The sequence below is a fragment of the Streptomyces sp. NPDC059452 genome (assembly GCF_042750035.1).
Classification (GTDB): domain Bacteria; phylum Actinomycetota; class Actinomycetes; order Streptomycetales; family Streptomycetaceae; genus Streptomyces.
Genome location: NZ_JBHYVE010000003.1, coordinates 292,917 through 350,017 on the forward strand (window position 1 = coordinate 292,917; position 57,101 = coordinate 350,017).

Below are 57,101 nucleotides of genomic sequence, written 5' to 3' on the forward strand. Positions count from 1 at the left end.
ACGACGTGCGCGGGACCTTCACCGTGAACGCCGCGTCCAAGCCCGCCACCGGGTCGGGGGGGCGGGGGGTGGGGGGCGGGGGGGGCGGAGGGGCGGAGGGGCCACCCCACCCAGGGGGGCTGGCGGCCCGCCGGGGGGGGGGGGGGCGGCCCGCTGCGTTGCGGGCCGCCGTACGGGCGTTACGGGTTCACAGCCGCCACTCCGGAGTGTGGTCGGGGCGGTAGGCGCAGGTGGTGCCCGTCGTCACGGACTCCCGCAGGTGCGCCGCCAGTTCGGGGTGGAGGGAGTCCAGCTTGCGCAGGGTGTCGCGGATGCGGGCGGTGACCGTCTTGCGGGCCCGCTCGGTCTGGTCGCCCAGGCGGCGGGTCCGGCCGCCGAGCCCCGCCGCCGTGCGCAACTGGTCGAGGAGGGCCTGCCGTTCCCGGTCGTACGCCTCGACCTGCCGGGTGTCGTCCCGTGCCGCCGCGCGGTCTATCTCGGCGTCCAGCCGGGCCAGGTGCTCCTTGTACCGGCGCTTGGCCTCCTCGTCGAGCACCGGGTCGCCGCCCAACTGCCCGGCGGCCACGACCACGCTGCCGCCCTCGGGGGCGAGCAGCTCCACGGCCGGGACGTCGGCCCCGGGCAGCCCCAGCAGGCTGTGCAGGTCCCGCAGCCCCTTGGCGTCCGGGACGTGCACGGTCCGCCCGCCCCAGCGCAACTGCCACACCGGCCCGTCGCGACGGAACTCGGCGGCGGCCGGGGCGGGGGCGGAGCCGGTGACGACCGGGGCGGCGGGGCCGGTGCCGGGGGCGGCAGGGGGCGCGGGCTCCGGAGCGGTGACCCCGTGATCCGCAGGCGGCCCGGGTGTGCGGAGGGCGGCCGCTTCGGAGGCCAGGTGGTGCAGACCCAGTCCGGCCGCCTCGCGCTCCCCTTCGGACAGGAGTTGGCGGGCCCGGTCCGCGTCGCCCGGCTCCGCGCGGGCGAGCAGGGCGCGGGCCAGGCGCAGTCGGGAGCGTACGGCCCAGGGGCGGGCGCCGAGGCGGGCGGCGGAGGCGGCGGCCTCGGTGAGGGTGGCCACCGCCGTGTCCAGGTCGTCACGGGCGGCGGCGAGCATCCCGAGCCAGAGGTCGACGGGGCCGCCGATGTCGCACCCGTACAGCGAGACGACCCACTGGCCCGTGTAGGGGGTGAGCTCGTCCTCCGCGCGGGTGATCAGCCGCCGGTCGCCGGTGGCCGCGGCCGTCTGGGCCAGCAGCCGGAGCCAGAGCGGCATGAACGCGCGGGAGTAGGGAGCGGGGCGGTCCGACTGCTCGGCGATCAGGCGCAGCGCGGGGGCCGCGTCGCCCTGTTCCACGGCGGTGAGCGCCTCCAGCAGCCCGGGGTGCGGATGCCGGTTGCCCGGCAGCGTGGCGAGGGCCTTCTCGGCCTCCGCGTAGTGCCCCCGGAGCAGGTGCAGGGACCAGCGCAGATGGCCTGCCATGAAGCTGAACGACTCGTGGTCGTTGCCCTCCAGGGACTCGTCCTGGAGAGCCTCCGCCGCTTCGGCGAACCGGCCCTGGAGGGAAGCGATCAGGCTGCTGTCGACGACGATCGCCTGGACGAACCGGGGGAGCTCCGAGCTCTCGGCGGCCCGGATGAAGAGGTGGTACTGGTCGATGAAGGCCGGGTCGCCCAGCTCCAGCAGGGCGACCCACCGCATGGAGGTGGCGTGCAGCTCCATGTCCAGGTTCCGGACGCGCCGGCCGATGACGGCCATCTCGTCGGTCAGCCCCAGCCGTTCCACCGCCGAGCCGAGTCCCCATACGGAGTCGTGGCGCGCCCAGAGGGCGAAGGCGAGGGCCTCGTCGTCCGAGCCGCTGCGGGCCAGCGCCATGATGTGGATGGCCAGCTCCTGTGCGAGCCGGTCGGCGGAGAGGCTGTCCTGCCCGTCCTTCCCGGTGACCCTGCGATGGACCTCGCCCAGGAACGTCACCGCGAACGGGCCACCGTCGCCCAGGACACGCTGTCGGTACAGGGTGATCGCCACCCGGGCCATCAGCTCGGGCTCGTCCAGCTCCCGCGCCAGATTCACCGCCCGGTCCAGCAGGCGGTTCCCCTCGGCCGTCTCCCCGGCGTACCGCAGTTGTTCGCCCAGGTCGAGGCAGATCAGCACGGTCCGACGGTGATCGGGGGGCGGCACGGCCTGCGCCGAGGTGCCCTGCGCCGAAGCGCCGCCCGGCTCCCCGGCCGACTCCGGGCCCTCCTCCCCCGACGCCACCGCGAGGGCCCGGCGGTAGTGGCCGATGGCCTCCTCGTCGGCCAGCCGCCCCGAGGCGTCCTCGGCGGCCGCGAGCAGCAGGTCGATCCGGCGGCCGCGATCCAGCTCGGCCCCGGCCAGATGGGCGTGGCGGGCGAGGCTCCCGGGCCGCACCGCGTCGTCGAGGCCGCCGTGCGCCTCCAGCGCCCGTACGGCATCGGCGTGGCGGCGGCGGGTGTCGGCGTCGCCCAGGGAGGCGTACAGCGTCTCGCGCAGCAGGTCGTGGGCGAACGCGTAACTCCCGGAGGGGCGCGGGACCACGACCCGCGCGACGATCGCCGACTCCAACAGCCGCTCCACCTGCGGGACCGGTGAGCCGTGCACCGCGGCCAGCACCTGTCGGCGGAACTCCCGGCCCAGCACGGCGGCGGTGGTCAGCAGCGAGACGACCGCCTCGGGCAGCAGGCTCAGCCGCTGCCGGACCGCCTCCCGCACCCCCGGCGGGATGGTGGACACGGGGCTGCCGCTGTGCCAGAGCCGGGCCGTCTGCTCGACGAAGAACGGGTTGCCGCCGGTACGCCGGTGGACCTCGTCCACCAGGTGCGGTGCGGGCTCGCGGCCCGTGGTCACGGCCATCAGCGCCCCCACCTGGTCGCGGTCGAGACCGGTCAGCGTGAGCGTGGCCGAGGCGCGCGAGACGAGGGGGAGGATGAGCTGCTGGAGCGGGTGGCCGGTGGCCTCCACCTCGACGTCCCGGTAGGTGCCGATCAGCAGCAGCCGCTCGAACCAGGCGTGCTGGGCGGCGAATTCGAGCAGCCGGAGCGAGGCCGGGTCGGCGCTGTGGAGGTCGTCCAGGACCACCACCAGCGGGCGTCCCTGGGAGACGGTGACGAGGGCGGTGGTCACCGCGTCGTACAGACCGAACGCCTCCGCGCCGTCCGCGCCGGGCCCCGCGTCCGTACCGTCGGCGCCTTCCGGGCCGGAGCCCGCGCCGCCGCTCCCGGGGTCGCCGAGCAGGATGCCGAGCCGTCCGTCCGACGCCTCCTGGGCCGCCGCCCACTCCGCCGCCGAGGCGGAGCGGCGCAGGCCGCGCAGCACCTGCACCCAGGGCCAGTAGCCGGGGGTGCTGTCGGAGTCCCAGCAGGAACCGCCGACCACCAGGGCCCCGCGCCGCCGTGCCTCGTGCGCCGCGTCGGTGACGAGCGTGGTCTTCCCGATCCCGGCCTCGCCCGTCACCAGCACGAGGCCGCCGTGGCTGTCCGTGGCCCGGACGATCTCCGAGCGGAGGACGCCTGCGGGATGGTCGCGCCCGAACAGAGCAGGGGTCATGACCACACGATAGGAGGCCCCACTGACAACGGCCCCCGCTTTTGCCGGCCATCGGCCGACGCCCGGAGCGAGGGGCCCCGGCTCACGGTGCGAAGGACCCCGGCTCACTGAGCGCAGGACCCCGGCTCACTGAGCGCAGGACCCCGGCTCACCGAGCGAGGCCACCCCCTCAGCCGCGTACCACCGTCACCGGGCAGGGCGCGTGCTGCGTGACATGGAGGCTGACCGAGCCGAGCAGGGTCGCCTTGAAACCGCTGCGGCCGCGCGCGCCCACGACGAGCAGGTTGGCGCCCCTGGCCCGGTCCAGCAGGGTCTGGGCGGGGTTGCCGATGACCACGATCTTGCTGACCGCGGCCGCTCCTTCGGCGCCGAGGGCCTCCTCCAGCGCCTCGTTCAGCGAGACGGCGGCCAGCGCCTGCGGGTCGAAGTCCTCCGGCAGGCCCGGCATCATCGAGGCCCAGCTGGTCGCGGGGTACTCCCAGCTGTTCACGGCCTCCACGGTGTCACCGGTCAGCTCGGCCTGTCGTACGGCCCAGTGCAGTGCCTTGATCGAAGGATCGGACCCGTCAACGCCCACGACGATCCTGCCCATATCTGCCTCCAGCTCGGTCCGGCTCGGAACAGATGCGTTACAGCATCCGGTCTCACTGTAATCAAACGGACAATCGGACCGGCTCAGTCCAGCCGCAGGTCCGCGAGCTGCTGGGCGAAGGGGACGACCGCGTCCTCCCCGTCGTCCGGGCCGGGCGCTCGGGAGGCCCCGGAGACCGTGCGGCCCAGCACCGCCGAGGCCAGCTCGCCGCCCGCGCGCCGGATGCGGGACGGCAGCCCCTCGGTGTACTCGTCACCGGAGGAGCCCCAGTCCTCGGACGCGGCGTAGACGGACGTCGGTACGGTGACGGCCCGCAGGTAGGCGAAGAGCGGCCGCAGCGCGTGCTCCAGGACCAGCGAGTGGCGGGCCGTGCCGCCCGTCGCGGCGATCACGACGGGCTTGCCGGTCAGCGCGGTGTTGTCGATCAGGTCGAAGAAGGACTTGAACAGACCGCTGTACGAGGCGGTGAACACCGGCGTCACGGCGATCAGCCCGTCCGCCTCCGTCACCGCGTCGATCGCCTCCCGCAGCGCGGCCGGCGGGAAGCCGCTGACCAGGTGGTGGGCGATGTCCACGGCGAGGTCGCGGAGCTCGATGACCTGGACCTCGACGTTCCGGTCCTGCTCGGCCGCGAGGCGCTCGCGGGCGGCGGTGGCCAGCCGGTCGGCCAGCAGCCGGGTGGAGGACGGCTGGCCGAGCCCGGCCGAGACGGCCACGATGCGCAGGGGGGTGGTGGCGAACATGGAGGTCAGCTCTCCTTTCGAGCGGCACGGGCGGCGGTGACCGCCGGGTGGACGGGTGCGGATTCCGGCACTCCGGCCGGTCGCAGGTTGGCGAACTCCTTGCGCAGCACGGGCACGACCTCCTCGCCGAGGATGTCGAGCTGCTCCAGGACCGTCTTCAGTGGGAGCCCCGCGTGGTCCATCAGGAAGAGCTGCCGCTGGTAGTCGCCGACCGCGTCCCGGAACGTCAGCGTCCGCTCGATGACCTCCTGCGGGGAGCCCACGGTCAGCGGGGTCTCGCGGGTGAAGTCCTCCAGCGACGGGCCGTGGCCGTAGACCGGCGCGTTGTCGAAGTACGGGCGGAACTCCCGTACCGCGTCCTGCGAGTTCTTCCGCATGAACACCTGGCCGCCGAGCCCGACGATGGCCTGTTCGGCGGTGCCGTGACCGTAGTGGGCGTAACGGCGCCTATAGAGGGACACCATTTTCTTCGTGTGCTCCATGGGCCAGAAGATGTTGTTGTGGAAGAACCCGTCACCGTAGTAGGCGGCCTGTTCCGCGATCTCCGGGGAGCGGATGGAGCCGTGCCAGACGAACGGGGGGACCCCGTCCAGCGGACGCGGGGTGGCGGTGAACGACTGGAGCGGCGTACGGAACTTGCCCTCCCAGTCCACGACGTCCTCGCGCCACAGCCGGTGCAGCAGGGCGTAGTTCTCGATGGCCATCGGGATGCCCTGGCGGATGTCCTTGCCGAACCACGGGTAGACCGGCCCGGTGTTGCCCCGGCCCATCATCAGGTCGACACGGCCGTCCGCGAGGTGCTGGAGGGTGGCGTAGTCCTCGGCGATCTTCACCGGGTCGTTGGTGGTGATCAGGGTGGTGGACGTGGACAGGATCAGGTTCTCGGTGCGGGCCGCGATGTAGCCGAGGGTCGTCGTCGGGGAGGACGGGACGAACGGCGGGTTGTGGTGCTCGCCGGTCGCGAAGACGTCCAGGCCGACCTCCTCGGCCTTCTGCGCGATGGCCAGGGTCGCCTTGATCCGCTCGTTCTCGGTCGGCGTCCGGCCGGTGGTCGGGTCGGTGGTGACGTCTCCGACGGTGAAGATCCCGAACTGCATGGCGCCCGCCTCCTGAGTGGTCCGCGTGGTCGGTGTAGCCCTTGCGGGGCAATTGGTTGAACGTTGAACTACACCTTACAACGGGTCACCCCCGGCACCTATTCCCCGCCTCAGCCGCCACCCTGACCAGCAACTTCACCGCTCACGGCGTCACGATCGGGAACGATGTGTCCGGTTCCGCGAGTACGGCGACGAGCTCACCGAGCAGGGAGGCGTCCCCGCTCTGCTCGATCCCGGCCAGCCCCTCGCCCGCCAGGACGGAGAGCAGCTGCGGCTTGGTGAGGGTGAGGGTCAGCCCCGCCGGGGCCCAGGATCCGGCCCCCGGGCCGGCCGTGCGGTGGGTCAGGGCCCCGTTGCGCAGCGTGAGCCGGTGCCGTGACGAAGACGAAGACGGAGACGGAGACGGGGACGGAGACGGGAATGGAGACGGAGACGGGGACGCATCGGTGATCACGAGATCGATCACCAGCTCCTTGTCCCAGGCGCGCGGCCCGTCGACCCGTACGGCGAGCGAGTCGATGAGCTGCTCCACGGTCAGCGCCATCGCCAGCTCGGGGTTCGCCGGGTCCAGCGCGACGGTGCCCGCGCCCTCGTCCAGCTCCTTGGCACCCATCAGGTAGAAGTTGCGCCAGGGCCCGTTCTCCGCGCCGTGGCCCAGCTTGCGGTAGACCCCGGCCAGCTCCGCGCGGGCCGCCGCGTTCGAGGCGTCGGCGAAGACGGCGTGGTTCAGCAGGGTCGCGGCGAACCGCAGATCGCCCGCCCCGGCGTACTCGCGCGCCTTCGCGATCACGGCGTCGGCGCCTCCCATGCAGTCGACGTACCGGACGGCCGACTCCACCGGCGGGTGCTCCCACAGATGCGCCGGGTTGCCGTCGAACCAGCCCAGATAGCGCTGGTAGACCGCCTTGACGTTGTGACTGAGCGATCCGTAGTAGCCGCGTACATGCCAGCACTTCTCCAGCGCGGGCGGCAGCTCGACCACCTCCGCGATCTCGGGCCCGGTCAGTCCGGCGTTGAGCAGGCGCAGGGTCTGGTCATGGAGGTACGCGTACAGGTCGCGCTGGGTGGCGAGGAACTCCGTCACGTTCCCCCGGCCCCAGGTGGGCCAGTGGTGTGACGCGAAGGCGACGTCCGTCGCGTCGCCGAACAGCTCGATGGCCTCGTCCAGATAGCGCGACCAGATGCGCGCGTCCCGGACGACGGCCCCGCGCAGGGTCACGATGTTGTGCATGTTGTGCGTGGCGTTCTCGGCCAGGCAGAGCGCGCGGTGGTCCGGGAAGAGGAAGTTCATCTCGGCCGGAGCCTCGGTGCCCGGGGTGAGCTGGAAGACGATCCGTACGCCGTCGAGCACCTCCTCCTGGCCCGTGTGCGTGATGTCCACGGTCGGCGGGATCAGCGTCAGCGTGCCGGTGGAGGTGGTCATGCCGAGCCCGGCGCCGATCTGTCCGTCGGGGGCCTTCGGCAGGCTGTCGCCGTACATGTACATGGCCCGTCGCGTCATGGCGTTGCCCGCGTAGACGTTCTCGCTGACGGCGTGCTCCAGGAACCCGGCGGGCGCGAGGACCGGAACGCCCTCTTCCGTGCCCGGGGGCAGCACCCCGCGCGCGCCGCCGAAGTGGTCGCCGTGCGAGTGGGTGTAGATCAGCGTCGTGACGGGCCGGTCGCCGCGGTGGCCCCGGTAGAGCGCCAGCGCGGCGGCGGCCGTCTCGGCCGAGATCAGCGGATCGATGACGACGACCCCGCGCTCGCCCTCGACCAGGGTCATGTTCGACAGGTCGAGCCCGCGCACCTGGTAGATGCCCTCGGTGACCTCGTACAGCCCCTGCCGGGCACAGAGCTGGGCCTGCCGCCAGAGGCTGGGGTGGGCGGTGCCGGGGCACTCCGCGTCGAGGAAGGCGTAGCCGTCGTTGTCCCAGACCACCCGGCCGTCGGCCGCGGTGATCACGGCGGGGTCGAGCGCGGTGACGAAACCGCGGTCGGCGTTCGTGAAGTCGGTCGTGTCGTCGAACGGGAGGGTGCTCATGAAAGCTCAGTAGAGCGGAAGGGGGTCAATGGTGCATGTCGTCACATTCCTCCGGTGCCGGTCCGGGCCCGGCGTACGCTGTTGGGGCCGCCGCCCGCACAGGTACAGAAGTGACGGGCGCGGAAACAGCAGTGAGCGAGAGAGGCGGGGACCATGAGCGCGAAGGACAGCGGCAGCGGCAGCGAGAGCGGCAGTGACAGCGAGAGCTGGAAGGCGCGGGGCGTCGCCCTGCGCGTCTTCGTCTACGTCTTCGCCACGCACCTCTTCGCGGGCTTCATCTGGATCCTCTTCTACGTAGGCGGGCACGCGGACAAATAGCCGCCGCGCAGAACCCATGGCCGCTACACTGACCGCATGACCTCCGTACCGTGCCGAAACTGGTGGCGCTCCTCCTAGGGAGCGGCCGCAGCGACTGTCTGCACGGAACTCAGGGCCGTTCATCATGGACGGCCCTTTTTCGCTGCCTTCTTATAGGCACGATGTACGGGGACGGGGGCTTCGCAGCCCCCACAGGTAGCCCTCACCGGCAGCCCCCCACCGCTCGGGCCGTCCTCCACGCACCCACCACCCCCGCGAGGAGACCCCGCCATGACCATCACCACCGTCACCCCCACCCGGCCCACGGCCCCCGCCGAACTCCGCAGCGCCGAGCTGGAGCACCTCATCGCCCAGGACCCCGGCCGCTTCCGGGTCCTCACCGGCGACCGCCCCACCGGCCCCCTCCACCTCGGCCACTACTTCGGCACCCTGCGCAACCGGGTCCGCCTCCAGGACCTCGGCGTGGAGGTCTTCGTCCTGATCGCCGACTACCAGGTCCTCACCGACCGGGACACCGCCGAGCGGCTCCAGGAGTACACCGACGGGCTGCTCCTGGACTATCTGGCCCTCGGTATCGACCCCGCCCGGTCCACCGTCTTCACCCACAGCGCCGTCCCCGCGCTCAACCAGCTCCTGCTGCCCTTCCTCAGCCTCGTCTCCGTCGCGGAGCTGGGCCGCAACCCCACGGTGAAGGACGAGATCGCGCACTCCCGGCAGTCGGCGGTGAGCGGGCTGATGTACACCTACCCGGTCCACCAGGCGGCCGACATCCTCTTCTGCAAGGGCAACGTGGTCCCCGTGGGCCAGGACCAGCTGCCCCACCTCGAAATCACCCGGACGGTCGCCCGCCGCTTCAACGAGCGGTACGGGAACGTCTTCCCGGAACCGGACGCCCTGCTCTCCGCCGCCCCCCTGCTCCTCGGCACCGACGGCACCAAGATGAGCAAGAGCCGCGCCAACTCGATCCCGCTCGGCGCCACCGCCGACGAGACGGCCCGCCTGATCAAGGGCGCGACCACGGACGCCGACCGGCACATCACCTACGACCCCGACACCCGCCCCGGCGTCTCCTCCCTCGTCCTGCTGGCCGCCCTCTGCCTGGAGCGGGACCCGCACGAGGTCGCGGCGGAGATCGGCGACGGCGGCGCGGCTGCTCTCAAGCGGACGGTGACCGACGCGGTCAACAGCCACCTGGCCCCCTTCCGGGCCCGGCGGGCGGAGTACGCGGCGGACCTCACGTACGTACGGTCCGTCCTGCGCGCGGGCAATGAGCGCGCGAACGCGCTCGCGGAGGCCACGCTGGACGAGGTGCGGGAGGCGATGGGCACGATCCGGTAGGCACTCCCAAAAAGGCCCTCGCAAGCCCCGCAGGAGCTACGGGACCTACAAGACTTACTGCCTCGGCAGCACCGTCCGCTGTCGGCGCAGCAGCTCCGCCAGCCCCCGCCGGGTGGCCGCGATCACCACCCGGTCCTGGGCCCGCAGTACGTACCCGGGATGCAGGTCCCAGACCAGGCCGGAGGGCGGCGGAGTGCCGCCGTCCGGGGGGTACGGGGGCAGCGCCGCGAGGTCCGGGTTGCGGTCGGCGGGCGGGGTCGCGTCGATGGCCAGGACCCGCCACGCGCCCGCCCGGAACGCCTGCTCCACCGTGCGCCCCTCCAACTGCGGATGGCCCCCCACCTCCAGGGCCGCGAAGAGCATCACCTTCCGCTCGACCGGGACCGCGCCCAGGATCTGGCGGCCCATCATGGCGACCGCGAAGGAGGGCGCGGCGAGGTGGGAGACGGACCGGGAGCGGGTCAGGGCCTGGGGGTGCGCGGTGCGCAGGGTGCGGTAGACGGCGGTGGCGAACTCGTCGTCGTACAGCCGCAGCGCCACCCTCAGGTCCGGCTTCACCGACCGCGCGTACAGCGTCGCCTCCAGGTTCGTCGTGTCGATGCTGGTGAGCGCGAGGAGGGCGTGGGCGCGGCGGATCTTGGCGGCTTCGAGGACGCCCTCCTGGGTGACGTCACCGAGGACGGTCGGTACGTGCATGGAGCGGGCCAGCGGGATGCCCCGCGCCTCGGGGTCCTCCTCCACGACGACCACGGGGATGTCGAGTTCACGGAGGCGTACGAGGACACGCGTACCGATCTTGCCGAGCCCCAGCAGCACTACGTGGCCCGACAGACCGCGCGGCGGGCGGCGCAGCGAGGAGGCGGTGCGCAGGGTGCCGAACGCCTCCAGGACGGCGGCGATCAGCAGCGGGAGCAGGAGGATTCCGGCGACACCGGAGAAGATCTGGATGATCTTCCGGGCCGTCGAGCCGTCCTCCGACGGGTCGTTCATGCTCAGCAGGTCGAGCAGGATGAGGTAGGCGGAGTGCAGCAGGGTGTCCTCGGTGGTGAGCACCGAGACGATCACCAGGGCGACCGCCGCCAGCACGAACCCCAGGGCCGACCAGCGCAGCCGACGGGAGAAGACCTGGGCGAGCGGGGCTCCCCTGCCCCCCATCCGGGTCGCGGGGCGGTCCGGGTCGGCGCGGCTGATCGCCTCCAGGACGACGGTCCCGCGCCCGGTCGCGGCGGCCACGGACCGGTCGTCCGGCAGGAGTTCGGGCCCCTCGTCGCCGCTGCTGTCCGAACCCTCCGCGCCCGCCGGGTCGTTGGTGGTGGAGGAGAGCAGGGCGAGGGTGCAGAGCCCCGGGTCGGCGGTCTCTCCCTCCCCCGGCGGCGGGCGTTCGGCGGCGCGCAGGAGCAGCCCCTCGGCCTGGATGACCTTGCTGCTGCCGGTGAGCGCGGTGGCGGCGAGTGCGGGGGCCGCGGTGTCGGCGTCGGAGAGGACGGTGGTGGAGGCGTCGAGCGTCGCCGGGTCGATGCCGGGCATGGCGACGGCCGCCGCCTGGTCGAGCAACTCCTCCAGGTGGAGCCCGAGTTTGCGGTTGTAGAGCCGGATCACCAGCCGTAGACGGGGGTTGAGGCGGCGGGCGGTGAGGGCGGCGCGGATGTTGCGTTCGTCGTCGTCGTAGACGAGCGCGAGGGCGGCCGCCCGGTCGACGCCCGCCTCCTCCAGTACGTCGTCGGAGGGCTCGGGCGCCTCCATGATCCGGACGGCCTCGACTCCGGCGTTGGTGTCGCTGCTCCCCCCGCCCGTAGAGCCGTTCCCGTTCCCCGCCGTCCGGTTCATCGCCGCCGACATCCGGCCGAACAGGGCCGCCGCGCGCCCCCGTTGGGTCAGCGGTGTCTCCGGGCTGTTGGCGTCGCGGCCGGGCGGGAGGAGCAGGGTGACCCGTTCCCCGTAGACGAAGCGGAGCTCCACGGCGAGTCGGCGAGCCAGCGCGTCGTCGCCGCAGACGATCATGTGGCCGGTGGACGGCGGACGCCCTGGCTGCGGGCGTCCTGGCTGCTGAGGAAGTGGGGACACGAAACCCAGCATGCCGTCATCCTTCCGGCTCGGTCTTCCCGATCAGTGTGGAGTGTTTGTGATCTTCGCACGGTGGTTCGGGTGGACCGGCCGGTTCTGTTCGCCCAGTGGCTGATTCTCCGGTGCTGCCGGTACGGGGGCAGGGTGCGCGGCCCCTTGGTGGTTCGGCGGTGCTGCCGGTACGGCGGCCGGGTTCGCGGCACTTGGGTGACGCGGCGGCCCCGCCAGCAGATGGCGCGGATCCGCCGCCCGCTGGATCGCCGTCTCCACCGCCGCGATCCGGTCCGCGAGCAGCCCGAGCGCGGCCACGGCCCGGGTCATCGGGTCGCCGTCCGGCCCGCCGAGCGCCTGCGTGCGGACGTAGGACGAGGTGATCGCCGCCCATCGCCCGGCCTGCTCGGTGGTGAGTGTGCCCCGCAGGGCGGCCAGCTTCAGCAGGTTGGCCTCGGCGCCCGTGGTGAGCGTCTGGGCCTCGCCCGCGTAGTGGTCGTCGACGACGGCGGAGAGCTCGGCGTCGTTCATGACGGGCACGATCCGCTCCGCGATCTTGTTCATGTTGCGGTACGAACCCTGCAGCCGGAACGGCGGCTCCGTGCGCGTCGCGTCCGTCTGCGCGGCGGAGGCGATGTACGCCGCGTTCACCGCGAGGACGGTGTCCCGGGCGGTGAGCAGATGGCGCAGTACGGCGAGGATGGCATCCAACTCGGCTGCCGAGTACGGGTGTTCCAGGTGCTCGGCACGGGCCGCCGGATCGCTGCCACCGGCCAGCCGCACCAGCAGCGCCAGGTCGTCGCGCGAGCGGGCGGCGAGCGGGGCGAGGACCGGGTTGGCGGTCAGCGCGTTCTCCACAAAGCTCAGCGCGAAGACGTCCTCGCGCCCGCTCAGCACCTCACCGAGGTTCCACACGTCGGCCCGGTTGGCCAGCATGTCCGGGATGCGGAACTGCTCGCCGGACTCCGTGTACGGGTTGCCCGCCATGCAGACCGCGAACCGCTTCCCCCGCAGGTCGTAGCTGCGCGGCTCACCGTCCCGTACGCCCTCGATGCGGCGGGTGGCATCGCACAACGGGATGAATTTCTGCAGGAGTTCGGGCGAGGTGTGCTGGATGTCGTCCAGATACAGCAGCGTGTTGTTGCCCGCCTCCAGCGCGAAGTTGATCTTCTCGATCTCCTGCCGGGCGGTCGCGCTGGGTGCCTGGGCGGGGTCGAGCGAGGTGACATCGTGCCCCAGGTTCGGCCCGCTGATCTTGACCAGGACCATCCCGAGCCGGTCCGCGACGTACTCCATCAGCGTCGTCTTGCCGTAGCCGGGCGGCGAGACGAGCAGGAGGAGGCCCTGCGAGTCGGTGCGCCGGTCGGCGTCGGCGGTGCCGAGCTGCTTGGCGAGGCTGTCGCCGATCAGCGGCAGGTACACCTCGTCCAGCAGCCGGTTGCGGACGAACGCCGACATCACGCGCGGCCGGTGGTCGTCCAGCCGCAGCCGCCCGCGCTCGGCGTTCACCAGGGAGGTGCGCAGCCGCTGGTAGGCCCGGAAGGCGGGCACGGTCCGGGTGCGGAACTCGCCTGTACGGGCCAGGAGTTCATCGATCCGTACGGTGAGGGCTCCGCCGCTCCCGATGCGCGGGTGGTCCCCGAGGAGGCCGTCCACCCGCTCCGTGAGCGGCGCGTCGCACCCGTACCGCTCCAGCTCCGGGCAGAGCTCCACCGCCACGGCCTCCGCCAGGTCGCCCTCCGTGGGGGCGGCGCCGGAGGCCTCCGCGTACGGGGTCAGCCAGCCCTCCACGAGCTGCTTCCGGGCGGCCAGGTCGTCCCCGAGGGCGGCGAGGTCGTCCGCGTACGCGCCCGGCCCGGCGGCCCGGTGGAAGGCGTCCAGGAAGGAGCGGATCGTGGCGCCCACGACGAACCCGGCGGGCCCGCTGGTCAACTCCTCGAAGAGGTAAGCGGATACGGCGTCGGCCCGCACGTCACCGTTGAAGCCGCTGATCTCCGCCGCCCACTCCTCCTGGAGCACCGCGATGGCCGGGGCCAGCCCGAACGTGTCGCGGGCGCGGGCCAGCGAGACGGCCCGCCGGGTCCAGGAGGTGCGCAGCTCTTCCCCGGTCCCGTACGCCCAGAAGAGTTGGGCGGCGGCCCGGACGGCGGGCTCGTGGCGCAGCAGCCCCGCGTCCGCGTGCAGGCGCAGCAGGGCGCGCAGGATGGCGGTGGCGTCCTCGTCGTGGACGCCCCGGGTGTACCCCTCGTCGTACGATTCCGCCGCCGACTCCCGTACGAGCAGAGCCAGTTCGTCAGCGGCCAGGGCGGCGAGGTGCCCGGCGCCCCGCTCCTCCAGAAGCCGGGCGGCCAGGTACTCGCCGCGGTAGACGGCCGCCGACTCCGAGGGCAGCGGCTGCTCCCAGTACGGGCGGGTCGCCTCGAAGGCCGGGTCGGTGACCGGGGCCCGGTAGTCGGTCCCGGTCAGCGCGAAGGCCAGGCGCTCCCCGGCAGGCACCAGGGTCAGGTCGAACGGCTGGGTGTTGACGGCGAACCGGTGCCGCCCCAGCTTGATGACGGAGCCGCCGTCCGCGTACAGCTCGCTGCGGTCCCGCAGCGCCCGCCCGGCCTCCTGACGGGCCGCCTTCAGCCGCCCGTCCAGCTCCTCCGCCCGTACGGGATCGCCCAGTTCGCGCAACTCGTCGGCGGTCCGCCGAACCTTGGCGACCATCGGGTCGGAGGCGAAGTACGTGTGGACGGCGTCCAGGTCCGCGAGCGCGGCCACACGTCGGCCGATGGTCTCCAGCACCCGCTGAGCCGACCCGGCCAGCCGCTCGGCCCGCCGCGCCCGCTCGTCCTGGAGCGTCTGCTTACGGGCCGAGAACGCGTCGTACACCTCGCTCCGGCGCTCGGCCAGCTCCGCGAGGAAGTCGTCGAACTCCGCGAACCGCGACTCCAGGTTCTCCAACTGGAGCAGCAGCCGCGCGAGTTGGTCGTCACACGCCTCCGGTGAATCGGCGGCGGCCAGCGCCCCCGTCACCGCCTGTCCGAGCAGCGCGAACTCGGCGGCGAACTCGGCCCGCCCCTCCTTCGACAGCAGCTCCCGCCGCCGCGCCTCCAGCGTGGCGCGGGCCCGGTTGGCGCCGCCCAGCACCTCCGCGATCCGCTCCAGGATCGACGTACGGACAGTCGCGTCACCGATCTCAAGACCGGCCACCACATCCGTGACGGTGGCGAGTCCGTCCGTCATCGCGGCCAGCCGGTCGGTCACGGCGGAGGCGTCCCGGACAGTCGCGAGCGCACCCGCGTCCTCGACGAGCCCGGCGATGTCCTCGTGATACCCGTCGAAGGCGTCCTCCCGGGCGAGGAACGACACGGCCCGCTGAGCGGCGGAGGCGATGTCGTCCTCGGTCCGGGCCGACAGCTCCGCGATCCGCTCGGCATCGGCGTACCGCATCTCACCGATCGTCGCCAAGTGCCCGTGCGCCTGCCGCAGTTCGGTCAGCCGCTCCACCCACGCGGCGGCCGACCCCGGCACCTCCCCGCGCACCCGCCGCACCAGCGCGGTGATGCGTGCGGTGGTCTCCTCCAGCGCCTCACCGGCCCGCTGAGTCAGCTCCTGTACGGCGGTGAACTCGGACAGCACCTGCTGTGCGGTGGTCCGCAGCTCCCCCAACGGCTTGGCCAGTGCGCCCAGTTCGGGATCGGAGAGCCAGTGGTACCGGTCCTGGGCGCGGGCGCAGTCGGCGGCGAGCTGCCCGTACACGGCGGTCGTCGGCGTCATGTCCCGTACGCCGTGGGCCAGGGCGAGGCAGTCGGAGATCCCGCGTACGAGGTCGGCGTTGCCGGTCCGGGCGAGCGGCCCGGTCCCGGCCGGGCGGGCGGCGGCGTAGGTGTCGGAGACGTACGGCGTCTGCCAGCGCTGCAACGGGTGCACCCGCGCCGGAACGCCCGGGCCGTCCGGGTTGTCCCGGAGCAGGATCAACGTGCCGTCCTCCAGGAGGGCGTGGCCACGTCCGGTGAGCGGGGTGGCGACCTCCTGGCGGATCAGGTTGTAGGGAAGGAGGAGACTCCGCACACCGTCACGGGAGCGGAAGACGTACAGCACGTCCTCCCCGTTGGGCGAGCGCACCGCGCCCTCGAAGACCGGCTCGGTCAACTCCTCCGCCGTGTCAAAGGTCTTGGCGGTTCCGGTGGTCAGGTAGTAGCCGCCGGGGAAGATGATCCCCTGGTCCTCCGGGAGCCGGTGGCAGGCGGGACCGATACCGTCGAGCCGCTGGACGCTGGAGAGCAGCGAGTTGAAGACGAGATACCGCCAACTCTTCTCCTTGTACGGCCGCACGCGCAGCAGGACCAGCGGTCCGACCTCCGCGTACTCGACATCGGCGTCGGCCAGCGACTGCAACGGCTCGTCGACGGGCTCCTCGTAGATCCCGTCCGGCGACTCGGTGTCGTCGGTGACCTTGACGGTGAGCGTCCCGCCGAGCGTGTCGACGAAAAGCCCGCCGCCCTTGCCGATGGCGATGTGCGGGTGACGCCCCGGAACATGTGCGTCGCGCCCGGCGACGGTCCAGTCGAAGTCGTGCGAGGGCGGGAAGACATGGTCGCGCTCGCCCTGCGCGTCGAGGAAGGCCCCGGGCGACCCGTCCGCGCCGAGGGCCCAGCGCAGGACGCGGATGTCCTCGGCGTTCTCACCCGTACGGAAGACGGCCAGCAGCTTGCCGTTGACGCGGCGCAGGCGCAGGAGGCGGGCATCGCGGAAGTAGCGGTGGAGCGAGGAGAACTCGCGCCGGAAGCCCTCGTCGTCAAGGAGGGTGGTGTGGGGCGGCGGGTCGGTGTCGTCGCCCTCTTCGGCATCCCGTACGAGGAGTACGTCGTCGACCCCGGCCTCACCCCGGGCCCCCGGCCCCCGCTCGAAGCCGAAGAGCAACTGCCCGCCGATGGCGATGAGGTCGCGGGGCACGGAGGCGTGCTCGGTGCGGACCTGCTCGGTGGCCAGGAGCCGCAGCTCGGTCGAGCCGAACTCCTCGGTCCGCCGCACGTTGAGCGCCTCGGCCCGCCGCACGAGCTCCCCGGCCTGCGCGGAGAGCCGCCGCCGCAGCACCTCGTAGGCACCGGCATCCACATCGCCCTCCCCGCCCTGCCTGTCCTGCGGCGCGGTGGCGGTGGTGGTGGCGGTGATGTCGCTGTCCATGCGTACGGCTCCCTACGTGTTTCGTCTCTTCCGGCCGCCCGGGGCGCCCACCCCCGTGGGGCACCCCGACCGACTTGCTCCGGCACCGATCCTGCTGGTCCGGCACTTGTACAGCCCGTCCGGCACCTATTCAGCGGTCCGGCACCTATTCAGCCCGTCCGGCGTTTGAGGACGGAACCTTCGGGCCGGTGGGCCCACTCCTGACGTGCGGGGACGAGCCCGAAATCCAGCCGGTCCGGCGTTCGAGGACGGAACCCCGGACCGGTCGGTCCCGCCCCCCGACGGGCAGGTCAGGCCTGGTGCGCCCACCCCCGTGGGACGCACACAGCCGAACCGGCCCCGGGGCCGCCAAGGGCTCCGCCCTCAAACGCCGGACGGGCTGGTGGCGGAGGCCCTACCCCACGGCCCCGGCCCCGTTGTGGGCCACCACATCCCCTGCGGGAGCAACCTTCGTACCCACCACCGAAGACACCGGCAGATCCGCCAGCCCCAGCCTCTCCGCCGCGGCCAGCAACTGCTCGACCTGCCCCGAGGCCGCACCGGACGACCCCATCAGCCGCATCAGCAGCGCCGACACCGTCAGATTCTGCACATCACCCGTGGAGACCGACCCCAGCACCCGGCTGAGGTCATCGGTGAAGGACGACGAACCGTCCAGCCACGGCCCCGCCAGCGTCTGCGCGGTCTTCGAGTTGTCGACGAACCCGTCCACCGCCTTGCCGAGCGAGATCGACGAGACGAGCCGGTCGAAGAAGACCGAGTCGCCGCCGACGATGTCGATGTCGGCGTTTTCCAGCCCCGTGGCCAGGACCGTCGCCTGCGCCTCGGCAACCTGTCGCTGCACTTCGAGACCGGCCAGCCGGACTTCCTTCTCCGCGTCGAGCCGCAGGCGGTACTCCTCGTGCCCGCGCGAGGCCTCGTCCAGCGCCGCCATCGCGGCCGCCTTCTCCGTGAGGCCCGCGGCCTCCGCCGCCAGCCGCCGGCCGAGCCCCGCGGCCTCAGCCTGGAGCTTCTCGCCGATGACGGCCGCGTCCGCCGTCGCCTGCGCCTGCGTGCCCTCGGCCACGGCGAGCGCCTTGAGCCGCGCGCCCTCGGCCTCGGCCTTCAGCTTCTCGCCGATGACCGCCGCGTCCGCCGTTGCCTGGGCTTGCGTGCCCTCGGCCACGGCGAGTGCCTTGAGCCGTGCGCCCTCGGCCTCCGCCTTGAGCCGCGCGGTCGTGGCCTCGGCCTCCGCGAGACCGGCCTTCTCGGTGACGTCCGCCTCGGCCTCCCGGACCTGTACGGCGGCGAGACCGGGCGCGGCCGTCTCGGCCTGCACACCCTCCGCGAGCCGCAGCTTGGCCTGGGCGTCGAGGTCGGCGGTCTTGAGCCGCGCCTCGGCGAGCGTGAGCTGCTCGGCCGCCAGGTGCGCGGAGGCGGCCTCCGCGGCCTCGGCCGCCTTGATGTCCTTGACCAGCTTCTCCTGCGCCTCCGCCTCGGCGGCGATGATGATCGACTTACGGGCCCGCTCGGCGTCCTCGACGGCGCGCAGGGTCAGGATCGACTCCTCCTGCTCGGCGACCGTACGGTCCACCGCGATCCGCTCCCGGATGACGTCGGCGACCTCGCGGCGCTCGGCCTCGACCTCCTTGGTGGCGGCGATCCGGTTCAGCTCGGTCTCGCGCTCGCGCCCGATGACCTCCAGCATCCGGTCCTTCTCGATGCGCTCGCTCTCGACGGCGAGGACGCGCTCACGGTTCTTCTGCGCGACGGCGATCTCCCGCGCCTGGTTCTCGCGCTGGATGCCGAGCTGCTCCTCGGTCTTGATGAACGCGGTCTGCGCGCCGAGGCGCTCCTCCTCCTGCACCCGGGCGGTGGCCGCCTCCTCGCGGGCGCGCATGACCTCGACCTCGCGGCGCTGCTTGATCTCCGCCTCGGCCTGCCTGCGCTCCAGCTCCAGGATGGTCTCGCGGGCGTCGACGTCCTGCCGGGTGATCTCCTTCTGCTCGGTGCGCTGGAACTCGTTGGTGCGCACGTGCTCGATCGCCGTCAGTTCGGTGATCTTCCGGATGCCCTGGGCGTCGAGGATGTTGGCGCCGTCGAGCTGCGACATCGGGGTCTGCTCAAGGAAGTCGATCGCGGCGTCGTCGAGGTGGTAGCCGTTCAGGTCGGTCCCGATGACCTGGATGATCCGGTCCCGGAACTCCTCGCGCTTGGTGTACAGGTCGACGAAGTCGAGCTGCTTGCCGACGGTCTTGAGGGCCTCGGAGAACTTCGCGGAGAAGAACTGCTGGATGGCGTCCTTGTCGCTGGCCCGGCCCGTACCGATGGCCTGGGCGACCTTGATGACGTCCTCGACGGTCTTGTTGACCCGGACGAAGAAGGTGATCTGGATGTCGGCGCGGATGTTGTCCTGGCAGATGAGCCCTTCGCGCCCGGCGCGGCGGATCTCGATCGTCTTCACCGAGATGTCCATCGTCTCGGCCTTGTGGAGCACGGGCAGGACGACGGCACCGGTGAAGGTGACGTCGACCTTCTTGGTCTTGGAGATGATCAGCGCCTTGCCCTGCTCGACCTTGTGGAACAGCCGGGTGACGACGAAGGCGATGGCGATGACGATGAGCAGGACAACGGCGATGAGTACGCCGATGCCCAAGGAGATGGCATCCATAAGAGTCCTTGGCGGCTGGAGAGTACGGAAGTGAGGAGAGGCGAAGAAGAAAGAAGTGGGCGGAAGGGAGGAGGGCGAAAAGGCGAACAGAAGAAGGACGCGCGTCAGCGGGCGAAGAGGGTCTCGCGCGGTCCCTGTCCCGGGGCCCCTACGGAGGACCCCGCAGAGTCCGCCGTACAGCCCCTTCGAAGAGACCCGCACCGCCCCCGGCCCCGGCACCGATCCCGCCGAGCAACGCTGACCGGCTGACCGACCACCGACCGGCTGACTGGCCGACCGACTGTCCGCCCAGAGCCTGGTCGGCTGACGGGTGCCACACCACCCGCCGGCCCGCCCCCGCCCTTCGACGGACAGCAGCCCACCGCACCGGCGACGGACCGCGACGGACCGACGGCGTCCACCGGCCCGGGGCCAGTCCCGAGGGGCACACGCCCCGGCCGGACAGAGACCTCGACCGGAGGCGGACCCGACCGGAGGCGGACCCAGACCCGGGCACGGGCCCCGACCCGGGCAGGCACCCCGCCGGGTCAGCCGCTCGTGGCCTCCGGCAGCCCCAGCTCGCCCGGTTTCGCCTTCGGACCCGGGTCGAGGGCCGCGTCGTACGGCGACACCCAGAAGAACTCGCCCTCTTCGTCGTACGCGTAGAGGAGTCCCGTACTGCCCGAGACGAGGCGCTCCTCGGCGTGCAGTTCGGCGAGCTGTGCGACCCGGGGGGCCTGGCGGACCTGGACGATGGCCGTCGAGCCGTCGGCGGCGGCGACCTCGGCCTGACCGAAGACGGCGCTGACGGAGCCGGTGCGGATGGTGCACACGCGCCCGACGAAGTCCTTGCGCGATGGCGGAGGTTCCGCCGGGAAGTACCGGCGGAAGAGGTGTGCGAGAAGGCGGACGGCCCCCCAGGCGAGGAGCAGCGAGCCGATCAGTACGGCGACGGCGAGCACGGCGCGGGTGGCCCCGGCGGCGCCGATCTGATGCAGCAGCACCGTGCCGCTCAGGCTGCCGAACCAGGCGACGACGACGAGCAGCGATACGGAGACCGTGACCGGTACACCGCCGAAGCCGACCGTGCCGGAGTCGAGGTCCGAGTCGAAGGAGTGCTGATCGGCGGCACCGGCCAGCACGAGCAGCCAGAAGCAGACGACGACCACGAGTGCCGCGCCGAAGATGACGGCGGGGAAGCCGAGCGCCGCGTTCAGGAACTCGTCCATCGGTCCCACCCCCTCTGCTGTTCTGCGCGCCGGCCCGGTGGCGGGGCGCGATTTCCGACGGCCGGGGGAGTCGTGAGCGGATCACCCGGCCGGTACATACCGTACGACTGCATACCGTACGACCGGCGACCGTAAGGAGGTCATGGGGCTGGGCCGGTGGTGGTGGCGGGGCCCGGCGCTGCGGCACTGCGAACCATGCCGCAGCAACCGGGTCGTTCCCCTCAGGTGCCCCCGTCGGATCCCCGAATCCCCCGTGAATCCCCCGTGGATCGTCCAGGAAGGCCCCTGTTTTCCCCGTGTCCCCCGTGCTCCCCCGTGTGTTCCCCCGTTGTGTTGCTGACCTGATCCTGTCATCCGGACCCCACCCACCGCATTGCCGGACTCCGGCAATCTTTACGCTTTCCTAATGCCGGGCACCGGCACCACCCGGTGTGCGTTGGTGAAATGACAGGACTGTTGCAAGGTTGAAGGAGTGTGCGTGGCAGAGCCGAAGATTCCCGAGGAAATACTGGGCAACTATGCCCACATTCTGGGCGAAGTCGCCACTACGGGCCGCCGTCTGACGCGTAACGAGCTGGAGATGCGCCGGGCGTTGGGCCGGGAAGCGGCCGACGCGGGGCACCAACTGCGCGCGCTGGTGACGATGCACCTGGCGCAGACGCGGGAGGCCTGGCCACGCGCGGCTGCCGGAAACAGCCCTGCCACGGCGGACGCGGTGCTGGCCGCGGTGGAGCAGGCGGTCGACGCGTTCGCGGAAGGCTTCGAGCGCGCGCAGCGCCTGACGGTCCGGCGGGAGGAGGCGGCGCGCCGGGAGTTCATCGACGATCTCCTCTACGGGCGGAGCGACTTGGTCCACCTCGCGGAGCGGGCCACCCGCTTCGGCCTGCGGCTTTCGAGGGCGCACGCGGTCGCGGTGGCGGTGGGCCCGGAGGCGTACACGGAGACGGACGCGGTGCCGCGGAGTGTGGAGGCGGCGCTGCTGACCCGGTTCAGCGGGCGCAAGATCCTGCTGACGACGAAGGACGGGCGGATCGTCTGCATCGCGCCCGGCAGCCAGCCCGACGTTCTGCGCTACTTCGCCAAGCAGTCGCACGCGGCGACGGACGGCGGCCAGGTCGCGGTCGGCCGCCCGCACAAGGGCCCGGGCGGGGTGGTGCACTCCTACGACGAGGCGCTGGAAGCCCTGGATCTCGCCGACCGGATGGGGATGGAGGACCCGGTGCTGTACGCCTCCGACCTCCTGGTCTACCCGGTGCTGACCCGGGACCGGCAGGCGATGGCGGATCTGGTCCGCAGCGAGCTGGGCCCGCTCCAGAAGGCGCGGGGCGGCGCCGAACCGCTGCTGAAGACGCTCGCGGTCTACTTCGACGCAGGGTGCGTGGCGGCCGAGACGGCCCGTCGCCTGGCGCTGAGCGTACGGGCGCTGACGTACCGCCTGGAACGCATCCACCAGCTCACGGGCTCCGACCCGGCGGACCCGATGCACCGCTACAGCCTGCAGACGGCGGTGATCGGCGCCCGCTTGCTGGACTGGCCGGCCAAGGAGCTGTGAGGCTCCCGGCCGGCCCGTGACGCGTACGCCTAGAGGTCGAACTCGTGCGGCGGCAGGTCCAGCGCGAAACACGCCTCCCGCACGACGGCCTGCTCCGTCTTGTCGAAGTCGCCGTCGGCGCCGCCGATGATGATGCCGATCTGGATGACGGCACGCGCCTCGGCGGGCTTCTTCTTCGCCTTGGCGATCTCCTGGAGCACGCTGACCTTGCCGAAGTCGAAGTCGGCGGTGAGCTTGTTCAGGTAGTCGTTGAACCGCCGCTGAAGGTCGTCGGCGGGGAAGTTCTTCAGGACGTCGTTGTTGGCGATCAGCGCGGCGACGCGCTGACGCTCGGACGCGTCGATCGAGCCGTCGGCGGCGGCGACCAGAGCGCACATGGCCATGCTCGCGTCCCGGAACGCCCCGGACTTCAGGTCGTTCTTCTTCGCCTCCAGCTGCGTCTGCATAGACGAAGCGGATTCCTTGATCCGATCCCACAGGGCCATGACATCTCCATACGTTGCGGTGCAATGCCGGAACAAAAGAAAACTCTACAGACGTGTAGAAGCTAGCAGGGACGGTGGCCCCCCGCCCCGGATTCGCGGCTCCGGGCGCGGGGCTGTCCGGCGGTGTGGCCAGGGGGAGTTGGCGATCGGCGGTGTGCGGAGTGGGGAGCCCGGCAGCACCGGGTCCGGTTACTCGCGCTTCAGGAGGGCCCGGGCTCCGACACGGACACCTGCCCTGGTTGCCCCTCCCCGCCCACCTTCCGCAGCAGGACGGTGGCGGTGACCGCCAGGGCGAGGAGGACGGGTACGGCACCGAGAGCGATCAGCGCGACCCCTTCGGCGAAGGCTTCCCGGGCGGTGCCGACCAGGGCGGAGCCGATGCTGCCGGGCAGGCCCGCGGCCGTTTCGAGGGCGCCGGGAAGGGTGTCGGTGACGGCGGCGCGGGAGGAGTCCGGTACGCCGTCGGGCACGGCCTCCACCATCCGTCGGTGGTAGGCGAAGTTGAGGATGCTGCCGAGGAGGGCGATGCCGAGGGCCCCGCCGAGTTCCTGGGTCGTCTCCCCGGCCGCGGCGGCCGAACCCGCCTGCTCGGGCGGCGCCGCGTCGACGATCATCCCGATGCCCAGGGACGACACCGGCATCAGCCCGATGAACAACAGTGTTGAGCCCACCACGACATGGCCGATTCCTGACGTTCCGTCGAGCCGGGACAGCACCGCGAACCCGATGGCGGCGACCGTGAGACCGGCTCCGAAGACGGCGGCCTTGCCGACCCGCCCCGCGACCGCCTGGGCGATGAACATGGCGAGCGTGCCGCCGAGGACCATCGGCAGGCTCCACATGGCGGAGTCCAGCGGGTCCAGGCCCACCACCATCTGGATGTACTGGGAGATGAGGAACTGACTGCCCAGCATGAACACCACGGTCAGCGTGAGGGTGCCGAGCGAGACGCTGAACCCGCGGTCGGCGAAGAGCCTCAGGTCGAGCAGCGGGTCGGTGAGCCGACGCTGCCGGGCGACAAAGAGGTATCCGCTCACCAGTCCCGCCCCCAGGGCGGACACGGCGACCCACCCGGACCCGCCCTCCGCGAACTCCTTGACCCCGAGCACGACCAGCAGGATTCCGGCCAACGACAGGGCCGCGCTGGTCACGTCCAGCCGTCCGGCCTCGGGGTTGCGCACCTCCGGCAGTACCAGCGGCCCGGCCACCAGCAGGAAGACCATGACGGGTACGGCCACGAGGAAGACCGACCCCCACCAGAAGAACTCCAGCAGCACCCCGCCGACCAGCGGCCCGACCGCCCCGCCGAGCATGAAGCTGGTCATCCACACCGTGATGGCGAAGGCCCGCTGCCCCGCGTCCTGGAACATCGCGCTGATCAGGGACAACGTGGACGGCCCCAGGACGGCCCCGGCCAGTCCGAGGAGGGCGCGGGCCGCGATGAGCGCCCCGGCGGTCGGCGCGTAGGCGGCGAGCAACGAGGCGAGGGTGAACGCCACGGCGCCGATCAGCAGCATCCGGCGCCGGCCGATGCGGTCGCCCAGAGTGCCCATCGTGATCATCGAACCGGCGATGACGAAGCCGTACACATCGGTGATCCACAGCAGTTGGGACCCCGAGGGCGAGAGGTCCTGGCTGAGCGTCGGGAGCGCCAGGTGCAGCACGCTCATGTCCATGATCACGAGCATCGCGGGCAGCGCCAGCGCCGCCAGCCCGACCCATTCCCGCGCCCCGGCCCGCCCGTTCACGTCCGTGGACACCACGATCCCCACCATCCCCTCTCCGGGCCCGTGCGGCCCGACCGGGCTAACCGTAGGTTGTGGGCTTTCGATAAGTAAGGGCTGACCTGGAGGTAAGCCCAGGGTGGCGAGGTGAGCCCGCAGGTGGGGCGGGTCGGGGAGGCTGGTTCCCGGCGGGATTCGGTTCTCTCAGGCGTGGTCGTCGTGGTGCTCGCGCGCGGCGACGATGTCGCCGATCCGGTGGGTGATCCACTCCACCAGGCCGTTGAGCGTGGCGGAGAGCTCGCGCCCCAGAGGGGTGAGCGCGTACGTCACCTGGGGCGGCACGGTGGGCTCGACCTCCCGGGCGATGAGCCCGTCCCGTACGAAGACGCGCAGGTTCTGCGACAGCATCTTCTCGCTGATGCCGCCGATCCGGTCCCGGAGCACGTAGAAGCGCATCGGCCCGTCCTGCAACGCGGCCAGAATCAGCACGCCCCACCGGCTGCTCACGTGGTTCAGCACGGTACGGGCCGGGCAGTCGGCCGTGAAGGCGTCACTCATCGGCGGGGTGGGGCCGGGCTCGACCGCGGCTGCTGCGTCCATGCCGGGAGCGTACTGCGGGATATGCCCTTACGAGAAGTAAGCCAAGGGTGGCCCTGGAGGGTTCGCAGGCAACGTGATCCACTGATGGATCGTCACCATGCCGGTCCTCACGTCGTCATCACCGGCATCACCCCTTGAGGGGGTGCGGCATCCGTGCCCGGTGACGCGCGTGAAGCTCAGAAGGCTACTCGCTCCGCATGGGACCCGGCGGCCAGCCGATGACGTCCTCTGCGTGGATGTTGCGCAGTGACGCTCCCTCGAAGCGGGCGCCTGTCACGTCGGTCGGGCCCAGGCGGGGGATTCCCGTGTTGACGCTGCTGAGGCGTACGTCCGTCAGGTCGGTGTCGCGTAGATCGGCGTCGCGGAGGTCGCAGCCTGCCAGGACCGCGCCGCGCAGGGAGGCTCCGCGGAGGTCTGCGCCGGTGAAGTCGCAGAACTTGAACCAGCAGCCTTCCAGCGTTGCGTAGCGGAGATCCGCGCCCGCGAACGAGCAGCGCGCGAAGCGCAGTTGGTTCGTGCGGGTCGAGGCGAGGTTCTGGTGGGTGAAGTCCTCGCCGCTTACGGCCGCGTAGCGGTGGAGCTCCGAAAGGCGTTGGCGGGCGGTCAGTGGCGTGGTCATGCTGACCAGCGTCTCAGCCGGGGTGATGGTCGACATCGAGATTTCGACAATTTGATAGTTCAACAGACGGCCCCTGTCTGGGGCGATCGCGTGCCCCTGGAAGGGGACTTGAGGCTGTCTCGGGCCGGTTTAGGCGCGAACTCCCTCTCGCCTGCTGTGCCGTGATCATGTCATTACGTTCTGTGTGTGCGTATACGTCATGCGTGCATGGGGCAGCCCCCTTAGGGGTCGCAGCACCTAACTGAGGGTCTCGCACGATGTTGTGCGTCATCTGCGTTGGCTGGTGCGGTTCCGGGTGGGCGTTTTCCGGCCGTCGGTGAGCCGGAGGCTCGGGTCGGTGGTCAACTACCGGTAGCAGTGCCGCCCGTAGCGCCCGTAGTGCCCGATTGTCAGCAGGCCGCTGACAGGGGCCGCTGGGCCGAGCCAGTAGCACCGGGGCTGGCTTCCGGGGCCGCGGTGCTCAAAACGTTACGTCCGGGCGGTGGCTCGCTGTAGCCGGAGTTGGCCGATTTCCGCAGCGTTCTTCGTGAGTTCGGCGTTCACCCAGGCGATCATGTGGGCGACGGTGTACTGAGGGCCGTTCTGCCACGGGAACGCGCCTGTGCCCGGCGACGTACAGCTTGTCGCCGGGCACAGGCAGGGAGCTCACGGGCAGGGGAGCTCACAGGCAGGGGAGCTCACGGACAGGTGAGCTCACAGGCAGGGAGCTGAAGCGGGAGCGCGTCAGTCCGTGATCTCGATCTTGTCGTCCTTCTTCGGCGCGGAGGAGTCGGCCTTCTCCGCGCCCTCGGTCGCCGGGCCGCCCGTGCGGTTCTTGAGGTTCTCCAGCAGGGCGGCGACGTCGACGCCCGTCGTGGAGCTGAGCAGCTCCACACCCTGGGCGACGTTGTCGGTGACCGTACGGGCCAGCTGGCTCGCGCCGTCCGTCGAGATGACCGTCATCTTGTCGATGGCGCTCAGCGGCTCGGACGCCTTCGCGACGACGTCCGGGAGGACCTCGACCAGCATCTGGAGGACGGCCGCGTCACCGTACTGAGCGAACGCGTCGGCCTTCTTCTGCATGGCCTCCGCCTCCGCCGCACCCTTGGCGGCGATCGACGCGGCCTCGGCCTCACCCTCGATGCGCACCGCGTCGGCCAGCGCCGAACGGTGGAGCTTCTCACCCTGACCGGTCAGGCGCGAGCGCTCCGCGTCCGCCTCGGCCTCCTTGACCTGGGCGATGCGGCGGGCCTCCGCCTCCTGCTCGGCCTGGTAGCGGGCGGCGTCGGCGGGCTTGCGGACCTTGGTGTCCAGCTCGCGGTCGGTCAGCGCGGCCTGGCGCTCGGCGACCTTCTCCTGCTCCTGGAGGACTTCCTGCTGGCGCGCGGCCTCGGCGAGCGGACCGGCGGCGTTGGCCTTGGCGGCAGCGGCCTCGGTCTCGGCCTTGATCTCGGCCTGCTTCAGGTAGTACGTCCGCTCGGCGATGGCGATCTCCTCGGCCGCCTTCAGCCGGGCCTGCTCCGAGGCGCGCTTGGCGATCGCCTCGGCGATGTCCGCCTCCTGCTTGGCGCGGGCGGCCTCCGGACGGCCGAGGTCCTCCAGGTAGGAGCCCTCGGTGGTGATGTCCTGGATCTGGAAGGCGTCCAGGATCAGGCCCTGGCCGGAGAGGCTGGTCTCGGCCTCCTCCGCGACCTGCCCGGCGAACGCGGCCCGGTCGCGGATGATGTCCTCGACCGACATGCGGCCGACGATCGCGCGGAGCGCTCCGGAGAGCACTTCCTGGGTGAAGCCGACGATGCCGTCCTGCTGCTGGAGGAAGCGCTGGGCGGCGGCCCGGATCGCGTCCTCACTGCCCCCGACCTTGACGATCGCGACGCCTTCGAGGTTGGACTTCACACCGCGCAGGGTGACCGCGCCCCGGACGGCGATCGGGATGTGCCGGCTGGAGAGGTCCAGGGTGAACTTCTGCTGGACGAACGGCACGACGAAGACGCCGCCACCGACGACGACCTTCTGGCCGCTGTTGTCGATGCTGGTGAGGCCGGTGACCGGATCGGTCGACTTCTTGCCGCGGCGGCCGGTGATGATGAAGGCCTCGCTGGGCCCGGCGACCTTGTACCGCGTGATGACGACCAGGCCGAGCAGGACGAGGAGTACGACGATGCCGATGACGGCGGTGACAACTGGACTCATGAGAGGTGTCCCCCCTGCCTCCCGGGTGGGGGACGGCAGATTGTTGTGGTGCGGGGTGCTGGTGGGGTTGGTATGAGGTGTGTGGTTGGTGCTGGGTTGTGCGTCGGGACGGGTGGCAGGTGGTGGAGGAGCCCGCGGTCTGCGTGGTCAGCGCTCGACCGGGCGGACGGATACCGACGTCGTCGACAGCTCCGCCTCCACCCAGACCTCGGTGCCCCGGACGACCGGCGCCGGTGACTTGGCCGCGTATTTGACGGGCTGGCCCGCCAGCCGCAGCAGCACCTCGCCGTAGCCGTCGGCCGGAATGGCCGTCACGACCGTCCCGGACGTGCCCACGAGGTCGCCGCCGCGTGGGGTGGTGGAGGTCTGGTCCCGCATCAGGGCCTTGCTGAGTTTCCAGGTCAGCCAGCCCGCGGCGACTCCGGCGCCGACGCCGATGACGGTGGCCACGACCGGTCCGGCGCTCGTGGCGCCGAGGACGATCGCCCCGCCGAAACCGAGCATCGAGATGAAGCCAGCGATCACCGGAAGCGAGAGCAGGCCGTCGAAGAAGCCGTCGAGCAGCCCTTCGAGGACGCCGCCGAAGATGAGGGAAAGGGCGAGCAGGACGATCCCCGCTATGCCGAGACCGAGAAAGAAGGTCACGTGATCACTCCCCTGTTTTTCGACTTCCCCCGAATATTTTCCGTCGAACTGGCTGGATGATCCCATACCTGACCGGTTCCCAGCACTGCCGGGTTCCGGCAATCTTTACGCGGTTTTGATGCCGGACAACTGATCAGCAAGGGTGGAAAGTGACTGGAAGGTGGCACCCAGCAACGCGACGTGCTTCCAGCGTAGGACGCCGTCGGGGCCGATGAGGAAGACCGCGCGGCGTACGCCGATGCCGGGGGCGGTGACCCCGTACGCCCGGGCGATCTCGCGGCCCTCGTCGGCCAGCAGCGGCATCCGGAGCCCGTAGGTGCGGGCGAACGACTCGTGGCTGTCCACACCCTGTGGACTGATTCCCCAGACCTCCGCGTCGAGCCCCTCGAAGGTCTCCATGCCCGAGGAGTACGAGCAGAGCTGCTTCGTGCAGACGCTGGTGTTGTCCCCGGGGTAGAACGCCAGCACCAGGGAACGGCCCCGGGCGGCGGAGAGCGTGTGGTCGGCGCGTTCGAAGGTGTCCCCGTTCAGGACACCGCCGGGGAGGGTGAAGTCCGGTGCCGGGCTGCCGATGGGGGGTCCTGCCGCCATGACGTCTCCTTCTTATGCGTGCGCGATGGTCTTATGCGTGCGTGATGTTCTTATGTGTGCGTGATGCCTACGTATGCGTCCGTGCCCGTACAGTGAACGGCACTTTCCGCCCGTTGACACGTTCGGCCCATCCGGAACCGGGTCCGCACCGAATACGGAGGGAGCGGGTCGACCGGCCCGCCCCCGGATCTGGAGGTACGCGTGGCCCCACGACCGCCCTCGGCAGCGGTGCTCGTCCTGCACGGGGGCTACGAGACCGGGGTGGAGCCGCCCCCTCCCGGCCTCCTCAACCTCCCCGGCGTACGGATGCGCCCCTTCGTCCGCGCCCTGCGCCGGGCCACCCGCGTACCCGGCGACGACGACCGTACGGAGGTACTCGTCCGGCAGGTGCGGTACGGCCACCGGGGGTGGAACGGGCCCCGCGCCGACGCCCTGCGCGACGCCCTGGCCGCGCTGGACGCCCTCGGCGAGGAGACGGGTGACGACGGCCTGCCGGTGGTCCTCCTCGGCCACTCCATGGGCGCCCGCGCCGCCCTGCGCGCCGCCGGGCACCCCCTCGTACGCGGAGTCGTCGGCCTCGCCCCCTGGTGCCCGCCGGGCGACCCGGTGACCCAGCTCGCCGGGCGTGACGTCGTCCTCGTACACAGCAGCCGGGACCGGATCACCAGCCCCCAGGCCACCCAGTCCCTCACCGCACGGGCCCGCCGGGCCGGTGCCCGTACCTGCATGGTCACCGTCCGGGGCGGCGACCACGCGATGATCCGCCGCGCCCCGGCCTGGCACCACCTCACGACGGCCCTGGTCACCGGGTTGCTGGGTACCGGCACCCTGCCGGGCCCGGTCACCGCCGCCCTCGGCCTGCCGCCGACCGCCGAGGCCACCGAGGGCACCCTCGACCTCGACCGGCTGCGCGCCGACCGGGGCGCCGGACTTCTGCCCAGCCCGTGACGAGCTCCTGACGCGGGAGCCTTCCGAACGGGGGCCTCCAAGCCGTACGCACCCGGCCGCGCTGCGGATGCGGCCCCGGGTGCGGCCGCCCAGGATGGAGATCCGGAGGCCGACGACGGCGGAGGAGAACCCCTTGCAGGCCGAAGTGTGCGGCGACGGTATGCCGTCGTCCTTCGACCCCCCGACCGTGGCCGCCCTGCTCGACGGCAACCCCGCCGGAGTGGCCGTACTCGACGCGAACCTCCGCTACACCTACGTCAACCCCGCCCTCGAACGGCTCAACGGCCTCCCCGCCGGGTCCCACATCGGCCACACCTTCTCCGAGGTGCTGCCCGAACTCCGCGGTCAGGCCGCCGTCCTGCGCGGGGTCCTGCGCGACGGCGAACCCCGCGAGCAGACCATCAGCGGCCGGACCTGGGCCGTCGGCTCCGACGACCCCCGGTTCTGGCGCGCCACCTACCACCGGCTGGAGGCGGGCGGGGACGTGTGCGGGCTGATGGTGATCGTCGTCGAGATCAGCGACATCGCCCGGCAGCGGGCGGAGCTCGAAGAGGCCCGCGGCCATGTGACCCTGCTCTCCACGGCCGCCGTCCGGATCGGCACCACGCTGGACATGGACACCACCTGCCGGGAGCTCGCCGAGTTCGTCGTGCCCGCCTTCGCCGACGTGGCGGCCGTCGACGGCTTCCCGCCCGAGGTGGGCCACCCCGTACGCCGTGCCGAGCCCGGTGTCCTGCGGCTGCGGCGGGCCGCGCTGCGGGGCGAGGGGCCGCTCGACGAGCAGGTGCAGCGGTTCGGACACCCGGGGGAGTACGTCGACTTCGCGGCGGACTCCGCCGTCACCCGCTGCCTGGCCGAGAACGAGCCGGTCCTCGACGACTGGCAGGACCACCGGCCCGGCCGCCCCGCCTCCACCGAGCGGCATCACCGCCTCCCGGGCCCTCGGGCTGCGCGAGGCGCTCGCCGTCCCGCTGAACGCCCGGGGCCGCCTGCTCGGCGCGCTCAGCCTCCTCCGGGCCGAGGGCTCGCCCGCCTTCACCGACCAGGACGTCGTCGTGGCCCGGGAGCTCGCCGGGCGGGCCGCCGTCGACCTCGACCACGCCCGCCGCTACGACCACGAGCACAGCATCGCCCGCGAGCTCCAGGGCTCCCTGCTCTCCGAGCCCCGCGGCCCCCACCCGCACGTGGAGATCGCCACCCGCTACCTCCCCGCCGACCGGGGCGTCCTGGTGGGCGGCGACTGGTTCGACGTCGTACCGCTCCGGGACGGCCGCCACCTCAAGGCGATGGGCGATGTGATGGGCCACGGGGTGGAGGCGGCCGTGGCGATGAGCCACTACCGCTCGCTGCTGCGGCTGCTGGCCGCCGACGACCTGCCGCCGCACCAGATCCTGGGGCAGCTCGACACCATGGTGGAGCGGTCGGGCATGGACCGGGCGGCGACCTGCCTGCTGGCTGTCGTGGACCGGTTCGGCGGGGTGTGCGAGGTGGCCAGCGCGGGCCATCTGCCGCCGGTCTTCATCGACCCGGGCGCCTCGCGGGCCCATATCGTCCCGGTGGAGTCCGGGCCGCCGCTGGGCACCGGCTTCGGCGGCTACCGGACCGCCTCCGTGCCGTGCGGGCCGGGGACCGTGCTGTTCATGTACACCGACGGTCTGGTGGAGCGCAGGGGCGAGGACATCGACGTGTCCGTGGCGCGGCTGGCCTCGCTGACCCTGCCGCCCGGCGGGAGCCTGGAGGAGCTGCTCGACCGGGTGCTGGACCGGTTCGGCGGGGACGCGGAGGACGACATCGCGGTGCTGGCCTCCCGGATCAGGGAGGAACCGCCGACGCTGCGGAGGCTCGGCGGTTCCGCGTAGGCTCCCGGGTTCTCAGCCCGGGCACGCAGGCTCTCGGGTTTCAGCCCGGGTACGCAGGTCCCCGGGTTCAGCCCGAGCACGCAGGCTCCCGGGCTCCAGCCCGGGCACGTAGGCCCTCGGGTTCTCAGCCCAGCTCCAGGCTCGTGACGCCGTAGTACCCGCTCCGGTCGATCACCGGCTGCGGGCCCGTGTACATCCGGGCTGTGTCGAACGACGGGGTCAGGCCCAGCTCACCGGCGAGCCGGACGGCCGCCGGGTTGAGGTCGGGGACGTCGATCGCCACCGGAACGTCCGGTTCCGTCGCCGCGAGCGCGCTCACCAGCGCCGCCGCCACCTGCGGGGACGCGGCGTACAGCGGTCCGATACGGGAGGCGGCGCGGCACTTCCGTACCACCGCGAGCCCGTGCAGCTCCCCGTCGCGTACCGCCGCCAGCGCGGTGCGCTGCGGGGCCGTGATCCAGGCCGCCAGGAAGCCGTCCCGGGGCGCGGGGAAGAACCGCCGGTCGTACGTGGCGAGTTGAGCGAACGGTACGGAACGGGCGTCGACGAGGGCGGTGCCCGGGGGCGGTGCGATGTCCGGCGGCGGGGTGCCCTCGTAGCGGGCGTTGCTCCAGCAGGTACGGAAGCCGGAGCGGCGGTAGTTGTCCTGCTGGGCGGGGACCCCGTCCAGCCCGACGTTGCGGCCCGCGAGCCGGGCGGTCCCGGCCTGCCAGGTGCGCAGCCCGTAGCCCTGGCCGCGCAGATGGGGGCGGGTCAGGTAGAAGCCCAGGAAGCCGTGGTCGGGGCCGTAGCGCACGACGGAGACGGAGGTGACCGGTACGCCGTCGAGGCGGCCGATCAGGAAGCCGCCGGGGTCGGTCGGGAAGAAGACCCCGCCGTCGGTGAGGCCGGGGTTCCAGCCCTCCTCGTGGGCCCATGCGCCCAGCGTCACGATGTCCTCGGCGCTGGCCGCGCCGATCTCGAAGTTCCCGGAGCTCTCGGAGTACTTGTCAGGGTTCGGCACGGCACAGTCGTACCCAGGGCCGGGGCCGTTCACCGGTCAGCGGTTACGCCATCGGGGTGATCGCCGGGGTGATCGCCGCTCCTCACGCCGTCTCCGGGGTCTCCCGCCGCCGGCCGCGCAACTGCCGCAGGATCAGGGCGGCCGAGGTGATCAGCGGCAGCATCCCCGCCACCGCGTCGGCGGTGCTCAGTTTGTCGTGCCTGTTCCTGGCCCGGCGCACCTGCTTGGACGCCCGGATGACGGCGAGCAGGCTGCTGCCCAGGCTCAGCGCGAGTCCCGCCTTGCTGCCGCGCAGCCCCTTGGCGGGCGCGGACCGGTTCTTCTTCGCCATCGGAGGTACCTCCAGGTGCGGGCGGGGGGACACGCGACAGGTCGTGGTCGCCCCCTCCACGTAACCGGGTGTCCGCCACGCCCGCAAACGGGCGGTCCCGCCGTGGCATGACAGCGTCATCGCCCGTTCACGCCACGTCCGTACGGGCGTCGCCGCGCCTTGCGACCGTCCCCCCGGGAGAGCGCGTGTACGGAACCGTCTGTACGGAATCGCGTGTACGGAGAGGACGTCCATGAACAGATCGAGTACCGGCCTGACGCGGCGCGGGGCCCGGCTCCTGGCCGGTGTGCTGGCGGCGGGCACGGTCGTCGTCGGCGCGGGTACGGGCACGGCGACCGCCGCCGGAGCGGGTGGCGCGGGTCCGGCAGGCGCCGGGGCGTGCGCCGGGAGCGGGCCGCTGCCGTACACCTGCGCGCGGCCGGGCGATCTGATCGACGTCACCCTGGGCGAACTCCACCCGACCCAGGCCGTGCTCGGCTTCGACCAGGTCTTCTACAAGCAGGGCCGCTACAACAGCGACCGGGACGAGGCGGCGGGCGGCTTCAACAAGCGCTTCGACGACTGGTGCGAGACCAACGGCCAGGGTGAGGCGGCCTCCGTGGGGCCCGGCGCCCGGCTGGACGACCCGGCGAGCTTCTCCTGCACCGTACCGATCGGCCAGGAGACCGAGGAGTCGCTCGCCCCGATGAAGACGGCCGTGGTCGGACCGGGCGGGAAGCTGTACCTCACCGACGGCCACCACACGCTGACCTCCTTCCTGGAGGGCCCCGACGGCTCCGCCCGGCTGCCGATCCGGCTCCGCGTCACCGACAACTTCAGCTCCCTCTCCACTGCCTCCTTCTGGCAGCGCATGACCGAAGAGAAGAAGGTCTGGCTGCGCGACGAGAACAACCGGCCGCTGGGCGTCGAGCAGTTGCCGAGCCGACTGGGGATCACGCACTTCCGCGACGACCCGTACCGCAGCCTCGTCTACTTCACCCGGGACATCGGCTACGAGGTCCCGGACGGGGCGACGGAGTTCCTGGAGTTCTCCTGGGGCTCCTGGCTGCGCGGGAAGCACGACACGAACGCGTACGACCTGACCTCCCCCGGCCCGTACCTCGACCTGGTCAAGAGCGCTTCGAAGTCGATGGCCGCGCTCGACGCCGACGCGGTCGTCGACGACGGGAAGACCGCCGCCCAACTGGGCCGGATCGCGGAGTGGAACGGCGGAAAGAAGGAGACGGGCGGGGAGTTCGCCAAGCTCAGCAAGTCGCTGACGGACCCGAAGCCGGGCAAGCTCGCCGAATCCCTCGACTACAAGTCCCGGGTGGTGCGCGCCCCCGCGTGCACGGCGCAGATCACCGGCGTACGGAACGGTCCGCTGACCGTCACCCGTGGCGTCACCTGCGTCGACCGCGCCGCCCTGCGCGGCCCGGTCACCGTCCGCGCGGGCGCGGCCCTCGTGGTCACCGGCTCCACGCTGGACGGCCCGCTCCAGGCGGACGGCGCGGCGGCGGTCCACGTATGCGGTTCGAGCCTTACGGGGCCGGTGGCCGTCAGCCGTACGGCCGGACCCGTCCGGGCGGGCGGCCCGGGCTGCACCGCCAACTCGGTCACCGGGGCGGTCGTCCTCACCGGCAACACCGGAGGCGTCCAGCTCGCGGCCAACACGATCACCGGCCCGCTGGTGTGCTCGGCCAACTCCCCGGCCCCGGACAACACGGGCAGGACGAACGAGGTCCGCGGTCCGCGCACGGGGCAGTGCGCGGGGGTGTGAGCCCGCGCGTTCAGAGGGGGTGAGGAGTTACGGGTACGGGAGCGGGGCGCCCGTACCCGTACCCGTAACGCCTCGTCAGACCCCGCCCCCGGCCCCCGGTTCCGTACCCGTAACGCCTCGTCAGCCCCCGAATGCGTACGCCACTGTCGTCGCCGCTCCCAGCGCCGCGCCCGCCACGGTCTGGGCGACCGTGTGGTAGCCGAGGGCCACCCGTGACCAGCAGACCGCCACGGACAGGGCGTACGCGGCCAGCCACCACGGGGAGTGCACGACGGCGAGCAGCGCCACCACCGCCGAGGCCACCGCCGAGTCCACCGAGATCTTCCACACCGTGTTGACGGCCAGCAGTCCGATCGTCATCACCCAGAGCGCGAGCATCGCGACGAGGATGCCGGCCGGCGCGTTCCCGAGGACCATCACCACCGAACCGGCCCCGATCGAGCCGAGGATGACGAAGAAGATCGGGGCCCGCTTCGTACGGTCCACGACATGGCGGTCGCCCCAGGTGCCGCGCCCGCGCTCCCACTCGATGTACCCCGCCGGGATCAGCCCGGCGCAGAGCGCCCCGAGGAACCCCCAGAGCAGCCCGGTCCAGTCGCCCGCGGCGGCGAGCCCGATGCCGAGCATTCCGGCCAGCAGGGCGTTGCGGGGCTGGAGTACGTCGGTGACGGTCCGCGCGAGGGAGGTGCGGGCGGTGGCTCCGGGGGGCGTGCTGTTGGTGGTGGTGCTCACGAGGTCTTCTCCGTCGTCGCTGCCGTGTCCGTCGTACGGGGTGTGGTCGCCGCCGTGAGCACCTTGCGGGCGTGCTCCTCGGTGACCGTCCGGTACGCGGCGGCGACCCGCTCCAGCCGGGCGACCTCGCCGTCCTGGTCGGCGGCCTGCTGGGCGGACACCCGGGCGGCGGGCCCGGCGGTGGCGCCGGACTCCTTGGCCAGCAGGGCGGCCCTGATCCAGTACGCGTCGCCCAGCGCGGCGGCCCGCTGGGCATCGGCGGTGTGCCGGGCGGCGGCGGCCTCTTCGGCGGCGGGGACCAGCTCGTCGGGGACGTAGTGGCGCAGCTTCTCCACCGCGTCCGCGATGTCGGCGGCCCAGCGGTCCACGCGCAGGTCGGCCGGGGCGTTGAACCGGGTCAGCTCCCGGGCCAGGGAGGCGGGCGGGTCGAAGGGCTGGTCGGGGAAGGACGCCATCAGCTCGTACCAGAGGGCGTGCAGCCGGATCTGGGCCCGCCAGAGCCTGATCCGGCGTGCGCCGGTGCTGAGGGCGGGGACGGACGCGCCGAGGGCGAAGAACGCGAAGAGGACCAGTTGCGCCGCCTCGGTCACCTGGTCGAAGCGGAGGGCGAACGTCTCGCTCGGCTCGTCCACCACGCTGACCCAGAGGAACAGGGTCCGGCTGACGGTGTAGCCGACGCCGATGAACATCGCGAACGTCATCATGCCGAGCCCGATGCGCAGATGGCGCCGCCGCGCGTCGGCGGTGGCCAGTGCCCACTGGAAGGCGCAGACGGCGGAGGCGGCGCCGAGGTAGAGGTAGAAGACGCTCATGTAGAGCGTGGCGCCCCACTCGCCCGCGTGGTCGGAGACGAAGCGGTCCGAGGGCTCGGAGCGGTCGACCACGGTGAAGAAGAGGACGGTCAGCAGGATCAGCGTGGCCACCGAGGCCTTCGCCGCGACCTGCTGGACGAGCCGGGCGAACCGTACGTGGCGGGGGACGGCGCCCGCTTCGGGGTAGCTGCCGTAGATGGCGACGATGTAGCTGAGGATGGCCAGAATCGCCACCGTCGCGGTGTAGTGCTTGATGAGGACGGCGAGGTCGGTGATGGCGCTGTTGTTGAGCCCGGTGCGTACCGCCTCGGTCTTCGTCCACAGGGCGATCGCGAATCCGGCGTAACAGCCCCACAGCGCCCGCCGTCTGCGGTCCTCCTCGTCGCCCCACAGGGCAGCGGGCATACGCCACAGGGCAACGGCTGTCATCAGGCCGGCTATCAGGTAACCGGCGAGATCGAGGGGGGTCACAGCGGTCTTCGTCCTCGGGTGTCGGGGGGCGGGGGCGCGGTGGGGGCTGTGGGGGTTGTGGGGGTTGTGAGGTGATGGCACGTGTCAGGTCATGTGACGGTTCACGCGTCGCCGGAAGCACGTCTCCGGGGGAACAGCCCGCGTCGGCGGTGGGCCACCGGGCGGGACAGGGAGTCGGTCAGCCGCCCCACCATGTCATCGGTGGTCAGGTCCCGCGCCATTCGGGGGATCAGCGAGGCACCGAATTCGGCCATGCGTTCGTCGTGAGTGGCGTACTGCGCGCGGGCCTGCACGGTGGAGCCGCCGGAGGCGAAGGACTCGGCGGCCTCGGGGGAGATCATCCGGGCGATCAGCGAGGTGTCGAAGACCGGGAGCAGTGTGCGCAGTTGCTCCGCGTCGAGCGTCATCCCGTGGTCGAACCACTCGTGGCACAGCTCGTGCAGGATGACGTGTTCGGTCTGGTACGCGGTCGGCCTGCGGCGGTAGAGGACGAGGCTGGTGGAGCCCGCCTTCAGGCGCAGTCCGCAGGCGGCGTTGACGCGGGCGAGCCGCTCCGGCATCTCGTGCAGCCGGATGGTGCGGCCGCGCGCTGCCTCCATGTTGGCGACCAGGCCGGTCAGCGAGAAGGGGGCCGGGATGGGCAGGTCGGCGAGCTGTGCCTCGCACTCTTTGCGCAGCTTCCGCAGGGACATGACACCGACGCTACGCTGCCGGACCGGCCGGGCGGTGAGTCACGCCGTTACCGGCCGCGTTCTCCTCGTGCTGGGAGGGGCCGCCGGGTGCGCTGTCCCGTGCCGCGTCCTCCAGCAGCGAGAGCGCGAACTGCAACAGCTCCGGCGGGAGCCCGTCCTCGTCCAGCCCCCGGCCCGCCACCCCGCTGATCTCCCCGGTCCGCCGCTTGGCCAGGAACTGGAGCCCCGCCACGACGTCGTCCACGACCTCGGACTCGTCCTTGAAGAAGCGCCAGTCCACGCCGAACCCCAGCCCGAGGGCCTTGAGGATCTCCTCCGACGGCTGGGTGACCTTGCCCGCGAGGATGTTGGAGAAGTAGCTGTGCGAGAGCGAGCCGCCGCGCTCCCGCACCAGCTCCGCGAAGACCCGGCCCGAGATCTTCTGGCCGGGGAAGGTCTTCTCGACCATGTACTCGACTTTTTGCCGCAGCGAGTTCAGCGGAGGAGGGCCGACGGGCGCGGCAGGCTCGGTCGGCTCGGCGGGCTCGGGCGGTCCGGCAGGCTCGGCGGGCTCGGGCGGTTCGTTCCGTTCCGTACCGGGTTCGTCACCGTCGACCATGGCCATCCGGGCCTCCACGCTCACCTCGGAGTCGGAACTGAGCTTGCGCAAACACTCTACGTCACTGTTAACTCGAAAAAACACGGGCAGGGGACCACGAGGGGAGTCCCTTGCCCGTGAGGTCTTCACCTGTTCGAGCGGTTCAGCGGCTGTCTGGAACCGGTCTGGAACCGGTCTGGAACTGGTCTGGAACTGGACCGGAACCGGTTCCGGACAGGGGTGTAGCCCTTCACGACGGGGGATGCGTGAAGGGCTACGCGTGCATTATGGCCCCGCGGTCCGCCCCGAGACAACTGACCAGTCGGTCAGTCCTCTCGGGGGCCCCGTCCGCCGCCCCGCCACCGGTGGCCCAAACCTGCTCCGGTCGCGATAGACATGACCTTCCCGGGCGATTAGGGTTTCTTGTGCAGTCAGGTGAAAACAGCGGTACGCGGCAGAGGGGCACCCCGCAGGCGTACACCGCCCGGGCCCTCGGTCATGCCGGTGACAGAAGAGGTGCAGATGCCCCCGGAGACCCCCTCGCACGCCATCGATCGGCTCGACGACGACGACTACCCCGCCTACACGATGGGGCGGGCCGCCGAGATGATCGGGGCGACGCCGGGTTTCCTGCGGGCGATCGGTGAGGCCCGGCTGATCACGCCGTTGCGGTCCGAGGGCGGTCACCGCCGCTACTCCCGCTACCAGTTGCGCATCGCCGCCCGCGCCCGCGAGCTGGTCGACTCCGGCACGCCCGTCGAGGCCGCCTGCCGCATCGTCATCCTGGAGGACCAGCTCGAAGAGGCGCTCCGCCTCAACGAGGAGCTGCGGGGCGGCGCGGACCGCTGACGGGTGCGGGCCCCGGCCCGGCCGTCACGCCTCCCGGCCCTCCCGGTGGCCGGGAAGATATCTTCATTCGTCAGCACAGAATTTCACGCAATGGGCGGTGAGGCTTTTTCCCGCCCCCTTGTCCACTCCTTGTCCGTTCCTTGTCCTGCTCTTGTCCTGTCGTTGTCCCGCCGTTTTGTTCCGCCATGCCGAGTGATATTTCGTTCGGCCTCTCCGGGCGCTGCCGTGCTACTGTTGATCTCAGTTGCAGTTGTGGTTCCCAAAAACTTCAAGTGCATCAGCCGGTCGTATGTCGGCAGATGCGCTTTTGTATTTCCGGTGTTCTTCCGGACGGGGTAATCATCGCGGCGACGTGGGGTCCGCACAGTGTGGGCCCGCGGGCACTGCCCCTCCCCTAAGGAGATATGACATGGCTACTGGCACCGTGAAGTGGTTCAACGCGGAAAAGGGCTTCGGCTTCATCGAGCAGGACGGCGGCGGCGCTGACGTCTTCGCCCACTACTCGAACATCGCCGCCTCCGGCTTCCGTGAGCTGCAGGAGGGCCAGAAGGTGAACTTTGACGTCACGCAGGGCCAGAAGGGCCCGCAGGCCGAGAACATCACCCCCGCCTGATCCGCTCAGGTAGTACTGCGCAGCTGGGGCCCGCACCTTGGGGTGCGGGCCCCAGCTCGTTGCTGTTTCCGGGGCCCGCCGAGCGGGCCCCTGCCGAAGCCGCGTCCGGTGCACTGATTCCCGGCGGCCGGGCTTCGTTCTCTTTTGTCATTTCATCGGCTCGTTCTTGCGATTCTGGGTGCCGTTCACGGCCGCTTCCCGAAAAAGAATCCCTCGATACGTGCCCCATCGAGGAAAGGTTCTGCATGAACCGCGAACGCACACCCCGCTCGAACGACCGATTTGCCCGCAGCCGCTCCGGCGGCCCCTCCGGCGCCCGCTCCGGCGGCGCGCCGAGGTACTCCGGTGGCGGCGAACGCCGTGCCGCCGGGTTCGGTGGCGGGCCCAAGCGGTCCGGTGGCTCCAGCCGCCGCAGCTCCGCGCTGAAGGGCGAGTTCGCCCTGCCGGTGACCATCACCCCGGCCCTCCCCGCCGCCGAGACCTTCGGCGAGCTGGAGATGCCCGCCACGCTCAAGGCGGCGCTCGTCGCCGAGGGCATGACCGTCCCGTTCCCGATCCAGGCGGCCACCCTGCCGAACTCGCTGGCCGGCCGTGACGTCCTCGGCCGCGGCCGGACGGGCTCGGGCAAGACCCTCGCCTTCGGCCTGGCGGTGCTGGCCCGGACCGCGGGCCGCCGCGCCGACGCCAAGCGCCCGCTCGCCCTGGTGCTCGTACCGACGCGTGAGCTGGCCCAGCAGGTGACCGACGCGCTCACCCCGTACGCCCGCTCGCTGAAGCTGCGCCTGGCCACCGTCGTGGGCGGCATGTCCATCGGCCGGCAGGCCGGTGCGCTGCGCGGCGGCGCCGAAGTCGTCGTCGCCACCCCGGGCCGGCTCAAGGACCTCATCGAGCGCGGCGACTGCCGACTGGACCGGGTCACCATCACCGTGCTCGACGAGGCCGACCAGATGGCCGACATGGGCTTCATGCCGCAGGTCACCGAGCTGCTCGACCAGGTGAACCCGGAGGGCCAGCGGATGCTCTTCTCGGCGACGCTCGACCGCAACGTCGACCTGCTCGTCAAGCGCTATCTGAACGACCCGGTCGTCCACTCCGTCGACCCGGCCGCCGGTGCCGTCACGACGATGGAGCACCACGTGCTCTACGTCCAGGGCGCCGACAAGTACGCCACCACCACGGAGATCGCCGCCCGCGACGGGCGCGTGATCATGTTCCTGGACACCAAGCACGCCGTGGACAAGCTCACCGACCACCTGCTCCACAGCGGGGTCCGGGCGGCCGCTCTGCACGGCGGCAAGTCCCAGCCGCAGCGCACCCGCACCTTGGAGCGGTTCAAGACCGGGCACGTCACGGTCCTCGTCGCCACGAACGTCGCGGCCCGCGGCATCCACGTCGACAACCTGGACCTCGTCGTCAACGTGGACCCGCCCAGCGACCACAAGGACTACCTGCACCGCGGCGGCCGTACGGCGCGTGCCGGGGAGTCCGGCAGCGTCGTCACGCTCGTCCTGCCCAACCAGCGCCGCGAGATGACCCGGCTGATGGCGGACGCCGGAATCACCCCGCAGATCGCCCAGGTCCGCTCCGGCGAGGCCGAGCTGAGCCGGATCACCGGCGCGCAGGCGCCCTCGGGCGTCCCGGTGGTCATCACCGCCCCGCCCAAGGAGCGCTCCGGCCGCGGCAGTGGCGGCGTGTTCATGGGGCGCGGCACCAAGCGCGGCGGCGGGGCCCCGGCCCGGCGCGGCCGCCCCGGTGTCCCGACGCCGGAGGCGCGTGCCGCCGCCGCGATGCGCCGGTCCAACCGCGCCGCGTAGCCGGCCCAGGGCGGCGGTCCGCCGCCGCCCTCCCCGTACGGCTCCGCCGTGCGGCCCCCGAGCCACTCGACCCCTTGTTGAGGACCCATGCGCTGTGTCATCGCCCGTTTCCCCTTCGATCTGTTCAAGAACGAGGTGGAGGACTCGATGAAGGGCATCAAGCCCGAGCCCGTCACCGGTGACGCGGTGGTCATCAGCCGCCGTGTCTACCCGGTCAAGCAGGTCGGCGAAGTCATCACGCGGCAGGACCGGCGTGACTTCTCCTCCGCCGAGGTCGTCCGCGCGCTCTCCAAGCTCGGCTTCACCTGCCGTACCGCCGAGACGGCCACCGCCCCGGCCGTCGCCGCCGCCCGCACCCCGCTGGAGACGGCGTCCGCCCTCCTCGGGACGCCGACGGCCCAGGCCCCGGGCCCCGGCTCCATCTGAGCCACCCGCACCACGTCACAGGCCCTCCGGGCCGGACCGGCCACCTCACGGTGGGGTCCGCCCGGAGGGCCTGTTCATGCGTTCAGGACCGCGACCGCGACCGCGACTCCGTACCTCCGTGCCTCCGTACCTTCAGGACCGCGACGAGGGTGCGGTCCGCTGCTTGGCCCACGCCATACGGGGCTCCAGCAGCGGCCGCAGCAGGCGGCGTACGGGCGGGGTGCACAGCAGGGTCACCATGATCGCCGCGCCCACGGTGACGGCGACCGTGCCCATCGTCGTGTTGAAGAACGGCCGGTCGTAGAAGCCGTCGTAGCGCAGGCCCCGGATGACGAAGCCGTGCAGCAGGTACCCGTACAGCGTGCAGGTCCCCAGCGCGGTCATCCACGTACGCCCCTTGGGCACCCAGGCCAGGAAGCACGCGCCGAGCACCACCGCGGCCACGAAGAGCAGGAGCGTCGCCGTCGGGCCGGTCCACTCGGGGGTGTCCATCTCCTGGGCGCTGTTCTTGCGGAAGAACCACGAGGTGGACGTCCGGGGCACCAGCCAGTACGCGACCAGCAGCCCGAGCGCGAAGACCGGTACGGAGACGACGCGTACCCACGTACGCCGGATCAGCGCGAAGTGCTGCGGGCCCAGCCGCAGGCCCAGTACGTAGAACGGCAGGAACTGAAGGATGCGCTGGACCGGGAGGGACCCGTCGGCGGCCGGTGACACGGTCGCCACGGCGGCGATGGCGAGGGAGACCAGCACCGGGGCGCGGACCGCCTGCCAGACCGGGGTGGAGAGCCGCCAGAAGAAGAGGGCGGGCAGGAACCACAGCAGCCAGTAGGGCGAGAGCAGGGACAGCGAGTAGTCCGGGTCGCGCATGGCGCGCTGGAAGAGCGTGTAGAGGACCTCGAAGACGATGTAGGGCACCAGCAGGCTGGTGACCAGCTTCCACACCCGGTCCGGCCGCAGCTCGAAGTTACGGGAGAGATAGCCCGCGATCAGGATGAACACCGGCATGTGGAAGGTGTAGATCAGCGTGTACGCGGCCTCCACCAGCCGTCCTTCGGGCAGCGGCTCCCACGCGTGCCCGATCGCCACCAGCACGATCGCCAGGTACTTCGCGTTGTCGAAGAAGTGGTCCCGGCCGTCGGCGGTGGTGGCAGTGACGGCGGTGGCACTGGCAGTGGCGGTGGTGGTGTCAGCAGCGGTGGTGGGGCGCGGCTGTTCCGAGGTGAGGGGGGAAGGCATCCTGACACCCTAGAGCGCGGAGGCGTTCCCTCCGCTCGCTGTGTCCCTCGTCACGTCCGCCGGGGGCTTTCCGGGCTCCCGCGCGCCTCCCTCCGCGTCCAGGTGCGGCAGGATCCGGTCCAGCGGGCCCGGAATCCACCAGGCGGACCGGCCCAGCAGGGTCATCACCGCCGGGACCAGCAGCAGCCGTACGACGGTGGCGTCGATGAGCACGCTGGCGGCAAGGCCCAGCCCCAGCATCTTCACCACGATGTTGTCGCTGATCACGAACGCGGCGAAGACGCTCACCATGATCAGCGCCGCGCAGGTGATGACCCGGGCCGTGATCTCCAGCGCGTGCGCCACGCTCGCCCGCGCGTCGCCCGTGCGCAGCCAGGCCTCGTGGATGCGGGAGAGCAGGAAGATCTCGTAGTCCATGCTCAGCCCGAAGACGATGGCGAACATCATCATCGGGACATAGCTCTCGATCGGCACCTTTCCCGACACCCCCAGCGCCGGGCCGCCCCAGCCCCACTGGAAGACGGCCACGACGACCCCGTACGAGGCGGCGATCGACAGGACGTTGAGCACGGCGGCCTTCACCGCGACGAGCAGCCCCCGGAAGACGGTCAGGATCACCAGGAAGGCCAGGGCCACGACGACCGCGATGATCAGTGGGAGCCGGCTGGAGACGATGTCCAGGAAGTCGACCTGGGCGGCGGTGGTGCCGGTGACGTACGTGCTCGCGTCGGTGCCGGAGACGGCCTGCGGGAGGACGTCGTCGACGAGCCGGTCGACCAGGGAGGTGGTCCGCTCGTCCTGCGGGGCGGCCGCCGAGTAGGCGGTGCCGGTCAGCACGTCACCGTCCGAGGTGGCGGTGAGCGGGGTGATCACGGCCGCGTCGGGGACGTTCGTCAGCGCCTTCTGGGCCTGGTCGGCCAGGGCGGAACGGTCCCCGGAGGGCACCTTGCTCTGGTCGATCACGAGGGTCAGCGGGCCGTTGGAGCCGGGGCCGAAGGCGTCCGACATCAGGTCGAAGGCGCGCCGGTCGGTGAAGGACTTCGGGTCGGCGCCGTCACCGATGTGGCCGAGCTGGATGAAGAAGAGGGGGAAGGACAGGACGGCCAGCACCACCACCCCGCCGGCCAGGAACCACCAGGGCCGCCGCTCGACGCGCTGCGCGTACCGGTGCCAGCCGCCGGGCGCTGTCCCGTCCTGTTCGGTTACGGTCTCGGCCACCGGTTTCCGTACATGCACCCGGTCGATGCGGCGGCCGATGAGACCGAGGATCGCCGGTACGAGGGTGAGGGCGCCGAGCACCGCCGTGACGACGGTGACCGCGGCGGCCAGGCCGAGCTTGCCGATGAACCCGATGCCGGAGACCCACAGCCCCGACAGGGCGATGATCACCGTGCAGCCGGAGAGCAGCACCGCGTGTCCGCTGGTGGCGGCGGCGTTCCCGGCGGCGGCGACGGGGTCCTGGCCGTCGGTCAGGTTCTGCCGGTGCCGGGTGACCAGGAAGAGGGCGTAGTCGATGCCGACGCCGATGCCGATCATCGTGGCGAGCGTGGGGGAGACGGTCGCGAAGGTCGCGGCGGCGGCCAGGAGGCCGAGCAGCGCGAGCCCGCACAGGGCGCAGATCAGGGCGGTGACCAGCGGCAGGACGGCGGCCAGCAGGCTGCCGAAGCCGATCAGCAGGACCACGACCGCCACCCCGAAGCCGATCGCCTCGCTGGTGCGGTCGCTCGGCTCGGGCCGGGCGAGCTCGCCGAGCGGCCCGCCGTACTCCACGTCCACCCCGGCCGAGCGCAGTGGCTGGACCGCCGCGTCGACCCCGTCGAGGTAGGAGGCGCCCAGGGTGGCGGGCTGCACGCTGAAGCGGACGGTGATGTAGGCGGTCTTCTGGTCGGTGGAGAGCGGTCCGGTGTTGGGGTCGGGCGGCGGGGGCGGGGTGGAACCGGAGGGCGGCAGCGGGTTCTGTGCGGAGAGCACGTCGGGCAGCTTCTCCAGGTCGGCCACGGCCGTGGCGACCTGGTCGGAGACCGAGGTGAGCGGCTTGTCGGCGTCGTGCAGCACCACTTGGGCGCTGTAGCCGCCCGCCGAGGGGGCGTGGGCCTTCAGGACGTCGAGGCCGTCCTGCGACTGGGTGCCGGGGAGCGAGAAGTCGTCGGAGTAGTCGCCGCCGTACGCGTGCTGGAGGACCTGGAGCCCGGCGAGCGCGGCCACCCACAGCACGAGGACGGTGAGGAAGTGCCGGGCGCACCACTCGCCGGTGCGGCGCAGCGCTCCCCGGGGGCGGCGCGCGCCGACGGCCTCCCGGTCCGTGCGGGCCTGTGACGACGGCATACGGCTCCCTGTCCTGATCCGGCCCGCGCTCGGTCTTGTTCCGTCCCGCTCGGTCCTTTTCCGTCCCGCTCGGTCCTGTTCCGCCTCGCTCGCGGAGGAGCCTCCGGCCGAGGCGTCGGGGATTCGCATTCAACGGCCCCTTCCGCCACCCGGCACTCCGGCGCGGGAGAACGGGTGACGGGGGCGGTCCGGGGGTCCGGCCGGGGGGTGGCCCCACCTGGAGTTCACCGGCCTTCCGGATGGGCGGCGGTGGGCGGGTCGACCAGGCTGGTCACATGACGCATTGGACCCGTAAGGCGCTCCTGTTCACCCTCTCCGCCGCCGCTGCGGCCGCCACGCTGACGGCTGCGGTGACGCCTGTGATGCCTTCTGACGTGACGGCTTCTGACGTGACGCTGCCAGGCGTGTCGTCCTCCGCTGTGACGCCTGTGACGTCTGTGCTGTCCGTGACGCCTGAGGTGTCTGTGCCGTCCGTGCCGTCCGTGCCGTCCGTGTCGCCTGTCGCGTACGGCAGACCGGCGGGGCGTGCCGTGCCCCCGCTCGTCTGGGGTCCTTGTGGGCCGTCGTCCGGTGGGATACCGGCCCTCGCCGGGCAGGAGTGCGCCCGGATGCAGGTTCCGCTGGACTACGGAGACCTCGGCGGCCGTACGGTCGAGGTGGCCGTCACCCGGTTGCGCACCGACCGGCCGGACGCCCGTCGGGGCACGCTGTTCGTGGTTCCCGGCGGGCCCGGCTCCTCCGGGGTGCAGCGCCTGGCGCAGAAGGGCGAGGCGCTGCGGGCGGCGACCCGGGGGGCCTACGACCTGGTCAGTCTGGATCCGCGCGGGGTCGGCGCCTCCACCCGGGCGAGCTGTGGCATTCCGGCGGCCGACCGGCACCTGATGACGCTGCGGTCCTGGCCCGCGTCGGACGGCTCGATCGCGGCCAACGCCGAGCGCTCCCGCCGCACGGCCGAGCTCTGCGCCCGCAACGGGGGCCCGGTGCTGCGGTCCTTCACCACCCGGAACGAGGTCCGCGACCTCGACCGGCTGCGCGGCGCGCTGGGGGAGCGGAAAGTGTCGGTCTGGGGCTCCTCGTACGGGAGTTACGTCGGCGCGGTGTACGCGCAGCTCCACCCGGACCGGATCGACCGGCTGGTCCTGGACAGCACCGGCGACCCGGACCCGGGCCGGGTGGCGTACGGCTGGCTGGCCAACATGGCGCCGGGCGCCGCCGAGCGCTTCCCCGACTTCGCGGCCTGGGCGGCGGACCCGGCCCGGGAGGCCGAGGGGCTGCGGCTGGCCCGTCGCCCCGGTGACGTACAGCCGCTGTTCCTGGCGCTGGCAAGGGAGTTGGACCGCACCCCGAGACCGTCGGACGTGCCGGGGGTTCCGCTCTCCGGGAATCTGCTGCGGCAGGTGCTCCAGAACGCCCTGTACAGCGATGCGGCCTTTACCCCGCTGGCCCGGCTGGTGAAGGAGGCTCAGGACCCGGGGGGCCGACCGGTGCTGCCGCCGGAGCTGGCCGGTCCGCTGCCGGACGAGGACGCGTCGATGACGGTCGCGGCGGTCTGCAACGACGTGCGCTGGCCGGGGCCTGCCTCCGGGTACGCCGACCGGGTCGCCGCCGACCGGGCGCGGTATCCGCTGACGGCCGGGATGCCCGTGAACATCACGCCGTGCGCCTTCTGGAAGTACGAAGAGGAGCCCCGGCCCACCCGGATAACCGACGAGGGCCCGTCGAACGTCCTGATGATCCAGAGCCTGCGCGACCCCTCCACCCCGCTGGCGGGGGCTCTGAAGATGCGTAAGGCGCTGGGCGGGCGGGCCCGGATGGTCACCGTCGAGCAGGGCGGGCACGGGGTGTATCTGGGCAACGGCAACGCCTGCGGGGACCGGGTGGTCAGCGACTTCCTGGTGACCGGGGCGCGCCCCGCCCGGGACAGGCACTGCCCGAACTGATCTGGCGTTACGGATGGAGGTGATGGAGTGTCATATCGGCTGATTCCTCTATGTATCTTGCTATACACGAGCGATGGAGCACCCCGGGACCCTCGTCCTGATCATGGCCCTGGCGGTTCTCGCCCCGCTGCTCGGCTATGCGACCGGGCGGTGGTTGTCCGTCCCCGTCGTCATCTTCGAGATCGTGCTCGGCATCCTGGTGGGGCCCGATGTGCTCGGCTGGGCCCATCACGACCAGGTCATCGACGCCCTGTCCGACCTCGGCCTCTCCATGCTGATCTTCCTGGCGGGGTACGAGATCCGGTTCGCCGAGGTGCGGGGCGCCACCCTGCGCCGGGCCGGTGGGGCCTGGATCGTCTCGTTCGCCGCCGGGCTCGGGGTCGCCCTGCTGCTCAGTGGTGCGGACCTGGCGAAGAGCCTGGTGATCGGTACCGCGCTCACCAGTACCGCCCTCGGTGCGGTGCTGCCGATCCTGCGGGACGCGGGGCGGCTGGAGGGGCGGTTCGGGTCGGTGGTGATGGCGTTCGGTTCGGTCGGCGAGTTCGGGCCGATCATCGCGATGGCCCTGCTCTTCAGCGGGCGGAGCCCGGGGGCGGCGAGCGTGGTCCTGGCGGTGTTCGCCGTCATCACGGTGGGCGCGGTGTTCTGGGCGATGCGGCCCCGGCCGCCGTGGTTCGCCCGGATCATCGCCATGACCCTGCACAGCAGCGGCCAGTTCGCCGTCCGCTTCGTGATGCTGCTGCTCGCCGGGATGCTGGGCCTGGCCCATGTCTTCGGCCTGGATACCCTGCTCGGCGCGTTCGCCGCCGGGATGCTGACCCGGCTGGTCCTCCAGGGGGCGGTGCCGGAGCGCAGCGGGGAGATCCTGGGGCGGGTCGAGGCCATCGGGTTCGGCTTCCTGGTCCCGTTCTTCTACGTCGTCACCGGTATCGACTTCGACCTCGCCGCGCTCCTGGACGGGGGCCGCCCGTTGCTGCTCGTGCCGGTCTTCCTGCTGCTGTTCCTGCTGGTCCGGGGCGTACCGGCCTACCTTCTGGCCCCGCGGGACCTGACCGGGCGCGCTCCCCGGTCCGCGCTCGCGCTGTTCGCGTCCACGTGTCTGCCCCTGGTCGTCGCGATCACCGCCATCGGGCTGGACGAGAAGGTGATCGACGCGGGGGAGGCCGCCGCCCTGGTCGCCGCCGCGATGGTGTCGGTGCTGACGTTCCCGCTGCTGGCCTTCCGGCTGCTGCGGGGAGGGGAGGGTGCTAAGGGGGCGGGGGCTCCGGGGCGGGCGGCGGAGAGCGGGGAGGCGTGGTGAAGGCCCGCGCCGTCCGGAGCCCGGTCTCACCCCGGCCTCAGCCCGGCCTTCTGGAGCGGGCCGTCCCCGTCTAGAGCCGGCCGTCCTCCGTCGGTACGCACAGCACCGGGATCGGGGACATGTGGAGCAGTTTGTGGGGGGTCGAGCCGAGGAGGGCGCCGCGCATCGGGCTCTCGCCCCAGGTGCCGACCACGATGACCCGGGCGCCGTGCCGTTCGGCGGCCTCCAGGAGGGCCTGTGCGGGGCTCGCGTCCAGCACCTCCACACTCGCCGAGACCCCCGCCTCCTCGGCCGCCGTCAGCGCGTGCTCCAGGCCGGTGCGGCCGGCCTGCCGGATCGCGTCGTAATGGCTGCGGTACTCGGCCCCGTCGCGCAGGCCCGGGGCGGCGGCGCCGTAGACAAGGACCAGCTCCTCGCCGTACGCCGCCGCCACCTCGATCGCGATGCGCAGGGCGCGGGCGGCGCCGGGGGACTCGTCGTAACCGAGGACGACCGACATGTCAGCGCTCCTTCCCGTCGGTGGACTTCCCGTCGGTGGACTTCCCGTCCGTGGGCTTTCCACCGGCGGGCTTCGGGGTCGTGGCGTGCACCAGCTCCGGGTCGGCGACCGACGGGCGCTCCTGCCAGAACACCGCGTCCCGCAGCCGCCACACCACCATGAGGACCACGCCCACCAGGGAGATCGCGATGCCGATGACCAGCGGCGGACCGAGCCCGAACCAGGAGGTGCCGCTGTAGGAGTTGGCCGGGTCGGACATGTCCATCACCGACCGCACCAGCAGCCAGGCCAGCAGCCCGGCACCGACCACCGGGCCGAGGCCGATGAGGACGAAGTTGCGCACGCTCTCGGTGAGGTGGCGCCGGTAGTAGACGGCGCAGGCCACCCCGGTGAGCGCGTAGTAGAAGGCGATCAGGAGGGAGAGCGCGGTGAGGGAGTCGAAGAGGGCGGTGGTGGAGATCTGGTTGACCACCAGGTACCAGACGATGGCGATGCCGGCGACCCACCACGTACTCACGTCAGGGGTACGGAACCGGGGGCTGATGTGACCGAAGTGCTGCGGCAGCGCCTGACGGCGGGCCATCGACAGGGCGGTCCGGGACGCCGGGATGATCGTGGTCTGGGTGGAGGCGATGGCGGAGGTGGCGACGGCCAGCAGCAGGATCCAGTCCCAGCCGCCCAGTACGTCCCCGGCGAGCTGGGCGAAGATGAACTCCTCCTCCTCCGCGTTCTCGGCCAGGAACGCCGTACCCGCGAAGGCGACGACCGCGACGGCCACCGACAGGTAGGTCACCAGGAGCACCACCGTGGACCACAGCCCCGCCTTGCCCGGCGCGCTCGCGGAGTTCTCGGTCTCCTCGGTGAGGTTGACCGCCGACTCCCAGCCCCAGTAGATGAACACCCCGAGCAGCAGCCCGCCGGTCAGCGCGGCCCCGCCGGCGCCGAACGGGTCGAGCCAGCTCAGGGACGGCTCGATGGAGTCGAAGCCGGTGGTGCCCGCGTACACCCGGTAGAGCGCCACCACGACGAAGACCAGCAGGAACGCCACCTGGGCCAGGATCAGCGCGTTCTGGACCTTGGCCGACAGCTCGGTGCCGATCACACAGAGCCCGGTCATCACGATGATCAGCAGCACGGTGAGCAGCTGCCGTACGAAGTCGTTGGCCACCCAGCTGTCCAGACCCACCGCCAGCAGGGTGAAGCTGACCGCCACATCGGCCAGCGAACCGACCACCAGCACCCCGGTCATGGTGATCGCCCAGCCGCCGAGCCACCCGGCCCACGGGCCCATCGCCCGGGTCACCCAGGAGAACGTCGTACCGCAGTCCTGGTCCACCTTGTTGAGGTAGTAGAAGGCCGAGGCGATCAGCAGCATCGGGACGAAGGAGGCGAACATGACGCCCGGGGCGTAGATCCCCACCAGGGCCACGATCGGGCCGATCACGGCGGCCAGGGAGTAGGCGGGGGAGGTCGCGTTGAGGCCGATGACGAGGGCGTCGACGAACCCGATGGCGTTCGGTTTCAGGCTGACCGCCGAGCCGTCCTGCCGCCCGCCCTCCCCGTCCTGCACAGCGTCGTGGGACATGGCTCCTCGATCCGGCCGGGCACGCCGCAGGGGGCGGCTGATGATCCGGACCTCATCGTAAGAACACCGCCCGCAGTGCGCATTCCGGGCGAAGCGCCCCCGTCGGGCGGGGTCACCCGATCGGCCCGCCCCTCTGCGAAGGCCGGGGCCAGAGCGCAGGGTGGAGTCCATGTGGTCCCGCCGAATCACCCTGGGCACCCTGCTGCTGCTTCTGGTCCTCCTGGTGTTCCAGGACGGACCGGCGCCCCGCGAGCAGCAGCGGGAGCTGGCCACCGGACCGAGGCCGCCGCGCGGACTGCCGCAGCCCGCCGTCGTGAGCCGTCAGGAGTGGCGGGCGGACGAGGAGCTGGTCCGGGAGGCCCCGCAGTACACGGGCGCGGCGAAGGCGGTCTTCGTCCACCACACGGGCAACCCCAACGACTACGAGTGCGCGGACGCCCCCCGGCTGATCCGGGCCGTCCAGGCCGACCACGTCGAGAAGGACGGCTGGGACGACATCGGCTACAACTTCCTCGTCGACCGCTGCGGCACCATCTACGAGGGCCGGGCGGGCGGGGTGGGCCGTTCGGTGCTCGGCGCCCACACCAAGGGGTTCAACGCCGACTCCGTCGGCATCGCGGCGATCGGCACCTTCGGCGAGGGCACCGAGGTGCCGAAGCCGATGATGGACGCGCTGGTGAAGCTGGCCGCCTGGAAGCTGCGGCCCGGCATCGACCCGCTCACCACGGTGGAGCTGGTCTCCACGAACGCCGAGAGCCGCTTCGACGAGGGCCAGGTGGCCCGGCTGAACGTCATCTCCGGCCACCGCGACAGCTACGAGACCCGCTGCCCGGGCGATGTGCTCTACGGGCTGCTGCCCGAGCTGCGGGAGCGCGTGGCCCGGCTGCGCGCCGCCGCCCCGGGCCACGCGGCGACCTCACGGCTGCGCCCGTCCTTCTGAGCCGATCTCCGAACCGTCCGAACCGTCCGAACCATCCGAACCGTCCGAACTGTCTGAACCGGGTTTCTGAACCGCCCGCCGCCGGGCTACCGCGCGACGAACTGCGTCAGTATCGCCTGCACTTCGTAGATGTCGACGCCCTTGGTGAACGTCTTCTGGAGCGGGGTGGAGCTGCCCGAGATCCAGATCTTGAGCTCCGCGTCGAGGTCGAACGTACCGGCCGTCTCCACCGCGAAGTGCGTGATGCTGCGGTACGGCACGGAGTGGTATTCGACCTTCTTGCCGGTGATGCCCTGCTTGTCGACGAGGATCAGCCGGCGGTCGGTGAACAGGATCGTGTCACGGATCAGCAGGAACGCGGCGTGCACCTGCTCGCCCTGGCCGAGCAGACGCTCGTAGTCCTGCTGGGCGGTGGCCGGGTTGATCGTGTGCGCGTTGCCGAACAGTGCCATGGATGCCCCGTCTCTCGGATCTGTCGTACATGAGTACGCGTACGGCAGTTGTCTGGTTCCCACGCTCTCGTTCCCGCGCTCTGGTTCCCGCGTCTCTCGTTCCCGCCGGGGCGCGTGTCATACGTGGAGTCAGAGCGGGACCACCGTCACCTCGGTCGCCTTCACGCCCGTCCAGACCTCCGTGCCGTCCGCGATGGACAGTTCGGCCGCCGCCTGCGGGGTGATCTCCGCGACCAGGTCCGGCGCTCGGTCGGAGGTGATGAGGAGGCGGAGCCGGCTGCCGCCCGAGGCGATCTCGCGGACCGTGCCGGGCCAGACGTTGCGGGGGGAGCCGGTGGGCCTCTCGCGGTGTACGGAGACGGCTTCGGGGGCGATGACCGCGAGGGCATCCGTGCCGGGGGCGAGGGGTTCGGCGACCACGAGACGGCCGCCGCCCGCGAGGTCCAGGCCGTCGGCGGTGGCGGTGCCGGGCCAGGCGTTGCGGCCGAGCATCCGGGCCACCCAGGGGGAGCGGGGGTGGCGGGTCACCTCGGCGGGCGGCTCGTCCTGGAGGACCCGGCCGTCGTCCAGGACCAGGACCCGGTCGGCCAGCGAGACCGCCTCGACCGGGTCGTGGGTGACGATCAGGCAGACCCCGCCGAAGTCGGCGAGGTGGCGGCGCAGGGTGTGCCGGACGTGGGCCCGGGTGGTCTGGTCGAGGGCGGCGAGCGGTTCGTCCAGCAGCAGGAGGCGCGGGCGGGCGGCCAGCGCGCGGGCGAGGGCGACCCGCTGGGCCTGGCCGCCGGAGAGCTGGCCGGGCTTGCGGTGGGCCAGGTGGCCGACGCCGAGCCGGTCCAGCCAGGCCTGCGCCGCGCGCCGGGCCTCCGCCCGGGGGACGCCCCGGGTGCGGAGCCCGTACGCCGTGTTGGACAGGGCGCTCAGGTGCGGGAAGAGCGCCCCGTCCTGGGGGACCCAGGCCACGCCCCGGCGGTGCGGGGGGAGGGCCGTCACATCGCGGTCGCCCAGGCGGAGTTCGGCGTGCGCGCGGGGGGTGAGGCCGAGGAGGGCGCGCAGGAGGGTGGTCTTGCCCGCGCCGTTGGGGCCGACGACCGCGATGGTGGTGCCGGGGTCCGCGTCCAGGGTGAGGCGGGTGAAGCCGGTGACGTCGGCGTGCAGGGGCCAGCGCTCCTGGGGGGCCTTCTCCAGGACGTGCGGGGAAGCCTTCTCGCGTACGTACGGGGAGGTCTTTTCACCTACGTACGGGGAGGTCTTCTCGCTTACGTACGCGGGTGGTTCGGGCGGCAGAACGGCCGGTGCGGCGGTTCCGGTCGGCTCCTCCGGGCGCGGGGCGGACCGTTCGCGGTGGTCGCCCGGGGTGCCGGTCCACCGGCCGCGCAGTGCGATGAGCACGATCATGGCGATGGCCAGGAGCAGCAGCGATACGGAGGTGGCGGCCTCCGGTGACTCCTGGAGCAGCAGATAGACCTGGAGCGGCAGGGTCTGCGTGGTGCCGGGGAGGTTCCCGGCGAAGGTGATGGTGGCGCCGAACTCGCCGAGCGCCCGCGCCCAGGTGAGGGCCGCTCCGGCGATCAGCCCGGGGGCGACCATCGGCAGGGTCACGGTGAGGAACACCCGTACCGGCGAAGCTCCCAGCGAAGCGGCGGTCTCCTCGTACCGGGGGCGCAGTCCGCCGAGCGCGCCCTCCAGCGAGATGACCAGGAACGGCATCGCGACGAACGTGGCTGCCAGGACCGCACCCGAGGTGTGGAAGGGGAGCGTGATGCCGAAGGTGTCCTCCAGCCATGGCCCGAGCAGCCCGCGCCGCCCGAACGCCAGCAGCAGCGCGACCCCGCCGACCGTGGGCGGCAGCACCATCGGCAGCAGCACCAGCGAGCGGACGAACGCCTTGCCGGGGAACGGCACCCGGGCCAGCAGCCAGGCCAGCGGCACCCCGAAGACCAGTGAGAGGCCGAGCGACCAGAGCGAGACGAGGAGGGAGAGGCGCAGTGCCTGGGTGGTGGGCTCGGCGGTGAGGTGCGTGCCGAGTTCGCCCCAGGAGGTACGGGCCAGGATGCCGATGAGCGGCAGCATCAGGAACGCCACGGCCAGCAGCGCGGGCACCGTCAGCAGGAGCGGGGCGCGGGCCCCGGGCGTACGGCGGAGTGCTGGGCGTTTCATGGGCGACCTCGTCGGGCGGCGGTGAGTGCGGTGCCCGGCAGACCCGTCGGACGGGACGGGCCTGCCGGAGCGTACGGGGCCAGGGCCTCGGGAGAGGTCCTACGGCTGCTGGAAGCCCGCGCCCTGGAGGATCTTCTGCGCGGCCGGGGTGGAGAGCCAGGCGACGAACGCGGCGGCGGCCTCGCTGTGCTTGGACCCCTTCAGTGTGGCGGCCGGGTAGGAGGCGACGGCGTTCTCCGCGTCCGGGATCTCGATCGCGTCGACCTTGTCGGTGGCGGTCTCGGCGTCCGTCTTGTAGACGAGCCCCGCGTCCGCCTCGCCCAGCTCGACCTTGCTGAGGACCGCGCGGACGTTGGGCTCCTGGGAGACCGGCTTCACCTCGATCTTCTGCGCGTCCAGGATCTGCTTGCTGTAGCGGCCCACCGGCACCTCGGGGGCGGCCAGGACGACCTTCAGCTTGGTGTCGGAGAGGTCCTTGAGGTTCTCGACCTTCTCCGGGTTGCCCTCGCCGACGGCGATGACGAGGCGGTTCTTGGCGATGACCGTCGGTGTGCCGGTCTCGCCGGAGAGGCCGTCCATCGTCTTGGTGTCGGCGGTGACCAGGGCGTCGGCGGGGGCACCCTGCTTGACCTGGGCGGCCAGCTCCTGGGAGCCCGCGAAGGAGAACGTGACCTTCGTGCCCGGGTTCTCCTTCTCGTACGCCGCTCCCGCCTCTTTGAAGACGTCGGTCAGCGAGGCGGCGGCCAGCACGGTCAGGTTCGCGGCCGGGGCGCCGGACGCGGAGCCGGAGTCGGACGGCTTCGCGCTGCTGCCCGCGTTCGTGTCCTTGCCGGAGTCGTCGTTGCCGCAGGCGGCGAGCGGGACGAGGAGGGCGGTCGTCAGGACGGCGGCCGCCGCACGGCGGCGGGTGATCAGGAGAGACATGAGGGTGGGACTCCTTGGCTGCGAGCCCGGTGGGCGGATGCCGTCCGGGCAGGACGAGGTCGCGCGGGGCGCGGGGGAGCGGTGGTGCGGGGTGCTGCCCTGCCGGAGCGGCGGTGGTCCGGAGGGCGGCGGGTGCGGGCAGCGCTCGGCGCCCGGGCGCCGGTGGGGCGGGCCGGGCTCAGGTGCGGTCGATGTGCACGCTGGTCGACTTCACCCGGGCGGTCGCCTGCATGCCGACCTCCAGGCCCAGCTCCTCGACGGCCTCCCGGGTCAGGAGCGAGACGAGCCGGTGCGGCCCGGCCTGGATCTCGACCTGGGCCGCGACATCGCCCAGCTTCACCGCGGTGACGATGCCCGGGAAGGCGTTACGGACCGAGGTGTACGGGGTCTCCTCCTCGGCGCCGGCGCTCTGGCCGACCTCGATCGAGAAGGCGGCCAGCGCACGGCCGTCGATCAGCCGCCGGCCGGTCTCGTCGCGATGGGTCGCGACCCGGCCGGCATCCGCCCAGCGTCGGGCGGTGTCGGGGCTGACGCCGAGGAGCCGTGCTGCCTGACCGATTGTGTAGGACTGCATGTGCGACACGCTAGGCCAACTGGGCTGGCATTTACCATTCTCCGGACGATTACCCATCGCAGATGCGGGCTTCTCGGAGAAACGTACGGAGCTTCCCCCGACTCAGGCCGCCAGGTTCGTCCGACTCAGGCCGCCGGGCTTGTTCGACTCAGGCCGCCGGGCTCGTCGGCGGCATCTCGCCCTCGGTCTTCGTCACGTCGATCACGGAGAACAGCGCGCCCTGCGGATCGGAGAGCGCCGCGAACCGGCCGAACGGGCTGTTCTCCGGTCCGTACCGCAGCTCCCCGCCCCGCTCGGTCGCCTTCGCCACCGCCGCGTCGCAGTCCGGGACGGTGAAGTACACGTTCAGGAACGCGGGCATGTCGGGCGGGAAGTCGTCGCCCATCGCCATCCGGCCCAGCACGGTCTGCCCCTGGACGTCGTACATCGTGAAGTCCATGGACTCGTCGTCGAACTTCCGCACCGCGTAGCCGAAGACGGCCGGGAAGAACGTGTCCGCCGCCTTCGGGTCCCGGGTGAAGACCTCGCCCCAGCAGTACCCGCCGGGCGAGCCCATCTCCGTCCCGAACCCGTCGTGGGTGTCGGCCTGCCAGACGCCGAAGACCGCGCCGCCGGGGTCGCGGGCCACCAGCATCGTGCCGAACGAGCCGACCTGCATGGGCTCCACGAGCACCTCGCCGCCGTTCGCGCGGATCTTCTCGCCGGTGGCGGCGGCATCCGGCGAGGCCAGATACAGGCACCACGCGGACGGGGCGTCCGTGTCCGGCATCGGCGGGGAGACGGCGCCCGCCCGCTTGCCGTTCGCGTACGCCGTCGTGTAGTTGCCGAACTCCGGCATGCCCTCGTCGAACGTCCAGCCGAGCACATCACCGTAGAAGCTCTTGGCGCCCTCCAGATCGGCGAACATGGCGTCCGCCCAACACGGGGTGCCTTCGGGTTGTACAGCCATGGCACTGACTCTCTTCCGGTGCTGGTTTCCCCTGCTTCCCCCACCAGCCACGCTAGCCAGCCGCCCGCGGGTCCGCGCGCCGGGAAAGCAGCACCCCTCTACGTACTAGTACATAATTATTGTGCGCTAGTACGTAGAAGGTTAGGGTCCCGTCATGCCTGCGCTTTCCCCTCGGCCCGTGACTCTGACCGGGCAGTACGTGA

The 57,101-nt window shown here is 71.8% G+C and carries 44 protein-coding genes and 2 pseudogenes (1 of these 46 only partly in view); 14 read left to right on the forward strand and 32 right to left on the reverse strand.

Features of this window, described 5'->3' with window-relative positions:
- Positions 1–187: 187 nt before the first annotated feature.
- The 5 genes from ACFW9Z_RS06690 to ACFW9Z_RS06710 form a co-directional block, all read right to left on the reverse strand.
- The gene (locus ACFW9Z_RS06690) at positions 188–3,544 is read right to left on the reverse strand and encodes an ATP-binding protein (protein ID WP_384635344.1); all 3,357 of its coding nucleotides are present in this window, start codon (positions 3,542–3,544) and stop codon (positions 188–190) included.
- 169 nt (positions 3,545–3,713) lie between these two features.
- The gene (locus ACFW9Z_RS06695; RefSeq protein WP_384635347.1) at positions 3,714–4,136 is read right to left on the reverse strand and encodes a universal stress protein; all 423 of its coding nucleotides are present in this window, start codon (positions 4,134–4,136) and stop codon (positions 3,714–3,716) included.
- Between the two features lie 83 nt (positions 4,137–4,219).
- Entirely contained in the window at positions 4,220–4,879 is a 660-nt protein-coding gene (locus tag ACFW9Z_RS06700; RefSeq protein WP_384635350.1) for an FMN reductase, read from the reverse strand.
- Positions 4,880–4,884: 5 nt separating this feature from the next.
- Positions 4,885–5,976: an LLM class flavin-dependent oxidoreductase gene (locus tag ACFW9Z_RS06705; RefSeq protein WP_384635353.1), complete on the reverse strand. Its 1,092-nt coding sequence runs from the start codon at positions 5,974–5,976 to the stop codon at positions 4,885–4,887.
- A gap of 142 nt (positions 5,977–6,118) precedes the next feature.
- Positions 6,119–7,999, reverse strand: a complete 1,881-nt coding sequence (locus ACFW9Z_RS06710; RefSeq protein WP_384635356.1) for an alkyl/aryl-sulfatase — start codon at positions 7,997–7,999, stop codon at positions 6,119–6,121.
- A 153-nt stretch (positions 8,000–8,152) separates the two neighbouring features.
- Between ACFW9Z_RS06710 and ACFW9Z_RS06715 the strand changes: the two genes are divergently transcribed.
- Both ACFW9Z_RS06715 and trpS read left to right on the forward strand, forming a co-directional pair.
- Entirely contained in the window at positions 8,153–8,317 is a 165-nt protein-coding gene (locus ACFW9Z_RS06715; RefSeq protein WP_384635359.1) for a DUF6126 family protein, read from the forward strand.
- Between the two features lie 270 nt (positions 8,318–8,587).
- A complete protein-coding gene (gene trpS / locus ACFW9Z_RS06720; protein ID WP_384635362.1) occupies positions 8,588–9,655 on the forward strand; it encodes a tryptophan--tRNA ligase in 1,068 nt (355 codons plus the stop codon).
- A 54-nt stretch (positions 9,656–9,709) separates the two neighbouring features.
- On the opposite strand, the gene ACFW9Z_RS06725 is transcribed toward trpS, so the two are convergent.
- The 4 genes from ACFW9Z_RS06725 to ACFW9Z_RS06740 all read right to left on the reverse strand — a co-directional run bounded on the left by ACFW9Z_RS06725 (position 9,710) and on the right by ACFW9Z_RS06740 (position 20,740).
- Entirely contained in the window at positions 9,710–11,731 is a 2,022-nt protein-coding gene (locus ACFW9Z_RS06725) for an NAD-binding protein (protein WP_384635365.1), read from the reverse strand.
- A gap of 30 nt (positions 11,732–11,761) precedes the next feature.
- Complete coding sequence (locus ACFW9Z_RS06730; RefSeq protein ID WP_384635367.1) at positions 11,762–16,882, reverse strand: DNA repair ATPase; 5,121 nt, start codon at positions 16,880–16,882, stop codon at positions 11,762–11,764.
- A gap of 394 nt (positions 16,883–17,276) precedes the next feature.
- Complete coding sequence (locus ACFW9Z_RS06735) at positions 17,277–19,532, reverse strand: flotillin family protein (RefSeq protein ID WP_384635370.1); 2,256 nt, start codon at positions 19,530–19,532, stop codon at positions 17,277–17,279.
- A 527-nt stretch (positions 19,533–20,059) separates the two neighbouring features.
- On the reverse strand, positions 20,060–20,740 hold the full coding sequence (locus ACFW9Z_RS06740; protein ID WP_384635373.1) for a hypothetical protein: 681 nt from the start codon (positions 20,738–20,740) through the stop codon (positions 20,060–20,062).
- Between the two features lie 478 nt (positions 20,741–21,218).
- On the opposite strand from ACFW9Z_RS06740, the gene ACFW9Z_RS06745 reads away from it, so the two are divergent.
- The gene (locus ACFW9Z_RS06745) at positions 21,219–22,292 is read left to right on the forward strand and encodes a PucR family transcriptional regulator (RefSeq protein WP_384635375.1); all 1,074 of its coding nucleotides are present in this window, start codon (positions 21,219–21,221) and stop codon (positions 22,290–22,292) included.
- A gap of 29 nt (positions 22,293–22,321) precedes the next feature.
- Here the strand turns inward: ACFW9Z_RS06745 and ACFW9Z_RS06750 are convergent, their stop codons facing one another.
- From ACFW9Z_RS06750 to ACFW9Z_RS06785, 8 genes and pseudogenes are all read right to left on the reverse strand, one after another.
- Entirely contained in the window at positions 22,322–22,777 is a 456-nt protein-coding gene (locus ACFW9Z_RS06750; RefSeq protein ID WP_093687643.1) for a tellurite resistance TerB family protein, read from the reverse strand.
- Positions 22,778–22,977: 200 nt separating this feature from the next.
- Positions 22,978–24,540, reverse strand: a complete 1,563-nt coding sequence (locus tag ACFW9Z_RS06755; RefSeq protein ID WP_384635379.1) for an MFS transporter — start codon at positions 24,538–24,540, stop codon at positions 22,978–22,980.
- Positions 24,541–24,705: 165 nt separating this feature from the next.
- The gene (locus tag ACFW9Z_RS06760; RefSeq protein ID WP_384635382.1) at positions 24,706–25,101 is read right to left on the reverse strand and encodes a winged helix-turn-helix transcriptional regulator; all 396 of its coding nucleotides are present in this window, start codon (positions 25,099–25,101) and stop codon (positions 24,706–24,708) included.
- A 184-nt stretch (positions 25,102–25,285) separates the two neighbouring features.
- Complete coding sequence (locus ACFW9Z_RS06765; protein WP_384635385.1) at positions 25,286–25,720, reverse strand: pentapeptide repeat-containing protein; 435 nt, start codon at positions 25,718–25,720, stop codon at positions 25,286–25,288.
- A 468-nt stretch (positions 25,721–26,188) separates the two neighbouring features.
- Positions 26,189–26,323, reverse strand: a pseudogene (locus tag ACFW9Z_RS06770) (DinB family protein); the annotation flags it as partial.
- Between the two features lie 120 nt (positions 26,324–26,443).
- A complete protein-coding gene (locus tag ACFW9Z_RS06775; RefSeq protein ID WP_384635387.1) occupies positions 26,444–27,892 on the reverse strand; it encodes a flotillin family protein in 1,449 nt (482 codons plus the stop codon).
- 147 nt (positions 27,893–28,039) lie between these two features.
- A complete protein-coding gene (locus ACFW9Z_RS06780; protein ID WP_384635390.1) occupies positions 28,040–28,537 on the reverse strand; it encodes an NfeD family protein in 498 nt (165 codons plus the stop codon).
- A 105-nt stretch (positions 28,538–28,642) separates the two neighbouring features.
- Positions 28,643–29,128, reverse strand: coding sequence for a peroxiredoxin (locus ACFW9Z_RS06785; protein WP_384635393.1), 486 nt, complete (start codon positions 29,126–29,128; stop codon positions 28,643–28,645).
- A gap of 201 nt (positions 29,129–29,329) precedes the next feature.
- Here ACFW9Z_RS06785 and ACFW9Z_RS06790 point away from each other — a divergent pair, with 201 nt between their 5' ends.
- Positions 29,330–30,076, forward strand: a complete 747-nt coding sequence (locus ACFW9Z_RS06790; protein WP_384635396.1) for an alpha/beta fold hydrolase — start codon at positions 29,330–29,332, stop codon at positions 30,074–30,076.
- A 160-nt stretch (positions 30,077–30,236) separates the two neighbouring features.
- Positions 30,237–31,935, forward strand: a pseudogene (locus tag ACFW9Z_RS06795) (SpoIIE family protein phosphatase).
- Positions 31,936–32,059: 124 nt separating this feature from the next.
- On the opposite strand, the gene ACFW9Z_RS06800 reads toward ACFW9Z_RS06795, so the two are convergent.
- Positions 32,060–32,938, reverse strand: coding sequence for a GNAT family N-acetyltransferase (locus tag ACFW9Z_RS06800; RefSeq protein ID WP_384635399.1), 879 nt, complete (start codon positions 32,936–32,938; stop codon positions 32,060–32,062).
- Positions 32,939–33,020: 82 nt separating this feature from the next.
- Positions 33,021–33,269 carry a hypothetical protein gene (locus tag ACFW9Z_RS06805; RefSeq protein WP_384635402.1) on the reverse strand — a complete coding sequence of 83 codons (249 nt, stop codon included), beginning with the start codon at positions 33,267–33,269 and terminating at the stop codon, positions 33,021–33,023.
- Positions 33,270–33,501: 232 nt separating this feature from the next.
- Here ACFW9Z_RS06805 and ACFW9Z_RS06810 point away from each other — a divergent pair, with 232 nt between their 5' ends.
- Positions 33,502–35,028 (forward strand): ParB/Srx family N-terminal domain-containing protein, encoded by a 1,527-nt coding sequence (locus ACFW9Z_RS06810; protein ID WP_384635405.1) that lies wholly within the window; start codon positions 33,502–33,504, stop codon positions 35,026–35,028.
- 120 nt (positions 35,029–35,148) lie between these two features.
- Here ACFW9Z_RS06810 and ACFW9Z_RS06815 read toward each other — a convergent pair whose 3' ends face one another.
- The 4 genes from ACFW9Z_RS06815 to ACFW9Z_RS06830 form a co-directional block, all read right to left on the reverse strand.
- Positions 35,149–35,760, reverse strand: coding sequence for a hypothetical protein (locus tag ACFW9Z_RS06815; RefSeq protein ID WP_384635408.1), 612 nt, complete (start codon positions 35,758–35,760; stop codon positions 35,149–35,151).
- Positions 35,757–37,043 (reverse strand): MAB_1171c family putative transporter, encoded by a 1,287-nt coding sequence (locus ACFW9Z_RS06820; RefSeq protein ID WP_384635411.1) that lies wholly within the window; start codon positions 37,041–37,043, stop codon positions 35,757–35,759. The genes ACFW9Z_RS06815 and ACFW9Z_RS06820 overlap by 4 nt, the downstream gene beginning before the upstream one ends.
- A 101-nt stretch (positions 37,044–37,144) precedes the next feature.
- The gene (locus ACFW9Z_RS06825; protein WP_384635414.1) at positions 37,145–37,735 is read right to left on the reverse strand and encodes a toxin; all 591 of its coding nucleotides are present in this window, start codon (positions 37,733–37,735) and stop codon (positions 37,145–37,147) included.
- 10 nt (positions 37,736–37,745) lie between these two features.
- Positions 37,746–38,384, reverse strand: a complete 639-nt coding sequence (locus ACFW9Z_RS06830; protein ID WP_384635417.1) for a hypothetical protein — start codon at positions 38,382–38,384, stop codon at positions 37,746–37,748.
- A 450-nt stretch (positions 38,385–38,834) separates the two neighbouring features.
- On the opposite strand from ACFW9Z_RS06830, the gene ACFW9Z_RS06835 reads away from it, so the two are divergent.
- The 4 genes from ACFW9Z_RS06835 (at position 38,835) to ACFW9Z_RS06850 (ending at position 42,014) form a co-directional block, all read left to right on the forward strand.
- On the forward strand, positions 38,835–39,161 hold the full coding sequence (locus ACFW9Z_RS06835) for a MerR family transcriptional regulator (protein WP_384635420.1): 327 nt from the start codon (positions 38,835–38,837) through the stop codon (positions 39,159–39,161).
- 409 nt (positions 39,162–39,570) lie between these two features.
- Positions 39,571–39,774 (forward strand): cold-shock protein, encoded by a 204-nt coding sequence (locus tag ACFW9Z_RS06840; protein ID WP_015609674.1) that lies wholly within the window; start codon positions 39,571–39,573, stop codon positions 39,772–39,774.
- Positions 39,775–40,019: 245 nt separating this feature from the next.
- Positions 40,020–41,588: a DEAD/DEAH box helicase gene (locus ACFW9Z_RS06845; RefSeq protein WP_384635423.1), complete on the forward strand. Its 1,569-nt coding sequence runs from the start codon at positions 40,020–40,022 to the stop codon at positions 41,586–41,588.
- Between the two features lie 87 nt (positions 41,589–41,675).
- Positions 41,676–42,014, forward strand: coding sequence for an SCO5918 family protein (locus ACFW9Z_RS06850; protein WP_384635426.1), 339 nt, complete (start codon positions 41,676–41,678; stop codon positions 42,012–42,014).
- A gap of 132 nt (positions 42,015–42,146) precedes the next feature.
- Here ACFW9Z_RS06850 and ACFW9Z_RS06855 read toward each other — a convergent pair whose 3' ends face one another.
- Positions 42,147–43,253, reverse strand: a complete 1,107-nt coding sequence (locus ACFW9Z_RS06855) for an acyltransferase family protein (RefSeq protein WP_384635428.1) — start codon at positions 43,251–43,253, stop codon at positions 42,147–42,149.
- 9 nt (positions 43,254–43,262) lie between these two features.
- On the reverse strand, positions 43,263–45,578 hold the full coding sequence (locus tag ACFW9Z_RS06860) for an MMPL family transporter (RefSeq protein ID WP_384635431.1): 2,316 nt from the start codon (positions 45,576–45,578) through the stop codon (positions 43,263–43,265).
- Between the two features lie 239 nt (positions 45,579–45,817).
- Here ACFW9Z_RS06860 and ACFW9Z_RS06865 point away from each other — a divergent pair, with 239 nt between their 5' ends.
- Together ACFW9Z_RS06865 and ACFW9Z_RS06870 are read left to right on the forward strand one after the other, a co-directional pair.
- Positions 45,818–47,518: an alpha/beta hydrolase gene (locus ACFW9Z_RS06865; RefSeq protein WP_384635434.1), complete on the forward strand. Its 1,701-nt coding sequence runs from the start codon at positions 45,818–45,820 to the stop codon at positions 47,516–47,518.
- 73 nt (positions 47,519–47,591) lie between these two features.
- Positions 47,592–48,818 carry a cation:proton antiporter gene (locus ACFW9Z_RS06870; RefSeq protein WP_384635437.1) on the forward strand — a complete coding sequence of 409 codons (1,227 nt, stop codon included), beginning with the start codon at positions 47,592–47,594 and terminating at the stop codon, positions 48,816–48,818.
- Positions 48,819–48,888: 70 nt separating this feature from the next.
- Here ACFW9Z_RS06870 and ACFW9Z_RS06875 read toward each other — a convergent pair whose 3' ends face one another.
- On the reverse strand, positions 48,889–49,317 hold the full coding sequence (locus tag ACFW9Z_RS06875; protein ID WP_384635440.1) for a universal stress protein: 429 nt from the start codon (positions 49,315–49,317) through the stop codon (positions 48,889–48,891).
- A gap of 1 nt (position 49,318) precedes the next feature.
- The gene (locus tag ACFW9Z_RS06880) at positions 49,319–50,902 is read right to left on the reverse strand and encodes an APC family permease (protein ID WP_384635443.1); all 1,584 of its coding nucleotides are present in this window, start codon (positions 50,900–50,902) and stop codon (positions 49,319–49,321) included.
- 169 nt (positions 50,903–51,071) lie between these two features.
- Here ACFW9Z_RS06880 and ACFW9Z_RS06885 point away from each other — a divergent pair, with 169 nt between their 5' ends.
- Positions 51,072–51,842: a peptidoglycan recognition protein gene (locus tag ACFW9Z_RS06885; RefSeq protein WP_384635446.1), complete on the forward strand. Its 771-nt coding sequence runs from the start codon at positions 51,072–51,074 to the stop codon at positions 51,840–51,842.
- 86 nt (positions 51,843–51,928) lie between these two features.
- Here ACFW9Z_RS06885 and ACFW9Z_RS06890 read toward each other — a convergent pair whose 3' ends face one another.
- The 5 genes from ACFW9Z_RS06890 to ACFW9Z_RS06910 form a co-directional block, all read right to left on the reverse strand.
- Positions 51,929–52,294, reverse strand: a complete 366-nt coding sequence (locus ACFW9Z_RS06890; protein WP_084747410.1) for a PH domain-containing protein — start codon at positions 52,292–52,294, stop codon at positions 51,929–51,931.
- A gap of 129 nt (positions 52,295–52,423) precedes the next feature.
- Positions 52,424–54,451 (reverse strand): ABC transporter permease, encoded by a 2,028-nt coding sequence (locus tag ACFW9Z_RS06895; RefSeq protein ID WP_384635450.1) that lies wholly within the window; start codon positions 54,449–54,451, stop codon positions 52,424–52,426.
- Positions 54,452–54,550: 99 nt separating this feature from the next.
- Positions 54,551–55,375 carry a molybdate ABC transporter substrate-binding protein gene (gene modA, locus ACFW9Z_RS06900; RefSeq protein ID WP_384635453.1) on the reverse strand — a complete coding sequence of 275 codons (825 nt, stop codon included), beginning with the start codon at positions 55,373–55,375 and terminating at the stop codon, positions 54,551–54,553.
- Between the two features lie 178 nt (positions 55,376–55,553).
- Positions 55,554–55,949, reverse strand: coding sequence for a molybdopterin-binding protein (locus ACFW9Z_RS06905; RefSeq protein WP_384635456.1), 396 nt, complete (start codon positions 55,947–55,949; stop codon positions 55,554–55,556).
- Between the two features lie 148 nt (positions 55,950–56,097).
- Positions 56,098–56,898 carry a VOC family protein gene (locus ACFW9Z_RS06910; RefSeq protein WP_384635459.1) on the reverse strand — a complete coding sequence of 267 codons (801 nt, stop codon included), beginning with the start codon at positions 56,896–56,898 and terminating at the stop codon, positions 56,098–56,100.
- 154 nt (positions 56,899–57,052) lie between these two features.
- Between ACFW9Z_RS06910 and ACFW9Z_RS06915 the strand changes: the two genes are divergently transcribed.
- Positions 57,053–57,101, forward strand: the start of a protein-coding gene (locus ACFW9Z_RS06915) for a GNAT family N-acetyltransferase (RefSeq protein ID WP_384635462.1). Its footprint extends 554 nt past the window's final position; the window shows 49 of its 603 coding nt (coding positions 1–49); it begins with the start codon at positions 57,053–57,055; its stop codon lies beyond the right edge, outside the window.

What these genes read in the sequence shown, in the direction of transcription:
- ACFW9Z_RS06765 (WP_384635385.1), bottom strand. Translation starts at nt 25,720, where the DNA reads ATGACCACGCCACTGACCGCCCGCCAACGCCTTTCGGAGCTCCACCGC.
- ACFW9Z_RS06905 (WP_384635456.1), bottom strand. Translation starts at nt 55,949, where the DNA reads ATGCAGTCCTACACAATCGGTCAGGCAGCACGGCTCCTCGGCGTCAGC.
- ACFW9Z_RS06875 (WP_384635440.1), bottom strand. Translation starts at nt 49,317, where the DNA reads ATGTCGGTCGTCCTCGGTTACGACGAGTCCCCCGGCGCCGCCCGCGCC.
- ACFW9Z_RS06735 (WP_384635370.1), bottom strand. Translation starts at nt 19,532, where the DNA reads ATGGATGCCATCTCCTTGGGCATCGGCGTACTCATCGCCGTTGTCCTG.
- ACFW9Z_RS06700 (WP_384635350.1), bottom strand. Translation starts at nt 4,879, where the DNA reads ATGTTCGCCACCACCCCCCTGCGCATCGTGGCCGTCTCGGCCGGGCTC.
- ACFW9Z_RS06855 (WP_384635428.1), bottom strand. Translation starts at nt 43,253, where the DNA reads ATGCCTTCCCCCCTCACCTCGGAACAGCCGCGCCCCACCACCGCTGCT.
- ACFW9Z_RS06705 (WP_384635353.1), bottom strand. Translation starts at nt 5,976, where the DNA reads ATGCAGTTCGGGATCTTCACCGTCGGAGACGTCACCACCGACCCGACC.
- ACFW9Z_RS06835 (WP_384635420.1), top strand. Translation starts at nt 38,835, where the DNA reads ATGCCCCCGGAGACCCCCTCGCACGCCATCGATCGGCTCGACGACGAC.
- modA (WP_384635453.1), bottom strand. Translation starts at nt 55,375, where the DNA reads ATGTCTCTCCTGATCACCCGCCGCCGTGCGGCGGCCGCCGTCCTGACG.
- ACFW9Z_RS06840 (WP_015609674.1), top strand. Translation starts at nt 39,571, where the DNA reads ATGGCTACTGGCACCGTGAAGTGGTTCAACGCGGAAAAGGGCTTCGGC.
- ACFW9Z_RS06690 (WP_384635344.1), bottom strand. Translation starts at nt 3,544, where the DNA reads ATGACCCCTGCTCTGTTCGGGCGCGACCATCCCGCAGGCGTCCTCCGC.
- ACFW9Z_RS06715 (WP_384635359.1), top strand. Translation starts at nt 8,153, where the DNA reads ATGAGCGCGAAGGACAGCGGCAGCGGCAGCGAGAGCGGCAGTGACAGC.
- trpS (WP_384635362.1), top strand. Translation starts at nt 8,588, where the DNA reads ATGACCATCACCACCGTCACCCCCACCCGGCCCACGGCCCCCGCCGAA.
- ACFW9Z_RS06785 (WP_384635393.1), bottom strand. Translation starts at nt 29,128, where the DNA reads ATGGCGGCAGGACCCCCCATCGGCAGCCCGGCACCGGACTTCACCCTC.
- ACFW9Z_RS06750 (WP_093687643.1), bottom strand. Translation starts at nt 22,777, where the DNA reads ATGGCCCTGTGGGATCGGATCAAGGAATCCGCTTCGTCTATGCAGACG.
- ACFW9Z_RS06740 (WP_384635373.1), bottom strand. Translation starts at nt 20,740, where the DNA reads ATGGACGAGTTCCTGAACGCGGCGCTCGGCTTCCCCGCCGTCATCTTC.
- ACFW9Z_RS06725 (WP_384635365.1), bottom strand. Translation starts at nt 11,731, where the DNA reads ATGCTGGGTTTCGTGTCCCCACTTCCTCAGCAGCCAGGACGCCCGCAG.
- ACFW9Z_RS06880 (WP_384635443.1), bottom strand. Translation starts at nt 50,902, where the DNA reads ATGTCCCACGACGCTGTGCAGGACGGGGAGGGCGGGCGGCAGGACGGC.
- ACFW9Z_RS06860 (WP_384635431.1), bottom strand. Translation starts at nt 45,578, where the DNA reads ATGCCGTCGTCACAGGCCCGCACGGACCGGGAGGCCGTCGGCGCGCGC.
- ACFW9Z_RS06695 (WP_384635347.1), bottom strand. Translation starts at nt 4,136, where the DNA reads ATGGGCAGGATCGTCGTGGGCGTTGACGGGTCCGATCCTTCGATCAAG.
- ACFW9Z_RS06910 (WP_384635459.1), bottom strand. Translation starts at nt 56,898, where the DNA reads ATGGCTGTACAACCCGAAGGCACCCCGTGTTGGGCGGACGCCATGTTC.
- ACFW9Z_RS06895 (WP_384635450.1), bottom strand. Translation starts at nt 54,451, where the DNA reads ATGAAACGCCCAGCACTCCGCCGTACGCCCGGGGCCCGCGCCCCGCTC.
- ACFW9Z_RS06730 (WP_384635367.1), bottom strand. Translation starts at nt 16,882, where the DNA reads ATGGACAGCGACATCACCGCCACCACCACCGCCACCGCGCCGCAGGAC.
- ACFW9Z_RS06890 (WP_084747410.1), bottom strand. Translation starts at nt 52,294, where the DNA reads ATGGCACTGTTCGGCAACGCGCACACGATCAACCCGGCCACCGCCCAG.
- ACFW9Z_RS06760 (WP_384635382.1), bottom strand. Translation starts at nt 25,101, where the DNA reads ATGGACGCAGCAGCCGCGGTCGAGCCCGGCCCCACCCCGCCGATGAGT.
- ACFW9Z_RS06845 (WP_384635423.1), top strand. Translation starts at nt 40,020, where the DNA reads ATGAACCGCGAACGCACACCCCGCTCGAACGACCGATTTGCCCGCAGC.
- ACFW9Z_RS06810 (WP_384635405.1), top strand. Translation starts at nt 33,502, where the DNA reads ATGAACAGATCGAGTACCGGCCTGACGCGGCGCGGGGCCCGGCTCCTG.
- ACFW9Z_RS06870 (WP_384635437.1), top strand. Translation starts at nt 47,592, where the DNA reads ATGGAGCACCCCGGGACCCTCGTCCTGATCATGGCCCTGGCGGTTCTC.
- ACFW9Z_RS06885 (WP_384635446.1), top strand. Translation starts at nt 51,072, where the DNA reads ATGTGGTCCCGCCGAATCACCCTGGGCACCCTGCTGCTGCTTCTGGTC.
- ACFW9Z_RS06865 (WP_384635434.1), top strand. Translation starts at nt 45,818, where the DNA reads ATGGGCGGCGGTGGGCGGGTCGACCAGGCTGGTCACATGACGCATTGG.
- ACFW9Z_RS06850 (WP_384635426.1), top strand. Translation starts at nt 41,676, where the DNA reads ATGCGCTGTGTCATCGCCCGTTTCCCCTTCGATCTGTTCAAGAACGAG.
- ACFW9Z_RS06805 (WP_384635402.1), bottom strand. Translation starts at nt 33,269, where the DNA reads ATGGCGAAGAAGAACCGGTCCGCGCCCGCCAAGGGGCTGCGCGGCAGC.
- ACFW9Z_RS06775 (WP_384635387.1), bottom strand. Translation starts at nt 27,892, where the DNA reads ATGAGTCCAGTTGTCACCGCCGTCATCGGCATCGTCGTACTCCTCGTC.
- ACFW9Z_RS06825 (WP_384635414.1), bottom strand. Translation starts at nt 37,735, where the DNA reads ATGTCCCTGCGGAAGCTGCGCAAAGAGTGCGAGGCACAGCTCGCCGAC.
- ACFW9Z_RS06710 (WP_384635356.1), bottom strand. Translation starts at nt 7,999, where the DNA reads ATGAGCACCCTCCCGTTCGACGACACGACCGACTTCACGAACGCCGAC.